The organism is Halorientalis sp. (assembly GCF_028275115.1).
Classification (GTDB): Archaea; Halobacteriota; Halobacteria; order Halobacteriales; family Haloarculaceae; genus Halorientalis.
In genome coordinates this window covers 1-57,671 of the sequence record NZ_JAQCNH010000023.1, presented here as the reverse complement: position 1 = coordinate 57,671, position 57,671 = coordinate 1, and the positions used below count along the sequence as shown (strand labels likewise).

47 protein-coding genes and 3 pseudogenes (1 of these 50 running past the window's edge) are annotated in these 57,671 nt (G+C 61.5%); 26 read left to right on the top strand and 24 right to left on the bottom strand.

Translation table 11 applies throughout. The features are described from left to right. Positions 1-429, bottom strand: partial view of a (2Fe-2S)-binding protein gene (locus tag Q0964_RS03330; RefSeq protein WP_299263391.1) — the 5' portion only. The gene continues 123 nt to the left of window position 1, outside the view; the window shows 429 of its 552 coding nt (coding positions 1-429); the start codon lies at positions 427-429; its stop codon lies off the left edge, out of view. Between the two features lie 590 nt (positions 430-1,019). On the opposite strand from Q0964_RS03330, the gene rdfA reads away from it, so the two are divergent. From rdfA to Q0964_RS03315, 3 genes are all read left to right on the top strand, one after another. Beyond that, entirely contained in the window at positions 1,020-1,667 is a 648-nt protein-coding gene (gene rdfA, locus Q0964_RS03325; protein ID WP_299263390.1) for a rod-determining factor RdfA, read from the top strand. Beyond that, positions 1,664-3,457 (top strand): archaea-specific SMC-related protein, encoded by a 1,794-nt coding sequence (locus tag Q0964_RS03320; RefSeq protein WP_299263388.1) that lies wholly within the window; start codon positions 1,664-1,666, stop codon positions 3,455-3,457. Before rdfA ends, Q0964_RS03320 begins: the two co-directional genes overlap by 4 nt. A 126-nt stretch (positions 3,458-3,583) precedes the next feature. Continuing rightward, the gene (locus Q0964_RS03315) at positions 3,584-4,609 is read left to right on the top strand and encodes a DUF8073 domain-containing protein (protein WP_299263386.1); all 1,026 of its coding nucleotides are present in this window, start codon (positions 3,584-3,586) and stop codon (positions 4,607-4,609) included. Between the two features lie 93 nt (positions 4,610-4,702). On the opposite strand, the gene Q0964_RS03310 is transcribed toward Q0964_RS03315, so the two are convergent. Both Q0964_RS03310 and Q0964_RS03305 read right to left on the bottom strand, forming a co-directional pair. Continuing rightward, complete coding sequence (locus Q0964_RS03310) at positions 4,703-6,145, bottom strand: aldehyde dehydrogenase family protein (RefSeq protein WP_299263385.1); 1,443 nt, start codon at positions 6,143-6,145, stop codon at positions 4,703-4,705. Between the two features lie 110 nt (positions 6,146-6,255). Beyond that, positions 6,256-6,669, bottom strand: coding sequence for a cupin domain-containing protein (locus Q0964_RS03305; RefSeq protein WP_299263383.1), 414 nt, complete (start codon positions 6,667-6,669; stop codon positions 6,256-6,258). Between the two features lie 283 nt (positions 6,670-6,952). Here Q0964_RS03305 and Q0964_RS03300 point away from each other — a divergent pair, with 283 nt between their 5' ends. Beyond that, on the top strand, positions 6,953-8,506 hold the full coding sequence (locus tag Q0964_RS03300) for a GMC family oxidoreductase (RefSeq protein ID WP_299263381.1): 1,554 nt from the start codon (positions 6,953-6,955) through the stop codon (positions 8,504-8,506). 43 nt (positions 8,507-8,549) lie between these two features. Here Q0964_RS03300 and Q0964_RS03295 read toward each other — a convergent pair whose 3' ends face one another. The 3 genes from Q0964_RS03295 to Q0964_RS03285 are packed head-to-tail and all read right to left on the bottom strand — an operon-like array spanning position 8,550 to position 10,938. Beyond that, a complete protein-coding gene (locus Q0964_RS03295) occupies positions 8,550-9,041 on the bottom strand; it encodes a hypothetical protein (RefSeq protein ID WP_299263379.1) in 492 nt (163 codons plus the stop codon). A 2-nt stretch (positions 9,042-9,043) separates the two neighbouring features. After that, complete coding sequence (locus Q0964_RS03290) at positions 9,044-9,574, bottom strand: aromatic-ring-hydroxylating dioxygenase subunit beta (protein ID WP_299263377.1); 531 nt, start codon at positions 9,572-9,574, stop codon at positions 9,044-9,046. Beyond that, positions 9,571-10,938 (bottom strand): aromatic ring-hydroxylating oxygenase subunit alpha, encoded by a 1,368-nt coding sequence (locus tag Q0964_RS03285; protein WP_299263375.1) that lies wholly within the window; start codon positions 10,936-10,938, stop codon positions 9,571-9,573. Before Q0964_RS03285 ends, Q0964_RS03290 begins: the two co-directional genes overlap by 4 nt. Before the next feature lie 338 nt (positions 10,939-11,276). Here Q0964_RS03285 and Q0964_RS03280 point away from each other — a divergent pair, with 338 nt between their 5' ends. Further along, a complete protein-coding gene (locus Q0964_RS03280) occupies positions 11,277-12,605 on the top strand; it encodes an amidohydrolase family protein (protein ID WP_299263373.1) in 1,329 nt (442 codons plus the stop codon). Between the two features lie 16 nt (positions 12,606-12,621). Here Q0964_RS03280 and Q0964_RS03275 read toward each other — a convergent pair whose 3' ends face one another. Genes Q0964_RS03275 through Q0964_RS03265 form a run of 3 tightly spaced genes read right to left on the bottom strand, consistent with a single transcriptional unit; the run spans position 12,622 to position 16,395 of the window. Continuing rightward, positions 12,622-13,620, bottom strand: coding sequence for an ABC transporter permease (locus Q0964_RS03275; RefSeq protein WP_299263372.1), 999 nt, complete (start codon positions 13,618-13,620; stop codon positions 12,622-12,624). Next, a complete protein-coding gene (locus Q0964_RS03270; RefSeq protein WP_299263371.1) occupies positions 13,613-14,722 on the bottom strand; it encodes an ABC transporter permease in 1,110 nt (369 codons plus the stop codon). Before Q0964_RS03270 ends, Q0964_RS03275 begins: the two co-directional genes overlap by 8 nt. Continuing rightward, positions 14,722-16,395, bottom strand: a complete 1,674-nt coding sequence (locus tag Q0964_RS03265; RefSeq protein WP_299263370.1) for an ABC transporter ATP-binding protein — start codon at positions 16,393-16,395, stop codon at positions 14,722-14,724. Before Q0964_RS03265 ends, Q0964_RS03270 begins: the two co-directional genes overlap by 1 nt. A gap of 326 nt (positions 16,396-16,721) precedes the next feature. Here Q0964_RS03265 and Q0964_RS03260 point away from each other — a divergent pair, with 326 nt between their 5' ends. After that, positions 16,722-17,963 carry an amidohydrolase family protein gene (locus Q0964_RS03260; RefSeq protein ID WP_299263369.1) on the top strand — a complete coding sequence of 414 codons (1,242 nt, stop codon included), beginning with the start codon at positions 16,722-16,724 and terminating at the stop codon, positions 17,961-17,963. Positions 17,964-18,085: 122 nt separating this feature from the next. Here the strand turns inward: Q0964_RS03260 and Q0964_RS03255 are convergent, their stop codons facing one another. Beyond that, a complete protein-coding gene (locus tag Q0964_RS03255) occupies positions 18,086-19,165 on the bottom strand; it encodes a BMP family ABC transporter substrate-binding protein (RefSeq protein ID WP_299263368.1) in 1,080 nt (359 codons plus the stop codon). A 375-nt stretch (positions 19,166-19,540) separates the two neighbouring features. Between Q0964_RS03255 and Q0964_RS03250 the strand changes: the two genes are divergently transcribed. The 3 genes from Q0964_RS03250 to Q0964_RS03240 are packed head-to-tail and all read left to right on the top strand — an operon-like array spanning position 19,541 to position 21,421. Next, positions 19,541-20,626, top strand: a complete 1,086-nt coding sequence (locus Q0964_RS03250; RefSeq protein WP_299263367.1) for an amidohydrolase family protein — start codon at positions 19,541-19,543, stop codon at positions 20,624-20,626. A gap of 2 nt (positions 20,627-20,628) precedes the next feature. Then, positions 20,629-21,015 (top strand): Rieske (2Fe-2S) protein, encoded by a 387-nt coding sequence (locus Q0964_RS03245; protein ID WP_299263366.1) that lies wholly within the window; start codon positions 20,629-20,631, stop codon positions 21,013-21,015. Between the two features lie 7 nt (positions 21,016-21,022). Next, the gene (locus Q0964_RS03240) at positions 21,023-21,421 is read left to right on the top strand and encodes a hypothetical protein (protein ID WP_299263365.1); all 399 of its coding nucleotides are present in this window, start codon (positions 21,023-21,025) and stop codon (positions 21,419-21,421) included. A 36-nt stretch (positions 21,422-21,457) separates the two neighbouring features. Here the strand turns inward: Q0964_RS03240 and Q0964_RS03235 are convergent, their stop codons facing one another. Beyond that, entirely contained in the window at positions 21,458-22,975 is a 1,518-nt protein-coding gene (locus Q0964_RS03235) for an amidohydrolase family protein (protein WP_299263364.1), read from the bottom strand. Positions 22,976-23,142: 167 nt separating this feature from the next. Between Q0964_RS03235 and Q0964_RS03230 the strand changes: the two genes are divergently transcribed. Continuing rightward, entirely contained in the window at positions 23,143-23,997 is an 855-nt protein-coding gene (locus Q0964_RS03230; RefSeq protein WP_299263362.1) for a hypothetical protein, read from the top strand. 13 nt (positions 23,998-24,010) lie between these two features. On the opposite strand, the gene Q0964_RS03225 is transcribed toward Q0964_RS03230, so the two are convergent. Next, entirely contained in the window at positions 24,011-25,186 is a 1,176-nt protein-coding gene (locus tag Q0964_RS03225; RefSeq protein ID WP_349254426.1) for an XdhC family protein, read from the bottom strand. 106 nt (positions 25,187-25,292) lie between these two features. Further along, complete coding sequence (locus tag Q0964_RS03220) at positions 25,293-26,177, bottom strand: FAD binding domain-containing protein (RefSeq protein WP_299263361.1); 885 nt, start codon at positions 26,175-26,177, stop codon at positions 25,293-25,295. Between the two features lie 289 nt (positions 26,178-26,466). Between Q0964_RS03220 and Q0964_RS03215 the strand changes: the two genes are divergently transcribed. Next, complete coding sequence (locus Q0964_RS03215) at positions 26,467-26,961, top strand: NTP transferase domain-containing protein (protein WP_299263359.1); 495 nt, start codon at positions 26,467-26,469, stop codon at positions 26,959-26,961. Between the two features lie 127 nt (positions 26,962-27,088). Here the strand turns inward: Q0964_RS03215 and Q0964_RS03210 are convergent, their stop codons facing one another. After that, complete coding sequence (locus Q0964_RS03210; RefSeq protein WP_299263358.1) at positions 27,089-27,469, bottom strand: hypothetical protein; 381 nt, start codon at positions 27,467-27,469, stop codon at positions 27,089-27,091. A gap of 105 nt (positions 27,470-27,574) precedes the next feature. Here Q0964_RS03210 and Q0964_RS03205 point away from each other — a divergent pair, with 105 nt between their 5' ends. Continuing rightward, positions 27,575-29,197 (top strand): methyl-accepting chemotaxis protein, encoded by a 1,623-nt coding sequence (locus tag Q0964_RS03205; protein WP_299263356.1) that lies wholly within the window; start codon positions 27,575-27,577, stop codon positions 29,195-29,197. Positions 29,198-29,210: 13 nt separating this feature from the next. On the opposite strand, the pseudogene Q0964_RS03200 reads toward Q0964_RS03205, so the two are convergent. After that, positions 29,211-29,432: pseudogene (locus tag Q0964_RS03200) on the bottom strand (transposase); the annotation flags it as partial. Here Q0964_RS03200 and Q0964_RS18290 point away from each other — a divergent pair. The 5 genes and pseudogenes from Q0964_RS18290 to Q0964_RS03180 all read left to right on the top strand — a co-directional run bounded on the left by Q0964_RS18290 (position 29,426) and on the right by Q0964_RS03180 (position 34,429). Next, positions 29,426-29,659 carry a macro domain-containing protein gene (locus Q0964_RS18290; RefSeq protein WP_349254425.1) on the top strand — a complete coding sequence of 78 codons (234 nt, stop codon included), beginning with the start codon at positions 29,426-29,428 and terminating at the stop codon, positions 29,657-29,659. The pseudogene Q0964_RS03200 and the gene Q0964_RS18290 overlap by 7 nt on opposite strands. Further along, positions 29,656-29,823 carry a zinc ribbon domain-containing protein gene (locus Q0964_RS18285; protein WP_349254424.1) on the top strand — a complete coding sequence of 56 codons (168 nt, stop codon included), beginning with the start codon at positions 29,656-29,658 and terminating at the stop codon, positions 29,821-29,823. The genes Q0964_RS18290 and Q0964_RS18285 overlap by 4 nt, the downstream gene beginning before the upstream one ends. 43 nt (positions 29,824-29,866) lie before the next feature. Then, positions 29,867-30,278 (top strand): annotated as a pseudogene (locus tag Q0964_RS03190) (zinc ribbon domain-containing protein); the annotation flags it as partial. A 137-nt stretch (positions 30,279-30,415) separates the two neighbouring features. Further along, on the top strand, positions 30,416-32,920 hold the full coding sequence (locus tag Q0964_RS03185) for a PAS domain S-box protein (protein ID WP_299263354.1): 2,505 nt from the start codon (positions 30,416-30,418) through the stop codon (positions 32,918-32,920). Positions 32,921-33,196: 276 nt separating this feature from the next. After that, positions 33,197-34,429: pseudogene (locus Q0964_RS03180) on the top strand (RNA-guided endonuclease TnpB family protein). A 498-nt stretch (positions 34,430-34,927) separates the two neighbouring features. On the opposite strand, the gene Q0964_RS03175 reads toward Q0964_RS03180, so the two are convergent. The 3 genes from Q0964_RS03175 to Q0964_RS03165 all read right to left on the bottom strand — a co-directional run bounded on the left by Q0964_RS03175 (position 34,928) and on the right by Q0964_RS03165 (position 42,184). After that, positions 34,928-37,447: a PAS domain-containing sensor histidine kinase gene (locus tag Q0964_RS03175; protein ID WP_299263352.1), complete on the bottom strand. Its 2,520-nt coding sequence runs from the start codon at positions 37,445-37,447 to the stop codon at positions 34,928-34,930. After that, entirely contained in the window at positions 37,444-38,547 is a 1,104-nt protein-coding gene (locus Q0964_RS03170; RefSeq protein ID WP_299263350.1) for an FIST signal transduction protein, read from the bottom strand. The genes Q0964_RS03175 and Q0964_RS03170 overlap by 4 nt, the downstream gene beginning before the upstream one ends. A 1,501-nt stretch (positions 38,548-40,048) precedes the next feature. Further along, on the bottom strand, positions 40,049-42,184 hold the full coding sequence (locus tag Q0964_RS03165) for a hypothetical protein (RefSeq protein ID WP_299263348.1): 2,136 nt from the start codon (positions 42,182-42,184) through the stop codon (positions 40,049-40,051). Between the two features lie 232 nt (positions 42,185-42,416). On the opposite strand from Q0964_RS03165, the gene Q0964_RS03160 reads away from it, so the two are divergent. From Q0964_RS03160 to Q0964_RS03140, 5 genes are all read left to right on the top strand, one after another. Continuing rightward, complete coding sequence (locus Q0964_RS03160) at positions 42,417-43,541, top strand: hypothetical protein (RefSeq protein WP_299263346.1); 1,125 nt, start codon at positions 42,417-42,419, stop codon at positions 43,539-43,541. Positions 43,542-43,630: 89 nt separating this feature from the next. Further along, positions 43,631-43,906, top strand: a complete 276-nt coding sequence (locus tag Q0964_RS03155; RefSeq protein WP_299263344.1) for a DUF8044 family membrane protein — start codon at positions 43,631-43,633, stop codon at positions 43,904-43,906. Between the two features lie 2 nt (positions 43,907-43,908). After that, complete coding sequence (locus Q0964_RS03150) at positions 43,909-44,976, top strand: DUF4350 domain-containing protein (protein WP_299263342.1); 1,068 nt, start codon at positions 43,909-43,911, stop codon at positions 44,974-44,976. Positions 44,977-45,014: 38 nt separating this feature from the next. Continuing rightward, the gene (locus Q0964_RS03145) at positions 45,015-46,037 is read left to right on the top strand and encodes an AAA family ATPase (protein WP_299263340.1); all 1,023 of its coding nucleotides are present in this window, start codon (positions 45,015-45,017) and stop codon (positions 46,035-46,037) included. A 155-nt stretch (positions 46,038-46,192) separates the two neighbouring features. Beyond that, positions 46,193-48,100 (top strand): hypothetical protein, encoded by a 1,908-nt coding sequence (locus tag Q0964_RS03140; protein WP_299263338.1) that lies wholly within the window; start codon positions 46,193-46,195, stop codon positions 48,098-48,100. 254 nt (positions 48,101-48,354) lie between these two features. On the opposite strand, the gene Q0964_RS03135 is transcribed toward Q0964_RS03140, so the two are convergent. Next, positions 48,355-50,079 (bottom strand): zinc ribbon domain-containing protein, encoded by a 1,725-nt coding sequence (locus Q0964_RS03135; protein ID WP_299263336.1) that lies wholly within the window; start codon positions 50,077-50,079, stop codon positions 48,355-48,357. Continuing rightward, positions 50,079-50,228 carry a DUF2080 family transposase-associated protein gene (locus Q0964_RS03130; protein ID WP_349254423.1) on the bottom strand — a complete coding sequence of 50 codons (150 nt, stop codon included), beginning with the start codon at positions 50,226-50,228 and terminating at the stop codon, positions 50,079-50,081. The genes Q0964_RS03135 and Q0964_RS03130 overlap by 1 nt, the downstream gene beginning before the upstream one ends. A gap of 127 nt (positions 50,229-50,355) precedes the next feature. Here Q0964_RS03130 and Q0964_RS03125 point away from each other — a divergent pair, with 127 nt between their 5' ends. Beyond that, positions 50,356-50,553, top strand: a complete 198-nt coding sequence (locus tag Q0964_RS03125; protein ID WP_299263334.1) for a hypothetical protein — start codon at positions 50,356-50,358, stop codon at positions 50,551-50,553. 19 nt (positions 50,554-50,572) lie between these two features. Here the strand turns inward: Q0964_RS03125 and Q0964_RS03120 are convergent, their stop codons facing one another. From Q0964_RS03120 to Q0964_RS03105, 4 genes are all read right to left on the bottom strand, one after another. Then, the gene (locus tag Q0964_RS03120) at positions 50,573-50,821 is read right to left on the bottom strand and encodes an AbrB/MazE/SpoVT family DNA-binding domain-containing protein (protein WP_299263332.1); all 249 of its coding nucleotides are present in this window, start codon (positions 50,819-50,821) and stop codon (positions 50,573-50,575) included. Positions 50,822-50,983: 162 nt separating this feature from the next. Beyond that, on the bottom strand, positions 50,984-51,889 hold the full coding sequence (locus Q0964_RS03115) for a DUF7982 domain-containing protein (protein WP_299263330.1): 906 nt from the start codon (positions 51,887-51,889) through the stop codon (positions 50,984-50,986). Then, on the bottom strand, positions 51,886-52,446 hold the full coding sequence (locus Q0964_RS03110; protein ID WP_299263328.1) for a DUF8163 family membrane protein: 561 nt from the start codon (positions 52,444-52,446) through the stop codon (positions 51,886-51,888). The genes Q0964_RS03115 and Q0964_RS03110 overlap by 4 nt, the downstream gene beginning before the upstream one ends. Next, complete coding sequence (locus Q0964_RS03105; RefSeq protein WP_299263326.1) at positions 52,443-53,876, bottom strand: DUF58 domain-containing protein; 1,434 nt, start codon at positions 53,874-53,876, stop codon at positions 52,443-52,445. The genes Q0964_RS03110 and Q0964_RS03105 overlap by 4 nt, the downstream gene beginning before the upstream one ends. A 111-nt stretch (positions 53,877-53,987) precedes the next feature. Between Q0964_RS03105 and Q0964_RS03100 the strand changes: the two genes are divergently transcribed. The 3 genes from Q0964_RS03100 to wecB form a co-directional block, all read left to right on the top strand. Continuing rightward, the gene (locus Q0964_RS03100) at positions 53,988-55,067 is read left to right on the top strand and encodes a DUF1616 domain-containing protein (RefSeq protein ID WP_299263324.1); all 1,080 of its coding nucleotides are present in this window, start codon (positions 53,988-53,990) and stop codon (positions 55,065-55,067) included. Positions 55,068-55,389: 322 nt separating this feature from the next. Further along, entirely contained in the window at positions 55,390-56,727 is a 1,338-nt protein-coding gene (locus Q0964_RS03095) for a glycosyltransferase family 2 protein (protein WP_299263322.1), read from the top strand. Beyond that, a partial coding sequence (gene wecB / locus Q0964_RS03090; protein ID WP_299263320.1) for a non-hydrolyzing UDP-N-acetylglucosamine 2-epimerase occupies positions 56,724-57,671 on the top strand: 948 nt, incomplete at its 3' end. The genes Q0964_RS03095 and wecB, both read left to right, overlap by 4 nt.

Sequence of the window (57,671 nt, the reverse complement as noted above, 5' to 3'; positions counted from 1 at the left end):
CGCGTCGATAATCTTCTCATACCCGGTACAGCGGCAGATGTTACCCGACAGCGCCTCCCGAATCTCCTCCTCATTGGGGTCGGGATTCGATTCGAGGAACTGTGTCACGCGCATGATCATGCCGGGAATACAGAACCCGCACTGGAGCGCCGCGTTGTCGACGAAGGCGGCCTGCACGGGGTGGAGTTCGTCCTGGGTTCCCAGACTCTCGATCGTCTCGACGGTTGCACCCTCGACACGGGCCACAGGCTGGAGACACGACTTCACCGACGCACCGTCGACGACGACGGTACAGAACCCGCAGTCGCCGGTTCCACACCCGCGTTTCGCACCGGTGTACCCGGCGTTCCTGAGTGCGTCGAGTAACGTGTCCGACTGGTCTACCGTGAGCGTCGTGTCCTCGCCGTTCAGCGTGAGATTGACCTCCATGGTAGCCCCGTCAGCGACCCCCTTCAGATACGCTGTGGCGATTTCGCTCCTCAATCGTGTCGGGTGCTCCCGTCGACGCGGTTTCCGAACTCGGCATTCCTACGCCTCTCATGCCCAAACGTATGCTTGAGAGCGTTTTTAATCTTAGCATGGAAAAGTAAGACACACAACTTGTTTTTGAGTCAATTACTACCTGTATGTGCAGTTTTGTGCTGGCTGGGATACCTGTGGGGGCCTGTCGGTGCAGGCCTCTCGGAGGCACTTCTCGTCTAAAGAGCTTCCACGACGCCGTGGAGGGACACGGAATCCTGGGGGTACTGGCGCCACAGGGGAGACACATCTGTGGGACGGTGTGGCAACACCGTGGCAGTTGCTCGTCGATGCCAGTGCGACCGTGGAATAAATTATTAGAACGCTACCCGCGGAGTACCCGGCAGTCACCCGGGACTGGGTACGCGCACGCCGCATGAATTTACACCCTAAGGGTGTTAATCTACCGACGGTTTTGCCCCGCAGGAGCGACGAGTTGGGGACAGACCGTACACGGACCGTAACAAACTATATTAACAGGCGTTCAGTTACAGGATACGATGGCTACAGACGCTGTTTGCAAGGTTGACCGAGTGACCGAGATCCACGGACTCGCGTCGGCCGATCCAGTTTTCGACTCTCTCGACGAGGGGCTACTGGCTCGTTGGACAGGTGTCGGCGAGCGGTCCGCGGTCGGCTACCGATCGCTCACCGAGTGGTTCAACAAGCGACTGTTGAAGTCGGTCTACGACGACCATGGGCGCGACACACTCGGTGCCACCGTCGATAGCGACTACGATATCCTCCAGGGTGACGACGAACTGGTCGCTGCGGAGTTGGCGGAGAGTCTACGCGCCGACGGCATCGACGCTGACGAGCTACGGGACGCCCTGGTGTCTTGGGGAACCATGCGAACGCATCTGCAGGACTGCCTCGGCGGGCAGAAAGAGCCACAGACAGCAACCACCGACTGGGAGGTGGAGAGCGTTCGGAAAGCGAAGGGGGTGACCGAATCCAAGGTCGAATCGGCACTCTCCGCACTCGCACGGAAAGACCGACTCGCCGGTGGCGACAGCGCAGACGTCGGGGTACAGGTCAAGGTAGGTTGTGACTCCTGTCCGACCCGGGTTCCGTTCGATGTCGCGCTCGAACGCGGGTATGTCTGTGAAACACATCACACGCAGCCCCCCTCACAGGACGCACGATGACTTGGACGATCGATATCGAACGGATCGCGGGCATCCTCGACGGCAGTGCGACGATCGACCCCGGTGTCAACGCCGTTCGGGGCTCGAACTGGCAGGGGAAATCGAGCTTCATCGAGGCGATCAAAACGGGACTGGGGACCTCGACGGAGCTGATGGAAGGCGCCGAGAGCGGGCGCGTCGAACTGCAGACCCCTGACCGTGCACTCACGGTCGACCTGGTCCGGGAGAACGGGACCGTCGTCCGCCACGGGACGCCGTACCTCGACGCAGAATACGATGCAATCCGTGCGGACCTGTTCGCCTGTCTTGATGAACGGAACGAGATTCGACGGACCGTCAGACGCGGCGAGAACCTCGAAGACGTGCTCATGCGCCCGCTCGACTTCCAGGACATCGACGAGCAAATCGCCGAGCTGAAACGCGAGCGTGAGCAGGTCGATGCAGAAATCTCCCAGGCCGAAGAAGCCAGCAAACGGCTTCCGACGGTCCAGCGGAAAGTCCGGGGCCTCGAAGGAGAAATCGAGGAGTTGCACGAGAAACGCGAGCGGATCGCGAACGCTGACGGCAATCAAAGCGACGACGGCTCGACTCAGGAAGCGCTCAGTCGCGCCCAGACCGAGCACAGTGAAGCCGAGCAACGCGTCGAGCGACTCCGGGCGAGCATCGAGCGAACCGAAGAGCGACTCGAAGAGCATCGGGAGGAACTGGCTGAACTAGCGGTCCCCACCGACGATGTCGAATCACGACTGGTGTCGGCCCGGGACCGACTGTCCGGGCACGAACGCGACCTGGAGATCCTCCAGTCGCTGTACTCGGCGACGGAGATGGTCCTCGACGAGAACCGAGTCGATCTCGTCACCGAGGTCCAACGGGAGCTCGTGGCCGACGGCCTCACCTGCTGGATCTGCGGGCAGGACACGACCCGAACTGATGTCGAATCTCAACTCGACGCGCTCGGGGACGAACTCACGGAGCGGAGAGCGGCGACCGAATCGCTCCGGTCCGAGGTCGAGAAACTCGAGAACCGGCGCGAGGAGATCAAACAGCGGAAACGCCGGCAGGCGGATCTAGAGACCGAGATCGTCGAACTCGAAGACACGCTCGCCGACCGGGAGGCGAGTCTGGAGTCGGCCCGCGAGCGACTGCAGGACGCGACGACGCGCGTCGAGGAACTCTCGACAGACGTCGACGAGACGATGGCGGAACTCTCGGACGTCGAGAGCGAGATCAAATTCCGCGAGGCCGAACTCGACGATTCGCAGGCGGAACTGGAACAACTTCAGGCTCGGGCCGACAGGCTCGAGACGCTCCGGTCCGAGCGCGAGGACCTCACCTCGGAGGTCGAAACGCTCCGGAACCGGAAAAATCGGCTCAGACGTAACGCGCGTGAGGCGTTCGACGAGACGATGCAGGAGATCATTACGCGGTTCGAAACCGGCTTCGAGACGGCCCGACTCACGGCTGACTTCGAAGTCGTCGTTGCACGCGACGGACGGGAGGCGAGTCTCGACGCGCTGAGCGAGGGCGAACTCGAACTGATCGGGCTCGTGGCCGCCCTCGCGGGCCGGGAGTCCTTCGACGTGGCGGAGTCGGTGCCACTGTTGCTCGTCGACGGGGTCGGCGGCCTCGACGACGCTAACCTCCATACACTCGTCGAGTATCTGCGGGACCGCGCGGAGTACCTCGTGTTTACTGCGTACCCCGAGTACGAGGCGTTTGACGGCCGCGATATCGACCCAAGCAGGTGGACCGTCGCGAACGTTGACCGGGTCGGCGTCGAACGAACGTAACGCGCGTTTCATTCTGTCCCAAATAAATGCAGTATTATTGCTTCACCTCGCGAACCCTTAGACGAAGTTGAGGAAAATATGGCCGAAGACAGGAAATAATAGTAGTGTCGGGTGTAGACAGAGGACATGGTTGTTAGTAACGCCTTCGAAGAACTGTCGGCTGTGCTCGCGCGGCTCGAAGCGGCGGACGCGGATGTCCGCGCGGTCGCAGTCCGTGAACCAGAGATCAGTCCCGATGGCGACGTGACCGCTGAACTCACGGTGGCGGTCCCCCTTTTCGCCGCATCGGCGCTCGGCGACGGTGTCACGATCGAAGCAGAAAACGCGGACGTACAGGACCAACGCGTGGCCCTTGATCTCACGGTGAGCGTCGCAGTGACCGACAACGACCCGGTGAACGCGTTGACTGGCGTGGTCGATGGACCGAACCCGAGGGACCGATCCGACAGCACGCCGGCGTACAAAGACCCCGACGCACTGGCGACCGCGTACGCGGAGTGTGACACGTTCCCGGAGATGACCGCCGCACTGGGTGTAGACGTGACGTCCGAGACCGTCCGCCGACACGCGATCAAGTACGATATCCACGACCCCGACGACAGCACGCCGCGAACGGGACAAAATAGTATTCTCGGCAGCGGACACGAAACCGAGACGGACGACGGTGTCGCGGAGACGGGCCCGAACACTGTAGCCGAAACCACCGCTCCGAGTGCGAGCGATACCGGTACTGACCAAGCGCCTCACGGCGAGGACGCGAGTCCGGGGGCGGACGAGTCGACCGGTCGGACCGACGGCGGGCCCGCGACGTCGCCGTCCCGGGACGCGGAGGCGGTGGCGGACTCGCCGCTCGCGGATCGCCCCATCGCGGAGTTTCTCTCGAAAACGAGCGAGGAGGACAACCAGAACACCGTCGTCGCCGATGGTCTGGGCATCTCGTCGGACCTGACCGTCGGCAAACTCACGACGGCGATCAACCGGTCGCGCACGGTTCACGAGGCGAAACAACACCTCGATATGAGCCGGAACAACGCACACCAGTTGTTACAGCGACTCGACCTCAGAGAGTTCGTCTCCCACCCACTGGCGACCGATCAGATCGAAGTCACGCCCGAGGAAGTCGTTCGCCGTATCGACCCCGAGCGAGCCTGAGACCGTTCACGACGACCTGCCCCGGTCAAAACGAGCGGTGGTAACGCCGGCACTCGAACAGATACATTCACACTCTGGGGCCGTTACAGCCTCTCACTCGTCGGCGATCGAGACGACGACGTTTTTTGTCTGTGTGTAGCTCTCCAGGGCCTGCTGGCCCTTCGCGCGGCCGATTCCACTCTTTTTGTAGCCGCCCGACGGTGCCTGCTGGGAGGCAAAGAGGTACTCGTTGACCAGGACGGTCCCGGCCTCGAGTTTCCGCGCCATCCGGTGGGCGCGGCTCACGTCCGCTGTCCAGACAAGCGCGTACAGTCCGTACTCGGTGTCGTTCGCGCGGCGGACGACCGCCGACTCCGAGCCGAACTCGGAGAGAGTAACCACCGGCCCGAAGACCTCGGTACAGGAAACGGGCGCGTCGTCGGCCACGTCCGCGAGCAGGGTCGGTTCGTAGAAGTGACCTGCGCGGTCGAGGCGGGCGCCGCCAGTCAAGCGCGTCGCGCCGTCTGCCACTGCCGATTCGACGAACGACTCGACGCGGTCAATCGCGGCCGCGTCGACGAGCGGGCCGATGGTGTTCCCGTCGATTCCCGGTCCGATGTCCATGCTCTCGACGACCTCGACGAGTCGGTCGGTGAACGGTTCGGAGACGTCCTCGTGTACGAAGATCCGGGTCGGCGCGAAACAGGTCTGTCCGGTGTTCCAGAAGGCCTTCGCCGAGTCCTCCGCCGCACGGTCCAGATCGGCGTCCGGGAAGACGACGTTCGGGCTCTTACCGCCCAGTTCCAAATGGACCGGCGTGATGTGATCCGCCGCCGTCTTCATAACTTCGGTGCCGGTCTCCGTCGATCCCGTGAATTCGATGTGCGCGACACGGTCGTCGTCGGTGAGTTGGCGACCGGTTCTCGCTTCGCCACCGGTGACGACGTTGAACACACCGTCCGGTACCCCCGCATCCGTGGCGATCTCGGCGAGCCGGAGCATCGATAGCGGAGCCGCTTCGGGCGCTTTTGCGACGACCGTGTTGCCGGCGGCCAGCGCCGGTGCGACACTGCGCGCGGTCAGGACCAGCGCGGCGTTCCAAGGAACGACGTGTGCCGTCACGCCGTAGGGTTCTCGGATAGTGTAATCCAGTACGTCGCTGTCCCCGTGGATCGGAATCGTCTCGCCCTCGATCTTGTCGGCGAGGCCGCCGTAGTAATCGAAGTACTGGGCGGTTTTTCGCGCCTGTGCTTCCGAGGCACCCAGCGACCGTCCCATCTCCCGTGTTTCGGTCCGCGCCAGCCGATCCACGTCGTCCCGGATCCGGCCGGCGAAGCGACCGAGGAGCTGACTACGCTCGACCGGGTCGAACTCGGCCCAGGCGTCGGCCGCCTCGTCGGCTGCCGCGATGGCCGCCTCGACGTCGTCCACCGTAGCCACTGCGACATCGGCAATCACCGTCTCAGTGGACGGGTCCCGGACCTCGAACGTCTCCCCGGTTGTTCGCTCCACACCGTCGATTTGGCTCCCGACGGTACCGAACTGCAGGTTCGTCATTCGATAGCCGATTCGCCTGTCGCTCTCATAGTGGTACCGGGGGGCAGGCACGACACACTTCGAATGCGAGCCCAAAATCGAACTCAGACGCCGACCTGTGGCACGTGGGGTCAGTCCGGCTCGTCATATGGTGCCGGCTCCGTCTCGAACGTCGATTCCACATCGCCACTCGGAAAAAACCCCAGCAGGCGGGCCGTCTCGCCCCCCGTGTTCCGGACCGAGTGTGGAACGTCGGCCGGGGCGACGACTAGTTCTCCGGTGGCCGTCGCCGTCGTTTCGCCCTCGACTGTCGCTTCGACGGTGCCCGCGATAACGTACACGAGTTCGTCGACGCTATCCCGGTGTGTCCCGATTTTGGTCCCCGGGTCGAGTTCGTTGTAGACGACGGTGTAGTCCGTCGTGTCGGTCACCGTCTCCCCCGGTCTGTCTGCACTGAACGGGAACGACCCCAACCATCGGGCACCCTCGATCCCCTCCTGTTCGACCGCTTCGAGTGCGAGCGAGTCGAGCCGTAGCGAGTTCATGTTCCACAGTTCGTGGCTCGACTGTTAGACGTTCGGGTGCCACCGTGTGTGACAATGGTGACACACCGGACACACGCGTTGGAGCGGGTCCACGGCCGCCGTGTCCGGTGTCGACCTCGGTCCACGCCGCACACGTCCCGTGCCCCCCGTACCGTTTAGTCCCGGCCCGCCCCAGCCCCGGTATGGATACGCGTCTCACTGTCCGGGTGAAGCGTTGTGACTACTGGCCGACCGCGTCGTCTTCGCCACCGCCACGGTCGAAGAGAGCGACCGGGTGGTGAGCATGAGTCGCTACGACTACATCGTCGTCGGCGGCGGATCGGCGGGGTGTGTGCTAGCGAACCGGCTCTCGACCAACAGCGATGTCTTGCTACTGGAGGCCGGGCAGGACTGGCAAGCCGACACGGTTGAGGACACGGTGCTGACCGGGAATTTCATGGACCTGCTGGCGGCCGACTGTATGGTCTGGCCGGAGCTGGAGGCGACACTGAGTAGCGCGAAGCCGTCCGAACGGTACTACGTTGGGCAGGGCCTCGGCGGCGGATCGGCGGTCAACGGGCAGTTGTGGCTCTGGCCGCCCCTCGCGGATTTCGACCGCTGGGCCGAGGCCGGCTGTGCCGGCTGGTCGGCCGAGGAGATGGTCGAACGCCTCCGACAGTGCGAGGCCGACGCCCTCGGTGATCGGGCCCACCACGGGCACGACGGGCCAACGCCAGTCTGGCGGCCGCGACCGGAGCGCGACGAGTGGGGGCCGGTCGATCACGCGTTCCGGGACGCTGCGGTAGAACTGGGCCACCCCGTCGCGCCCGACCTCGACCTGAACGCGCCCGACACGACCGGACTGGGAGCGACACCACGGAACGTGGAGGGCGGGGTGCGGGTGTCGACCAAGCAGGCGTATCTCGACCCGACCCGGGAGCGAGACAGCCTGACTGTCCGGACCGGTGCGCTGGTCGACTGCGTCCGGTTCGACGGACGGGTCGCGACCGGCGTTGAGGCCATCGTCGACGGCACCCGACAGTCCTACGAGGCCGACGCCGTTGTCCTCTCGGCTGGCGCGATCTACACGCCCACGATTCTGGTCCGCTCGGGAATCGGGCCGCGGGCACAGATCGAAGCGGTCGACACCCCTCTGCGCTCGGCTCGGCCCGGACTCGGACGGGTAATCGACCACCCGCTGCTGGCGCTGTCGTTCCCACTGGAGCCTGCGGCTCGTGTCGACGACCCGTCGGGATTCTTTGCGTCGACGCTCCTCTTCTGGCAGACCGATCTGCCGTACTCCCAACCACGGGAACTCCACGCCCTTGCCCGGAATTTCACCGAGACGGATGCGGCCGGCGCCGAGCGTGGGGGACTGGTGATCGGGATGTTCGATACCCACTCGCAGGGACGGGTCGAGGTTACGTCAGCCGATCCACGGGCGGACCCAGCGGTCGACGTGGGGATGCTCTCGGACCGCCGCGACCTCGTCCGGCTCCGCGAGGGCGTCAAACACGCCGTTGAGCTGCTGGAGACGGAGCCGATGCAGTCAATCAGGGCTGGCCCACCGGTCTTGGAGACCCACGACGGGGGCACCGAACCGATCGCAGTCTCGGTGGACGCCACTCTCGAAGCACAGATCAAACGCCACGTCGCCCAGTACTACCACCCCGTCGGCACCTGTCGGATGGGTGCCGTCGACGACCCAGCGGCCGTCGTCACGCCGCAGTGTCAGGTCGTCGGCGTCGAGGACCTGTTCGTCGTCGATGCGTCGATCATGCCGACGACGGTCCGTGCGCACACCAACCTCACGACGGTCGCGCTGGCGGAACGGGCAATCGAGTTCCTGACCGTCTAACCGTCGAGATCGGCGGCGTCGGTGTCGAAAGAGTGTGCCGCAGCTAGAGCGGTCCCTCGACTGGGTCGTCCTCGGGACCGAAAGGCGTCTGGAACCACTCTGAGAACACGTACGTGTCGGCGACAGTGGTCAGCGCCCGGAGGCTCCGCACGCCGAGGTTGATTCGCGTCCCCCGCGCCGGCGTCTCGATCTGGATCGCCTCGCCGGCCTCCGTGTGGATCTTCCGGACCGTCGTGTGGGAGTACTCGTTCGAGATCGATATCTCGGGGACCGATCCGTCGGGGGCTCCGCCAGTGAGTGGGACTGGATCGGACTCGTCTAAGTCGGCGACCACCTCCGCGAGAACGCCCCGTTCGCGCTGCCAGGAGAGCCCCTCCAGCAACAGCGAGTCGAGTTTGATTTCGTCGTGTCCGTTGGTGATTTCGAGTCGCTCGCCCTGGGAGACCAGCTTCTGTATCTGTACCGTTCCGTGCTCGTCGGCGACCGTTAAGTTGGCGTCCTCCGGCCGGTGGACGCTGCTGAACTGTCTCGACATAATCAGAGTAGTGGGAGCGTAATGTTCTTTGTGTTCAATACAGTGTGGTCGAGGTACACGGTCCGGTCGGCAATCCGGAAGCCGTCGGCGGTCTCCCTGAGGACGGTGTGTCGCTGTGCGGACAGCAGGTCGTGGTCGGGCTTGTCACCGTAACTCCGGAACACGTGCTGGTTGTTCGAGACGGTCAGCTCGTCGCCCTCGGCGTCGAGAATCCGCAGGTTCCCGGTGACGTGTCGCACCCGGGACCGTGGGTTCTCGGACCAGGCGTACTCCTTCTGGAGCCGACCGACACGTTCTCGAATCCGCTCAACCCCTTCCCGGAGATAGTACGAGCGCGAACTGAACTCGTCCTGTTCGGACCCAGGGTCTCGTGAGGCCCGGACCGGCACCGAGATAGTAAAGTCGTCCGCCAGGAGTTCGAGCCACGCCTCCAATTCAAACGCATCCAGCAGGTCTGTCTCCCTGTAAATGAACGACTCCGCGCGGTGGCGGGTTTCGGGGTCCACCGCCGGTCGCGAGTGCTGGGTGCTCATCGCTCACCCTCCGGGTTCGCGGCCCCGGACATCATCTCACACCACGCCTGGTAGAACATCCGCGAGTTCCGCTCGTCGAAGTAGCTGCCCTGCCAGGTCGTCTCGGCCGGCCCGTACACCGGGTCGTCGACCGTCTCCGTTAGGTCCGTCATGTCTCCCATCCCCTGCTGCATGTTCCCCTCAGACTCGAGTATCTCGTGTGTCAGCGCGCCGCTGCTCTCAGAGATTCCCTCCCAGACCGTGAGGTCGTCCGACTCGAACGCACCCGCGGGGCTGAGACTGTTCCAGCCACTGTGGGAGTCCTCGAGGAACGAGTCGTCGTCGGCGAACTCCTCAGGGACCAGCCACCAGCTGATCGTCTCTGTCTTGCCACAGCCGCGTGGCTGCCACTTCCGGAGACAGACCCACGGCCCGCCCCACCCGCCCGACTGGATGCCGTGGATGTAGGAAGTGTTCGGAAAAATCGTCCCGAAATGAAACACCGACCGGGCGAACAGGTCCCGCTGTTCCGGGGTCAGATCCTCGTGTATGTGGTCCTCGATCTCTTCGGGGTAGCCCATGTACGTCTCCGGGTCTTCGGAGAGGTAGTAAGCGGCACAGTGGGAGTCGGTACAGCTGAGATACGCCGCCTCAAGGTAGTCGTCGAGTTCCTCCCATGGTCCCAACTCGAGCTCTTTTGTCTCCAGCGACGCCTGATGAGTCGTGAGGACATGATACGAATCCCCGGAGAAGTTGTCGGCCGCGGTTTTCCAGTCGTAGTCGGCTTCCCAACGATGGGGCTCGCCTACGACCGTCAGCCCACCCTCCGTCGCGTTGAACAGCACGTCTAGATACCACGTGAAGTCCCCGAGGTAGTCCGACAGTGACGGGCCCTCGTCCGCGATACGGCCGAAGATGAGGCCGTGATACGTCGCCAGATTGGCCTCCTGTAACTGGATCTCTTCCTCATCCAGGTCCTGATACGCCTCGTTCATATGTGGCATTCCCTGAAGTGTGCCGTCGTTTTTGTACGTCCACCCGTGGTACGGACATCGAAAGTGTGAGGTGTTTCCTGTCTCGGCGGTGCAGAACTGCGCCCCGCGGTGCATACAACTGTCGAGAAACGCGTGCATCTCACCGTTCTCGTCGCGGGTGACGATGAAGGGGTCTTCACCGATGTACCGGCGGGCGTAGTCTCCGGGCTCCTCGAACTCCGAGATGTGCCCGAGATACACCCAGGCGCGGGCGAACACTCGCCGCAACTCCGCTTGGTACACGTCCTCGTCGTTGATGATCTCTATCGGGAATCGTCCGTCCTCGAGACCCGACTCCGTCCGCTCGACGAGCCGGTCCGTTCGACTGGGGTCAGAACGTTCAGTTGCCATCACGATGGTACAGTTTTACTGGTTACTTATTGCTTCTCGTCGCACATTCTCGCAAAAGAAAAAACAAACAGACGCTAATCACCCTATGTGGAGTAAATATCAGAACACCGTCGAACGCCCGGCCACGAGTCGGTCGGCGCGTTGGTCCACCCACAGTCGTCGTGAGCCGCTGTGTGCCGATTGTGCTGTGGCGGCACGCTCCCGCTGGTGCGGTGATCACTCGGCGGAATACGTTCGTTTGCCGCTACCGGTCTGCATTAGTCGTATTCACAACTCTCACGCGATTCGGCGAGGGTACGTTTATATTACGGCGGCAAGAAGTCACATCTAGTCAGACGATGACTGATACACTCGTGGCAGGCGGCACAGTGGTAACTGTCGACGACGAGAATGCGATCCATGAGGACGGCGCCGTCCTCGTCGCGGACGACGAGATACAGGACGTAGGGCCGACCTCGGACCTCGAATCCAGGTACGACGCGGACGAGACCATTGACGCTAGTGGAAAGGTAGTGATCCCGGGGCTGATCAACCTGCACGTCCACTCCGGCTTCATTCGAGGGCTCGCCGAAGACCTCCCGGTCTGGGAGTGGCTCGCCGAGCACGTCGACCCGACACACCGCGCGTTGCGCAGAGCGGACGCCCGGGCGGCTTACGAACTGTGCTACGCGGAAATGGCGAAGGCAGGCATCACCTGCGCGCTGGATATGTACCGGTACATGGACGAGGCCGCCGAGGTCGTCGACGAGTACGGTCTCAGAGCGGTCCTCTCGCCGTACGTCGCAGACCGGGAGGGGTACGAGTTCTTCCCGTCTGTCGAGGACAACGTCGAACTCCTCGAACGGTACCACGATACCGCCGACGGCCGCGTAAAGGTCTGGTTCGGACTGGAACACATCGAGTACTGCACCGAGGAGGCGTACCGTCGCGTCGCGGACCTGGCAGCGGAGTACGACGTGGGGATCCACACGCACGGCGAGGAGTCGGCGAAGAAAGCACAGGAGTTGACAGACAGGTACGGGATGCGACCCATCGAAGTTTTCGATGAGTGGGGTATTCTGGGGCCCAAAACGGTCGTCGCCCACTGTGTGTGGCTCACGAACCGAGAGGTCGAGGTGCTGTCCGAAACCGGGACGAGCGTCGCACACTGTCCGACGAGCAACGAGAAACTCGCATCCGGTGTCGCACCGGTCCCGAAACTACTGAACCATGCGGTCTCAGTTGGTCTCGGGACGGACGGGATCAAGGAGAACAATCGACTCGACGTGATACAGGAGATGAAAAACGCGGCACTTCTCCAGAAGGTGCACAGACTCGACGCGCGCGCCATCCCGGGCGAGCAGGCGCTCCGGATGGCGACGATGGGCGGGGCAGAGGCGCTCGGCCTCGCCGACGAGGTCGGGTCCATCGAAGTGGGCAAACAGGCCGACCTCGTCGTACTGAATTTCCAGCAGCCACACCTGCGCCCGAACTTCGGCGCAGAGAACGTCGTTCCCAACCTCGTCCACGCCGCGATGCCGTCGGACGTGGAGACGGTGCTGGTTGCTGGGGACCGGGTCGTCGACGACGGCGAGTTCCTCCCCAGGGACCAGGACGCCATCATCGAGAACTACGAGGAGACGGCGAGGGCGCTGGTCGAACGCCGAGATAACGAGGAGTGGGCCTGAGCTCTCGTCCTGTCGACTAGTCCGCCTCGCGACTGTAGGCCTGGACGAGTGCCGCAGGTTGTGCGCTGTCGTCGTCGCGACTCCAGACGACCGTGGCGACGAGAACGACGAGCGTGACGATGTAGGGATACATCGACATAATCGCCGGATTTAGGAGGAACTCGACCACGGGATTGAGCAGTGCCGCCAGCGGCGACTCCGGGGCAAGCGTCAGGTCGAGTCCCTGTGACCGGAGACGGAGCGAGTTGAATAGCCCGAACAGGTACGCACCGACGAGCAGTCGTCCCGGCCGCCACCGAGCGAAAATAACGAGTGCGACTGCGATCCACCCCTGCCCCGCGGCGATGTTGTTCGTCCAAATCCCGGTGAACGCCAGCGATAGGTGGGCACCGGCGGCACCGGCGAGGAGGCCGCCGATCAACACCGCCAGATACCGCATTTTGAATACGTCGATGCCCATAGTGTCGGCCGTTTCGGGGTCCTCGCCGACGGAGATTATCTCTAGACCCAGGTTCGTCCGCGTCAACAGCCACCAGACCACGACGACGAGACCCAGCGCGACGAAGTCGGTCGCTGGCCCCTCGAACACCGTCGGCCCGACGATCGGAATCTCGACAAGCAGCCCACCGATTACCGGCAGCGTGCGGTCCGGGAATCCGGCGAACTGTGCACTGGCCCACTGCTGTCCGAAGTAGGTCGTAATGCCGGTCCCGAGCAGCGTCAACATGATCCCGCTGATCGCCTGATCGGCTTTCAGCGAGATACAGAGGAACGCGTGAACGGCCGACATCAGGAGGCCACACACCGACCCGACGGCGAACCCGATCCAGTAGCTGCCGGTCACGACGGTAGCGATGACACCGGAGAGTGCACCCACGAGGATCATCCCCTCGACGCCGAGATTGAGGACGCCGGCCCGTTCACTGATGAGTTCACCGAGGCCGGCGAGGACGAGGACGGTGCTCGCGCTGACCATCGCATCCGCGAGGCCGAGGAGGAACGATGTGTCAGTCATCCGCGGATACCTCGGTTCCCTGGATCGTCTGGCCGTCGTCCCCGCGGTCGACGGAGACGCTGAGGCTGTACCGCTGGAAAAACTCCGCCGTAATCAGAAAGAGGATGACCAGTGCCTGGACGATGTCGATGATCGCCGCCGGGACGTCCATTGCCACCGTGACTCTGTTGCCACCGACGAACAGAAGCGCAAAGAAAAGCGCCGCGAGCAGCATCCGGGAGACGCCGTTCCGTCCGAGCAGCGCGATCGGAACTGCCGTGTACCCGTATCCCGGTGCGAACGAGGCGTGCAGTCGGCTCTGGTTGCCAGCAATCTCGCTGATTCCTGCCAGTCCTGCGAGTGCCCCGCCAGCGACGAGGGTGAGCAGGTACACTCTGTACCGACTCATTCCGGCCTGTTCGGCGGCCTCCGCGTTCGACCCGACGAAGTTCACCCGAAATCCGAATCGGGTCCTGCGCATAACAGCGTAGAGCAACGCGACGAACAGTAGTGCGACGAGGAGTCCGACGTGTGCACGCGTTCCTGGAATCGCCGGAAACTCGGCTACTCCGGGAAGCAGATCTGTCTGTGGAAATCCACCCGACCCGCCCTGCATCGGCCCCCGGACGAGATACAGTTGGATGTCCGCCGCGATGAACGTAAACAGGAGGGTGGTAATAATCTCGCTGATGCCCCACTTCGCACGGAGCAGGGCTGGGACGAACGCCCAGAGTCCGCCCGCCACCGCGGCTCCAGCGAGCATTACTGGAATCAGGACGGCCTGTGGCAGCGAGACGTTGATAGCGATCCAGGTACCGACGATGGCGCCGGTGAGCAGTTGCCCCTCCGCACCGATGTTCCAGAGCCCCGCCTTCATCGGCAGGTAGACGCCCAGGCCGACGAGTATGAGCGGTGTCGCTCGGACGAGGACGTTCGAGAGAGTCGACACGGTGCCGAACGGCCGAACGAACATCTGGACGTACGCCGCGACCGGGTTCACGTCGATGGCGATCAGGGCGACCACGCTGACGGCGAGTGCCGCTGCGATGGCGAACAGCGGTGTCCCGTACGCGACCCACGATGGGGTCTCCTCTCGCGCGCTGACGTCGATGTCGACCAGCATCACCGATCACTCCGGCCACCGTCGGCCGCGCGTCGGGTCGCCGCTTCCGGCGGGTCGTCTGGCACCGACACTCGCTTGCTTCCGCCGCCGTTCATTTCGACGCTCAGCCGCTTTTTATTCGTCTCTTCGGGCGTCGTTCGCAACACGATTTCACCCTCGTACATCACCAGTAGCCGGTCGCTGAGGTCGAACAACTCGTCGAGATTCTCCGAAAACAGGAGGACACCGGTCCCCTGGTCGCGCCGCTCGAGTAGGCGCTCCCTGACGAACTCGATTGCCCCCACGTCGATACCGCGGGTGGGCTGGTTAGCCACGAGCAGATCCGGGTCCCGGGCCAGTTCCCGCGCGAGGATGAGTTTCTGGAGGTTTCCGCCGGAGAGGTCATCCGCACAGTTGTCGGTCACGTCGCTGACGCCGCGAACGTCGAAATCGTCGACGAGACGCGACGCGTACTCGCCGACGCTACCGTAGTCGAACAGTACGGAATCACCGAACTGGTCGTCGCGGAAATCCTTCATCGCGGCATTGTGCATTACCGACAACCCCCCGGCGCACCCGTTCTCGTGACGGTCTTCGGGAACGAACGAGACGCCTTGTTCGATGAACTCGTCGGGCGACGCCTCGGACATCTCTCGGCCACGGATTTCGATGGTCCCTGCGGTCGGGTCACGGACCCCCGCAACGGTCTCCGCGAGTTGCGTCTGACCGTTGCCGCTCACGCCCGCGACCCCAACGACCTCGCCCGCGGAAACCTCCAGGTTCACGCCCGAGAGTTTCTCGATGCCCCGGTCGTCGGCGGCACTGATACTGGACGCCTCCAGAACCGGGTCACCCACGGTCGTGTTCGGCTTCTCGATCTCGAAGAGAACGTCACGACCGACCATCATCCGTGCGAGTTCCGCCCGGCCGACGTCGGCGGTATCGACGGTCCCGATATCCGCCCCCTCGCGGAGGACGGTCACTCGGTCGGTGACCGACTCGACTTCTTTGAGTTTGTGCGTGATGAGAATAACCGAGAGACCGTCGTCGACCAGCCGTTCCAGCGTCTCGAACAACCGCTCTGCCTCGACAGGGGTCAGGACGGCCGTCGGTTCGTCCAGTATGAGCAGGTCGACATCGCGGTAGAGGGCTTTCAGAATCTCGACTCGCTGGCGCTGTCCCACGTCGAGTTCTCGCACGGGCGCGGAGACATCGATATTGAAGCCGTACTGATCCGCCAGTGTCCGGATCCGTCGTTTGGGCCGGTCCAGACCGAGCGAGAACCGTGACGCGACCGCCTGGACGGGGGCGGATGTCCGGAGTCCCGCCAGGAGACCGTCGCCGACGTTCTCTTTCCGGAACGAGGCCGCCGGCTCGCGGCTCCCCAAGACAACGTTCTCCGTGACCGTCAGTCGTGGGATGAGCTTGAAATGCTGGTGGACCATGCCGATGCCCGCGTCCATCGCGTCCTGCGGTTTGTCGAGACGTAGCGGCGTTCCGTCGAGTCGGATCGTCCCCTCGTCGGGAGTGTAGAGCCCGTACAGCACTTTCATCAGAGTACTCTTGCCGGCGCCGTTCTCGCCGAGAAGTCCGTGGATCTCGCCACGGCGGACAGTGAGGTCTACGTGGTCGTTGGCGATGACACCCGGGAACGTCTTTACTATCGACTCCATCCGAAGAAGGTCGTCGGTCATGACGGTATGTGGTAACTCTTTATCCAACATTCTCATAAACTTTCTTCTGGTCCTGGTGCTGCCGTGGCAGACAAATTGACGTATGTCGTACGTTTGGAGTAGATATGAGACACGCGTAATTGTAAAAAGTCCCTCGCCGGACCGGACGACGCTCCGGCGGCCGAATCGCCGGCGTGGGGTCGTTTCGACGCGACGGGGGTCACGTCTGCTGTGTGTCGCGTCCCGACAGCCTGCACGAGCCACATATCCGGCACAGAGCGCCACATGCCGGACAAACGGACCGTGTGCACGAGTACGTTTTTTGCCGACTGGGCGGCACTCGTCGCATGGACCTCCTCATCAAAAATGCAACCGTCCGGGGTGAGACCGATTCAGTCGACATCGGCATCGACGGCGACTACGTCGAGTCCGTCCGGCCGGAAATAGACGACACGGGCGCCGTCGAGGTCGACGCGGCCGGTGGGCTCGTTCTCCCTTCGTTCGTCGACGCTCACACACATCTGGACAAGGCTTACTTCGCCGACCTCGCCGAACCACCGACAACGGGGACGCTCCCGGAGCTGATCGAGTTGACCGGGCAGATCAAGCAGGACCTCACGGTCGCGGATGTTCGGAATCGGATCGAGCGGGCCACGCGCGAAGCCGTCGCAAACGGGACCACGAAGATCCGCACGCACCTCGACGTCGGAGCCGTCTGGGAGCACACGAGCGTGGAAGCGTCACTCGACGCCAAAGCGGAACTCTCGGACCTCGCCGATATCCAGACGGTCGCGATGCCACAGGTCCGGAGCGGCGAGCCAGAGGGCTTGACCGAGGCGGACATCGACCGGCTCGAAACGGCGCTCGAGATGGGCGTTGACGCGGTCGGTGGTGAACCGAACAAGGAGGACACGGACGAACTCGAACGGGCGACCATCGACGAGTACTTTCGACTGGCCGCGGCGTACGACGCCGAAATCGACCTCCACGCGGACGGTCTCAATTCGGCCACGGCCCGCACCGCCGAGTACGTCGCACGAAAGACGATCGACGAGGGGATGGAGGGGCGAGTGCAGGTCGGACACGTCAGTGCGCTCTCATACTACGACGAGTGGCACCGACGTGACGTGATCGACCTGTTCGACAGAGCCGAACTCAACGTGGTCACCACGCCCAAGGAGGACCAGATCGTCGCGGACCACGACACGACGGCGGTCTCGGAACTCCTCGACGCGGGTGTCACCCTCTCGGTCGGTCACAACAACATCGCCGGGACTATTAGCCCCTTCGGAAGCCTCGATATGCTCGAACCCGCCTGGTTACTGGCCCACGTCGCCGGACTGCGAAGCCCCACCGACGTTGCGGACCTTCTCGACAGCATCACCCACAGCCCGGCGAACGCCATCGGACTCGAGGAGTACGGGCTCGCGCCCGGATGCAGGGCGGATCTTACCGTCTGTGCCGAATCGGACCCGATGGAACTGCTTCGGACTCGCCGTCCACGGCCAGCAGTCATCAAGAGCGGCGAAGTTGTCGCCTCGTCGTCGGCGTCGACGACTGTCGGACTCGAAGGCGATCACGGCGTCTGACCGGAAGCCAGTGACAGGCCGTTCGCTGTCGAGTGTGCGGTGAACACGAGCGTGCCCGGAAGTTCGATGCTTGACAAAAGTGATGGAAGCCTTTCTGGGTCTGAACGCGTCTCGAACGCCGGTTAGCTGCTCGGAACTGACCCCTCCACGCCTTCGACGTAGCTGCTCACGTCCGAGAACAGTTCCGAGTCGCTCCAGCCCTCGAACTTCGTGTCCGCCCAGACACTCCGCTCACCGTTCTCTATTTCGGTGCGTTTCGCTTCGACGTCGCTCGCGACATCCGCGGGGACGTTCGGCCCGAAACTGTCGACGTCAACGATGCCAGTTTCGAGGCCCCCCCACTGGAAGTCGGGCGTCCACTCGTCGTTGCGGACGGCTTTTGCCGATTCCTTGTAGAACGGCTCCCAGTTGTTGATCTGGGCCGTCGCGTAGTACTCGCCGGCTTGTTCCGCCATCGAGGTATTCACGCCGAAACCGTACACCTCGCGCTCGGTCGCGGCCTGGAGCGCGGCTGGTGTGACCATGTTGCTGCCGATAGCGTCGGCACCCTCGTCGGCGAGCGCGTTCACCGCCTGTCTGGACCCCGACGGGTCGGCCCAGCCGTTCAGGAATCGGACCTTCGTCGTCGCGTCCTCGTTGACCGTCCTCGCCCCGATTGTGAACGCGTTGATCTGGCGAATAATCTGGGGGATCGGAATCGGGACCACCATGCCGAGCGTGTCTGACTCGGTGAGGTGGCCGGCCGCGACGCCGCAAAGATACCAGCCCTGGTAGAATTTGCCCATGTAGCGCCCCATGTTCTCCGCGGTCTCGAACCCGTTGCAGTGTTCGAAGGTAATGTCCGGGTACTCCTCGGCCACCTGAAGCATGGGGTCCTGATACTCCGTCGTACAGCCGTAGATGATGTCGTAGCCCGAGTTCGCGTACTGCTCGAACACCGACCGGACCTCGTTTCCGGGGACACCGTCCGAGTACTCGGTCGTGATCCAGTCGAACGAGTCGTCCACGGCTTGGCGACCGTTCTCGTGAGCACGAGTCCAGCCCACGTCGCCGAGGTTCGTCTGGTAGACGAAGGCCGCCTGCAACTGCTCGCTGCCACCGCCGCCGCCGCCGGACAGCTGTGAGCACCCGGCCAGTCCGAGCGCACCCAGCGCGCCAGCCGACGCGATTGCGTCCCGTCTGGTTAGCTTCTTACTACTCATTCGTTGTGCAACGTTGGATATTAGTCTGTGTTTCGTCGTTCATCTCTCTAACTCCTCCACATTTGCAACGATATTCGGAGATATATAAAAATGCCTGCGTGTGTGGCGTTTTCCGGTGTGACACATCGTGGCGGCCTCGTTCTGGCGCACACGGGGCACACGTGTGTGACAGCGTGGACGGCCGGACACAGAGAGGAGTTCCACGGTGTGTGCACACTCGCCACAGACCGGGACCGTTCCAGTCCGACGAGGCGAGGGTCGGTCGGGAAAATAACGAAACGAAATCCCATTTTTTCTCTTTTTTTCTATTGTTCGTTTGGTTGTGACGCTAGTCGGCACGTTTTTGTATAGCATCGTCGAACCGAAGCGTACACGATGAGTTCACAAACCGTCCAGACGTTCGACGATATCGAGACTGTCGTCGACCTGGATTTTCACCTGGTAGAAAACGAGGCCGACGTGGTGCCGTATCTGGAGGAACCATTTCAAGGGCTGATGACCCGTCCGGACGTGCAGGAGCCGAACAACTACAACATGACCAAGTTCTTCCTCGACGGGGTCGGCGGCGATATCGGTCCGGACGCCGCGGCCACATCGGCGGAGATCAAGGCGGTCATGGAGGAACTCGGCATCGACCGCGCGACGCTGAATCCGGGGCTCAACCTCAATCTGGTGACAGTCCAGAACGACCGCTACGCCGTCGCGCTGGCGAGTGCCTACAACGAGTGGGTAACCGAAACCTTCCTCGACAGTTCGGAGGGGATGTACGGGACGATCCGAATCTGTCTGCGCGACCCGCAGCGTGCGGTCGCCGAGATAGAGCAGTGGGCGGACACCGACGAGGTCGTCGGCGTTATGCTCGGGCCACCTGGCTTCCGGAATCCGCTCGGACACCCGCGTTTCGAACCGGTCTACGAGGCACTGGAGGCGGCGGGCCTTCCGCTGTTGATTCACAACTCCGTCCTGTCGCTCCAGCACGTATTCCCCGGCCAGTTCGAGGGGATCGACACGTTCCTAGAAGCGCGGGGCGTCGGTCATCCGATGGGCCAGATGCTACACCTGACGCGGTTGATTATCAACGGTGTCCCGGAACGGTATCCCGACCTCGACTTCGTGATTCAGGAGTCCGGACTGGGCTGGGTTCCCTACATGATGCGCAGGCTGGATTACTACTACTCCGCTCGCCGCGAGGACGCACCACACCTTCGCCAACCCCCGAGTGAGTACGTCGACGACAATTTCTATTTCACGACCCAGCCGATCGAGGGGGCCGACGACCCATCGTACGTTCAGCAGGTGATCGATTGGATCGGCCCTGACAACGTCATGTTCGCCTCGGATTACCCACACTCAGATTTCGACAACTCCGATGCGCTTTATAAGACACTCCGAAGCGGGTTCGGCGTGGACCGGATAGAGAACATCTACGGCGGCACCGCGATGGAGGTACTCGACTACTAACCATGTCACGGTCCGACTCCGGAAAGAACGAGCTTCCCCCGGACGCACATCACGTCGGTTCCGCGGGCGACTTCGAGTCGGGCGACTATCTCCTCGTCGAGGTAGACGGCATCGAGGTCGCGGTCTACTGCACAGAGGACGGATACTTCGCGATCAGCAACTTCTGTCTCCACCAGGGCGGGCCGCTGTGCGAAGGACCGGTTACCGGCACAGTTTCCCAGAACGAGGACGGGACTCTCTGTTTCGACGACGACACGCAGGTCGTCCGATGTCCCTGGCACGGTTGGGAGTTCGATATCGAGACCGGTGATCACCTCTCTCGTCCGGAGTACAGCCAGCCTACCTACGACGTCCTCGTTCGGGACGGCGAAGTGTACGTCTGCTGGTGAGAGACGGATGCCCGACGACGACCGGCAAGACTCCGGCCACCGCCCTGCGCGGGCGAAGCCAGACGTGAGAGGACTGCCGGCAGACGCGGACGAGGCGTCGGTCCCCACGTGGTGGCTGCGTGCCGCCGAGCACTTCGAGGCACAGGACCTCGCACCGTATCAGCCCCCGCGGTTCGAGGACGGGACGTACAAACACATCGTCGAGGCCGAACTGGAGGCGGACCTCGGCGTGGCCATTACCCTCCGGTGTAAGAACGGCGAGGTCGGGGACGACTGGACGGTCCTCGTCGACGGGGACCCGGCCGGGACAGTCGGACGCCATCGGAGTCAGGACGGGTACACGGTGTACGAAACCGACCCCGACGCGTTTCGCGACCTGATTCGCAGTGCCGTCGCCGACGACTGAGGCACGCTCCCGTTCACAGCCCTGTTCGCACGCGACTCAGGTGATGTTCGCTCTGTCGACGAGATGGTCCGCGGTCGCTGTGGCTTCCGCGAGGAACGAGTTGAGCGAGCCGTCGAGCGCCAGCAGCTCCCGGTCTTCGAGCAGGACGGTCCCGGCACAGAGGACCGTCCGGACCTCGGAGCCGCTGGCGCCGTAGACGAGCGCGTGTACGGGTTCCGGGGAGGGCGTGAGGTGTGGCCGGTCGAGGTCCACGATGGCGATGTCCGCCTGCTTGCCCGGTTCGATAGAACCGAGGTCACCGGCCCGACCGATCGCCTCCGCGGCGTCGCAGGTCACCATGTCGAACGCCTGTTGTGCCGATACGACCCCGGAGTCCCGGCGGTATCCCTTGTGCGCAGTTGCGACCGCGCCCGCGTCCGACAGGGGGTTGATCGTGTCGTTCAGAATCGAGTTGTCCGTCCCGATACCGACGGTCACGTCCCGCGCCAGCATCGATGTGACCGGCGCGAACCCGGTCGCGATCCGCATGTTCGCGCGGAAGTTGTGAACGACCGGCGTGTTCGTCTGTGCCAGCAGTCGGACGTCGCGCTCGTTCGTCTGGACGCAGTGGCCCAGCAGCGCTCGGTCGCCGAGGTAGCCGACGTTGCGCAGGTACTCGATGCTGGAGAGGGCACCCCGCTCGCTCACTTCGGCCTCCGCTTCCGCGACGTGTGCAGTCGTCATCACGTCGTACTCCTCGGCGAGCCGGTACGAGCCACTGAGCGCGTCCGAAGTCGTCGTGGCCAACGTGGCAGGTGCCGGCCAGACCGACTGTCCCTCCTCGGGCGCGTGATGGGCTTCGATCAGCGATTCGACGTCGTTCAGCGCCCGCTCGGTGTCAACGACGAGGGTGTCCGGGCCCGGATGTGTCGATTCGGCGTCGCGAGCGGTAATCTCGTCGAACATGCGCTGGAACCCCGCGTCGACGGGAAGATCTCTGATCCCCGCACCGTAGATGTTCCTGACCCCCATCCGGTCGTAGACGTCGAGTTTCCGCCGCGTCGGTTCGAGGTCGTTCCAGTCCAGTGCGGTGTCGTTTTCGACGAAGGTCGTCGTGCCTGAGCGGATTGCCTCGATGCAGTAGAGGCGAGCGGCCGTCTCGTACTCTTCGGGGCCCATTTCGAACAGCGCAGCCTGCTTCACGTTGAACAGCCAGTCGTACAGTCCCCGATCTTGGTCGAAAGAGCCGCGGAGGAGGATATCCGAGACGTGCGTGTGCGCGTTAATAAGGCCCGGGACGATCGCACCGCCATCGGCGTCGATTACGCGGTCGGGCGTGGTCTCGTTTTCGAGGCGCTCCGCCGGACCGATGGCCGAGATTCGGTCTCCCGTGACGGCGACCGCGCCGCCAGAGACGAGCTGTCTGTCAGCGTTCTGTGTGACGACGGTTCCGTTCGTTATCAGTAGGTCAGTCATGATCTGCGGGGTCCGACTGCCGCTCGTGGGGACCGCCGGCGTGAACACCGCTATCCCGTGGCGACAGGCGCTCTCCGGGTCGCTGATTGCCCCGGCCACCGAATAAAAACTCTGTGGCAAGAGAGGTGGCACACGTGTGTGGACGTCGTCCGATGGCGAACGCCGTCGCCGCCTGCCCCTGATGACAGGGAAGTACCACACATGTGCTCTCTTTGTGGCAGCATTGTGGAAAAGATGTATGAGAGTAGCCGCGCTAGATTAACTAAATGGCCACAATTCGCGTCCGAGACTGGACGAAAAAGAAAATAAATGAGATTCGCGACGCGGAGTCGCACTCCTCACACGATTCCGTTATCAAGTCCCTCCTCAAGGACCGGGAACTCGCGAAGTTCGCGGGCGACAGTGCCGAGCCGACGGCGTCGGTCACGTCGACCGATCGGGACCGGCCGGCGGACCGGGCAATCGACGAGATGGCGGTCGTGGACGAGCTGTCGGTGCCGGACAACGGCGTGTTGTTCCTCTGGTGTCCGAACTGCGCGATGGAGATCGCACATATGAACGTGGACGGTGAGATGAACGTCTCCGTGCTGGAGATGGACTGCCCCCACTGCCTCAGCAATCTTGACCAACACGCCATCGTCTCCATCGACATCGGCTACCCACTTGAACGGAAGCTCGTTGAGGACGGACTCCAGGCGGATATGAAGGCCTGTGTCGTCGACTACTGGGACCGGACGCTCCGAAACCGTGCGGAAGATGCCACGGACGAGGGGGGCGGGATCGAACAGCTCGTCTGGCAGTTCGGGCAGTACACGCGGGAGTTCGCCTGGGAGTGGCCGACCGACGTCCCGGCGGTCGGGTTCGAAGCGGGGAGCACGTACCGGAACACGATGACCGACGAGTACATCGACGTGGTCGAACCGGTCACCGGGAACCGGAACGCGCTCAACTCCTTCGAGGTCAAGCGATACGATTCCGACACCGACCCCGCTGCGGTCGAACCCGAAATCATGGACAGTAGTACGATCGTCGATCTCATTGTGACCCGGAGCCTGGTGGTGGAAGTCCGGTCTGCACCGTCGATCGAGCGCCATGATAACGGGTCCGGACAGCCCACTTAGGCCAGCCCCGGGGTCACTCTGTCTCGCCTGACTCGGCGCCGACCGGTGACCGGGCGTGGATCGGCCCGGCACGCTCGGCCAGGTGTCGAGGCGACCGGTCGTGGTGAACTGCCGTCACTTCGGCGACGATGCTTTGTGCGACGTGCGACGGCGTGTCACCCCCGAGATCGAGTCCGACCGGGGTGTACACACGGTTGAGTTCGTCGTCGGTGAGGTGGTGGCCGTCCGCAGCCAGGACGGACCGTAACTCCTCGAACCGCTTTCGGGGACCGAGCAGTCCGACGTACTCGGTCGGTGTGTCCAGCACCTCGGTGAGCGCGATGCGATCGTCAGCGAAATTGTGCGTCATCAGGACCGCGTACGTGTCGGCGTCGAACGAGACGACGTCCCGGAGGTCGGCTGGGGACGTGGACACCACACGGCCGGCGGCCGGGAACCGATCGTCCGATGTGGCCCCACCACGGAAGGTGACGACGGTCACATCGAAACCGACCTGCGCCGCCGCACGCGCTACCGGTGCGACGTCGCGGCCACTGCCGAGGACGACCAGTTCGGGCGGTGGGGTCACGCTGTCGACGAACACGTCGACCACGCTGCCCTCGTACCGCAGGGTGAGGGTGTCGGACGCATCCGTTGCACGGAGTCTGCGGGTGGGTTCTTCAAGCGCGGCCAGTAGCCCGTCAGGCCAGTCGGGGGCGCCGAGAGCGAAGCCATCCGCCCCCGACTCGGCCGGGAACAGAACAGTCCGATCACCGCGCTCAACCGTCGTGCCGTCGCCGTCGACGACGGTCAGGACGACGGTCTTCTCGCCGCGCTCGTAGGCCTCGACCACCGGACGGTAACCCCCCGTGAGGGGTTCGAGCATCACGTCGATTACGCCGTTACAGCCGACGCCGAGGCCCCAGACGTCGTCCCCGCCAGTCAGGTCGAACTGTTCTATCTGTAGGTGTCCACGGTCGCGGACCTGCTTGGCCAGTGCGACGATTTCGGCTTCCAGACAGCCAGCGGTGACTGCACCCACGCCGTTGCCGTCGCCGATGACCATCTTCGCTCCGGGTCGGCGGTAGGCGCTGCCCTCAACGGCGATGACCGTCGCGAGGACGCCCCTCGCTCCATCGACCGCCTCGCCGACAGTCCCCATCACGTCGGTCTCGGGGGTACTCCAGCCACCGCTGGTCACGACAACCATCTCCCGGTCGGCTGTCCTAAGGCCGTCGTTCGCGACACACGACGACTGGCCGGACGCAATTCGGTTCCGATGGTCGTCGGTCCCACAATAGTGTAGTCGTCCCGTCTCATGCGGCCAGGTCAACGCCGGCACGCTCGGCGGCGCGTTCGAGGGCCTGCTCCGTGTATATCGGTAAGAGGTCCGCGCGATACGCCGCCGACGCCTGGTCGTCGTCTATCATCGCCGCACTGTCGATGTCGTCACCGGCCCGGCTCGCCGCGGTCTCGATAGTGTCCTCGTCGAGTGGCTCGCCACGTAGGGCGTCCTCGACGGGTTCGAGGCCGACACCGCGCTCGGTCACACCGTTGGCCGCGACACGGACGTCCGAGACCTGTCCTCCGTCCACGGTCAAATGTGCCGCGACGCCGAGCAGACTGTACCGCATGGTCGCGCTCTGCTGTTTCGCGTACGCGCTGCTCGTGTTCCCGGCCGAAACCGGGAGTTCGACCGTCGTGAGGAGTTCGTCGGCGGCCAGATCGGTCGCCGCGGCCGGCGCAAAAAACTCCGCGGCATCGATCCGTCGCTCACTTTGGGGCCCCACGGTGACGATCGTCGCGTCACTGGCAATAAGGGCTGCCGACAGGTCGGACACCCGAACCGGGTGTGCGAGGTTGCCGCCGATCGTGCCGCAGTTGCGGACCTGCTCGTCGCCGATCACGCTGACCGCCTCGGCGACTGCCGTGGCATCGTCCTGGAGTCGCTCCACGTTTTGCAGCTCTGCGTACGTGGTCCCCGCACCGATCTCGACGACGTTATTTCGCAGTTCGACACCTTGGATGGCGTCGATTTCGCTGACGTCGACGACGACGTCCGGATCAACTTCCTCATTCGTGATCGCTGGCAGGAGACTGTGGCCCCCTGCCAGCACTTCGGCGTCCGGATGGTCCGTCAGAAGTTCCAGCGCGTGGCCGACGCTCCCGGCGCTCAGGTACTCGAACGTACCGGGGTGCATTACACATCACCTCTCGGTTTGGTCATGCCCAGGCGACGTCTGTTCGACATATCCGTTCGGTTGCCGTCGGTTATCATCAAACCTTCGTCGAACACACCATTACAACGGTGGAACACACGTTTGTCGTGTGTGGCTGCTCGTGTCAACTCGTGTCTCACGACGGGGGAACCGACTCGGTATGTCTGTGGTCCGTAGTATCTGTATCCGTGTCGTCAGACTGCCGTTTCCGTGATACCGACAGCTTCGGTAGCGCGACGAACGGTCCTGTCATGCTCACGGATGACGATCGATGCCCCGTGGTGATCTTCGGGTCGTCGACCCGCCGTTCGGGGCCGACGATCGCCCGACAGAACGTAATCGAGAGACCGCCGTCGGGGTCGTTCTTGTGGCGGGTATCGGCTCCAGGTACGAGGCCGAGAACAAACTCCGCACCGAGTGGGCGGGCGCGCCGATTGTCCGACACGCGACTGCGACGATACAACGATTTAGCGTTGATGCTACCGTGGTCGTCCTCGGCTACGACGTCAAAAACGTCCGAGAAGCGGTTGACGGGTCCGCTGACGCCGTGGTCCGGAACGTCAGTCGGGTCTCGCTGGCACTGGCCGAGCGTTGCGAGTGTATCGGCGTTGATCGCGATGCTTTCGATTGTCTCTCCGTCGACAGTTTCGCTTTCGATCCCGTGTCCGAGTGGGCGGAGGGCGCAGGCCCTTTTGACCTACAGCGAGTCAGTACCGTTGTTGGACATCTGCTGGTCGCGAACGGAAATGTCAACGACGGCTTCTGACACACTGCTGTCGGTTGGCGAGCAATGACCGGATTGTATCATGGCTGTTGCTGTGCATCGCACTTCCACCGCTGGTCCTCAAGCCGTGGGCTGAGAACGAGCGACGGATGCCCGCAATCGGTTTTCCTCAGGCTTCTTTGGCCCACGCAAGTCCTTCTTCGAGGTCGGTGAATCCCTTCGCAGTAAGGCCTGCCGCATCATTTTTTTGAGCAATCGCCATTCGGGCGAGGCCTTCGGTCACGTACGCAGTCCTATCGATGCCTGTTTGTTCGCCCAGTGCAGTCCACTCTTCGGCAACGTGTTCGAGCGTCTCCGAACCGCCCGTCTCTGCGTCACCGATTTGGACGACACAGCCATCCATATCGGGCTGGCCAGCGCGCTCTCGGAAGTGTTGTTCACCTTCTTCGAGCGCGCCGGATTCGAGAGCTTCTGCTAGCGAGTCGATTTTCCAGATGCCGATCCCGTCGCGTTCCTCGTAGCCCAGACCGGCGGGCAGGTCAGCTGTCATACGAACTGTAATATTGCTACGTCAGCAGTTGGCTCTACCCCAGATATCGGCTCGTGAGTTGCTCCGAGAGGTTTTGAATGTGCACTCCTGTACATTCGATACTAAATGAGCGTCACTGGACAAATCATCTCTGCGATTGGCCGGATTCCGATGGGCATCGAACCGTACCTCCCAGCAGTACTGCGGCGTGGCCTGGGTTTGCGATTGTTCATTCTCGGCCCTCTCCTGTCGGTCACGATTGGCCCTGCGCTCGCTGTGTTTCTGTTCGATAGCGTCTTGCTCGCGGCTATATTCATCGCGGCCGTCGTAGCGGCAACCGGTTTTCTCGGCTACGCGGAAATGTATCGGGCGCTTCAGCAGATCAACGCACAGGTCAACCGAATCGATGACGGAGAATACGGGGACAAAGCCGAGACGGGCCGGGTTGACGAAATTGGTGAGATATTCGATTCACTCGACCGGACCGCCGACTCGATCGAGAGCGCACTCAGTGAGGCTCGAGAGGCCCGTGAGGATGCCGAGGAAGCGAGAGAGACGGCTGAGGCTGCTCGCGACGAGGCTGAGGCGAACCGGGACGAAGCCGACGCACTCGCCTCACATCTCGAATTGAAGGCGACCGAGTACAACGAGACGCTATCAGCGGTCGCGGACGGTGACCTCACGGCACGTGTCGATTCGGACAGTCTGAGCGATTCTATGTCCGAAGTGGGGGACCAGTTGAACGAGACGTTGGAGACGCTCGAAGCACTGATCGCCCAGACGCAGTCAGTCGCCCAGACAGTCGACGACAAAAGTGAGATCGTCGAAGCATCCGGCACCGAGGTTGCCGACCAGTCCGCGCTGGTTTCGGCCACTGCCGATACGATTGCCGACCGGAGTGCAACTCAGCAGGAACAGTTGACCAACGCGGCTCAGGAACTGTCGACAGTGTCCGCGACCGTGGAGGAACTCTCGTCGTCAGTCACCCAGATTGCGAACCAGACTGAGACTGTCACGGAAACTGGTCGTGAGGCACAGCGCAATTCCTCGGATGCACAGAGCGCTCTGGATGAAATCAATCACCAGACCCAGAAAGCTGTGTCGGCAGTCGAGAGCCTGGAACAGATCACGGACGAAGTGGCCGACATTGTGGAGTTGATCGACGGGATTGCTGAGGAGACGAACATCCTGGCGCTGAACGCGTCTATCGAAGCGGCACGAGCGGGCACTGCAGGCGAGGGGTTCAGCGTCGTCGCCGGTGAGGTGAAACAACTGGCGGAGGAAACCCGAGCGGCAACAGCAGACGTCGAAGCCCTCATCGACGACATCCAAACCGAGGTCGAAACGACACGGCAGGAAATCACGGGTGTTCAGCAACGAGTGTCCGACGGGAGCGAGACGGTCGGCGAGACGATAACGCAACTGGAGAATATCGTGGGCGATGTCGTCGAGGTAAACACGGCCGTTCAAGAGGTCGATCAAGCCGCCAATGAGCAGGCTGAATCGACACAGGAAGTCGTCGCGATTGTGGACGACCTCTCGGATTCGGTTTCGGAAACGGCGTCCAACACGGACGAACTGGCGGCGACGGCATCACAACAGGAGGCGATGTTGGATGAGATGACGACTGAAACACACCAATTCAGTGAGCAGATTGGGACGCTCCGGGAGGACCTCGAGAAGTTCCAAGCCGATACCGCCGCGGAAAATGCTGGATCCGCTTCGCCGACCGCTGCGACCGACGACTAGCACAGTCACCTTAGATTCCATCTACGTTCCGTCTCAGTACCTGTGGCGCAATCTGCGTATCGTGCTTCCGCGCTGTCGTCACGTGAACAGCAAGAATAGCGGTGGTCGCTGCATCGACCAACAGTGTCGTCTTCAACTGCTGGATAGTGAGATTCGTTCGCTTCGTGTAGTGAGTTAAAACACGCGCTCGCTCAAACCCGGACGCATCGGTACCGGTGACACCGTTCGGTGGCAAGTCCGCGAGAGAGACGTCAGACCAGTGGCCATCGTCTGCCGAACCGGGCAGTGCGATACGCGGTGGGCACACGGGAACAGCCAGTCTGTCGGTCGCAGAGAGACAGGGCGGTTCACACAGCGCTCCATCGTATCGCTACCGAAATCCTCGCAGAAGCCGACGAGAACGGCTGTACGGTGATCGCGTTCGAGCAGCTGACCGGTAACCGGCTTCCCGGTACATCGTGAGGCCACAGTGGGCGTTCGAGCGCCTGTGCCAGTACGTCGAGTACAGAGCCGAGCTACGCGGTATCGACGTGGAGCCGGTAGCCCCCGAAAACACGTCGCGGCGGTGTTCGACGTGTTGGTTCACCCACCCGATAACCGCGACGGCGAGGACTTCGAGTGTCTGAGATGCGGCTACCAGAACCACGCAGACTACAGCGCCGCGAAGAACAAGACGTCATCACGTACAAGACCGCATGGCGAGGTATTCCTTCGGATGATGTTGACCCGGAGTATACGAGTCAGCGGTGTCCTCGGACTGAGTGTCACCACACAGAGCGTGCGAACCGGACGAAGAAGCGGTTCAAGTGCCGTGAATGTGGGTTCCAAGACCGTGCGGATAGGAAGGCGGCAGTGTGCGTGGTGCAGGAGTGGTTGGACGAGCAGTATGGGAACGTGCCGTCTCTCGAAACCCTTACGCGTGTGGAAGGTGAGACGGGCGGCATCGGGGGCTGGTGGAGGCCCCGACTCTCACGGATGCAATTTGCATTCGGGTGTCACCGACGACGGTATGCCGGCGCAAGACTCTCAAAGTCAAGCGCGAGAGGAATTAAACTCCGTTGCCTCTGCGGTGCCGGAGTAAACACGGACGCCTCGCGCCACCGTGCGCGGGGTACTTCACTCACCAGTGAACTCCCGGCCACCCGCTCAACTCCGGTACAAAATTGCGTGTTTAACTCTGCCGCAACGTACTTTATCTAGAGACACACTTTGCACGGCATGCGATTTACCTCTCAACAGGAGATTCGGATCCTCCACGTCGACGACGAACCCTCGATTACAGACCTGACGGCAACCTTTCTCGAACGCGAAGACGACCAACTCAGCGTCGAAACGGCCACCAGCGCCGACGAGGGATTAGAAGTCGTCAGTGATTCCCCACCCGATTGCGTCGTCTCGGATTACAATATGCCTGGTATGGACGGGCTGGAGTTCCTGCAGACCGTCCGGGAGGACTACCCTGACCTTCCGTTCATTCTTTTTACCGGGAAGGGAAGCGAAGAGGTCGCCAGCGAGGCTATCGCCGCCGACGTCACCGACTACCTCCAGAAGGGGTCCGGCACCGACCGGTACGAACTGCTCGCCAACCGGATTCTCAATGCCGTCCAGGCACGGCGCGAGGCCAAGCGTGCCGACAGACAGGAGCAACTGATGCGGTTGACGGAGTTCGCCGGTGATACCGGTGGATTCGAACTCGACGTGGAGAGTGAGACTCTCCTGTTGACTGACGGTGCTCGCCGACTCGCCGACTTGCCCGAGGACGCTCACCTTGATTTAGCGGAAGCGATCGAACTCTACCACCCGGACGACCAGGCGGACGTTCGAGAAACGCTCAACCAGACACTCGAGGCTGGCGAACAGACGCGGGGTACGTGGCGGCTCCAGACGCGTGATGCCGACGAACGCCTCGTGGATGTGACCATGACGCCAGCCACCGAGGGTGACGACGTCAGCACACTTCGGGGTGCTGTCCACGACATCACCGAGCGGAAACAACGCGAACGCGAACTCAGAGCGGAACAACGGTTCATCGAACAGGCAGTTGATGCGCTTGATGAGTTGTTCTACGTACTCGATACTGACGGCACCATCCGACGGTGGAACGAGCGAGCTTATCAGATAACGAGCCATATTGACCAGGACTTGGCTGATATGCAGGCGATCGAACTATTCCCAGAGGGCGAACGCGAGACCATCGCCGATGCCATACAAAAGACGCTTGCAGACGGACAGGCCACAGTCGAAGCCGACCTGCGTACCGGTGACGGCGAGCGTCTCCCCTACGAGTTCACCGGTGCGCGACTGACCGACGAGGACGGAACCGTGACTGGTCTCGTCGGAATTGGTCGGGATCTGAGCGAACGACGCCAGCGTGAACGGCGGTTCCAGGCGCTCGTCGAGGAGTCCAGCGATATCATCTCGATCGTCGATGCTGACGGCGTGTTTCAATACCAGAGTCCGTCGATCGAACGTATTCTCGGGTACGATCCCGAGGAAACTATCGGTGACACGGCGTGGGAGTACGTCCATCCCGACGACCGCGCGGACCTCACTGAGGCGTTCGAGCGTGGGGTCGAAAATACAGACGCGAATCCGGTCATAGAGTACCGCGCCCGTCACGCCGACGGCTCGTGGCGCTGGCTGGAGGCCCGAGGCAACAACCAACTCGACGCCCCGGCGGTCGAGGGTTACATCGTCAACAGTCGAGATATCACTGAGCGGAGAGAACGCGAGCAGACTGCCCGCCAGCGGCAGAAACAACTGTCACTGTTTTTCGAGGAGTCGCCGCTCGGGGCGATTCAGTGGGACGAGGAGTTCCGGTTCGAACGGGTGAACGACCGTGCCGAAGAGATACTCGGCTACAGTGAGACGGAGCTGCACGGCGAGCCGTGGGAACGGATCGTGGCCGACGACGACCGCGAACGGGTCGGTAACGCTGTGGAGAGCCTGCTCGATGCCGACGGCGGGCGCCGAGTAATCAACGACAACGTCCGGAAGGACGGCGAGACGCTGATCTGCGAGTGGCACAACCGCGCAGTGACTGACGCCAACGGAACCGTCGAGTCAGTATTCTCGAAGTTTCAGGACGTCACCGAGCGCGAGCGGCGCAAACGAGAACTACAGGAGTTCACCAGTATCGTCAGCCACGACTTACGGAACCCACTCGGCGTGGCTGAGGGTCATCTTGAACTGGCAGAGGCGAGTGACGAGAACGAGCATCTCCTCAAAGCAGCTGATGCGATCGAGCGGAGTCAGGCGCTCATAGACGACCTCCTGACGCTGGCACGAGAGGGCAATCAGATAGATGAGAACGAACCCGTTGACCTTACAGCAGTGGCGAAAAAAAGCTGGCAGACCACAGGGACCGCCCACGCGACACTCAACGTTGGCGGCCCGGGGGTGGTTGAGGGCGACCGAGACCGGATCCAACAACTGTTGGAGAACCTCTACCGAAATGCCGTGGAACACGGGGATGACGACGTTACTGTCCGCGTCGGTGCGATGGATGACGGCTTCTACGTGGCAGATACGGGCTCTGGAATCCCTGAGAGCGCCCGAGACGAGATTTTCGAAGCCGGATATTCGACCGCAGCCGATGGAACCGGGTTTGGCCTACGGATTGTTGAGCAGATTGCGAAGGCGCACGGCTGGGAGGTAAGCGTGACCGAGAGCAAGGAAGGCGGCGCTCGGTTTGAGGTCACCGGCGTAAAAAAGGGTGGGTGACCAATATGCCCGTTCCATCGTATTTCAAGCAGGGAATCCCGGCCTTTAGACCGGGAGGGAATGCGACACGGTACTGACAAACCACTATTCGGTGGCCGGGCCGGAATCCAACTCCCGTTGCGCGTGGGGTAGCATCCCCTTCCACGTCAGACCGTGACGCTTCTTTGTCTCTTTCAGCGACTCGTACTGTTCCTCGTCTACCTCAAAGTTGATATGTGATATATCTTATTATTACGCTCCGTTACACCTGATTTTGTCTACGTTACATCTACGGGTGTGTCCGAGACGGTGGCGAAGACGCTACAGGCCACGCTCGCCACGCCCACTACGGGCAAAGAGCAACGCCTTCAGCGTCCCTCGGACACCTACCGCGAAGCACTCCACGATGCCTTCGACAGCAGGGCCGACACAATGTCTGCCGTCAACGACGTTGTGACGCCCTACAACCTGCCGTACCAAGCCAAAGACGCGCTTAAGTTCTACGTCCCGAAACTCCGTTCGACGTACAACGCCGAGGAGTTGGACGACGAGCATCCGCTTCGACTCGTCAATCGGGCCGCGAAGTTTGACTACTCCGATGAGCGCGAACACGGCTTCGTGTGGCAGGTTCCGATGCCCGGACGCGGGACGAACTTTTGGATTCCGCTTCGGATTAACCCCGAGCAGGACTCGCTGTGGTTCGACCTGCTCTCCGAAGACGCGAAGGCGGGTGAGTTGCGGCTACAGCGACACCGCACGTCGTGAGAGTTGCACGTCACCGTCGAATACCCGGTCGAAGAACCGACCGGCCCGGACAACCCGACGTATATCGGCTTCGACGTAGGCGAGAGCGCGTTAATAACGGGCTGTGCCCTCAAACGCGACGTACCACGGAAGCCGATGCTCGTCAGCGGCAGTCGAGCGCGACACCTCCGCAAAGAGATGTTCACCGCACTCCGGCGGCTACAGTCGAGAGACGCCGCCGAGTGTCGCGTGGACGAACGGTTCGACCACTACAACGCTCTGACAGATATTGTCGAGAAAGCGTCTCGGCAGGCCGTCAAGTATGCCCAACAGTTCGAGAACCCCGTTATCGTTCTCGAAGACCTGTCGTACATCCGCGAGCGGTTGGACTACGGGAAGTTCATGAACCGCCGCCTTCACGCATGGGCGTTTGCCCGGTTACAGGGTCGAATCGAAGACAAGGCGACCGAGGCAGGGATTCGCGTTGAGTACGTCAACGCGGCGTACACCTCGCAGACGTGCCACGCTTGCGGTCGGTTCGGTCGGCGGAGTCAGCAGGCGGAGTTCGTGTGTCCGCACGACGACTGCCACGTATCGGAGTTCCAAGCAGATATTAACGCGGCGGCGAATATCGCCGGTCGCGTAGACCCGTGGGGAGAGAGCGTCCGTTGGGAACCCGGACGCAATGACTCGCCACAGGACGGGAGCGGTCGTGACACCGCCACAGTCCACCGGGAGACGAGTCCGAAACCCGGACAGATGACGCTCTCGGCGTACTCGGACTGAAACCTGCCAAACCGGATTCCCCTCGTAGCGGAAGTCCCGCCGTTCATAACGGGGAGGATGTCACCGCTGAGGAACGGCAACCACTGGGAGATCGTGGGCCGGCGAATTCAATTGCGACAGGCTCTATTCGGGGGTGCAGGCCACCGGGAAGAACCGACTCGTCTGCAGTGTCAACTACCGAGAGCGGTCGAGAACCTTCGACGATGCGCCGGTAGGCGTCGTCGACCGACGATCCCGTGCGTCCGGTGAGACGTGCCCACCACAGTGCAAGCGCAATGAGGAGAACCCCTGGCGGCAAAATCAGCGGTGTATCGATTCACGCTCGGCCTGAAAGCCGGGATTCTCTCGCTGAATCAACACAGTTGGAACGGCGCCGACCACACCGAGTCTGAACCCTGGCTGCCGACCGGAGACCGGGTCGGTCGTCGTGGGTGAGATGAAGTACCTGTTGCACTCCCGGGTCATCTGAGACCGCTCGGAGGAAACGGTCGCGTCTGTTCACCCATCAGTCGCCACGTCTGCGTGTGACGGGAACGCAATCTCGGCCGTCGTGCCAGTGGCATCGGTCTCGAACTCCAGCAACGCTTCGGAGTAGTTGACTATCCGATCGACAATCCAGAGGCCGACCCCGCTGCCGTGTTCCAGTGCCGACTCCCCGTGTTCGTCGAGCGTATCGAGTTCGTACGTATCGATGCCAGGGCCATTATCGATGACGCTGACCGTCGGACCGTTGGGCAGTTGCTCGACGACGACCTCGACGCGGGGAGTGTCGCTGTTGTTGTGTTCGAACCCGTTCCGAATCAGATGACGGATAGCGGTTTCGAGTTCGGGGTGGGCCGTTACATCGGGCGTTTCTGCGATACGTGAGACCAGTTTCCCATCAGTGAACTCCTCGTCGATAGATGCGGCCGCCGACCGAACTGTCGTGCCCAGCGAAACAGTCGTTATCTGATCCCGGTTCTGGACGACCTTCCGCATTTTGCGGGCGTGTGCCGCTGTCTGTTCCAACTTCTCACAGTCGTCGACGATGCGCCGTGCATACCCCGAGATGGGTTCCGCTGCCTCTTCAACGATTTTACTCGCGTACCCCGATATCGGCGTGAGCGTGTTCCGTACGTTGTGCCGCAGGATGCGCGCAATAACCTGGTCGAGCAAATCGATATCCTGTCGGGTATCGATCACCTCGGCGATTGCTTCGAGATTCGTCCCGAGGACCTGGAGAATCTCTGCGTCGAGTTCTGTGAAACTATCTTTGTGCGTCGACCCCGCTGTGAGAACTCCGAAGTCACCGACCGGAACGCTAACCTCCCCCTTGATCGGTGTTTTTGAGTTGTGCGCACCGTCCAGGTCCGAGGCATCGGGGACGACAGACGTCGTTCCTTCAGCGAACGCCTCCCACGCGAGACTCTTGCCCTTCGAGAGAACTGGCTGGTCGCCAACCAGCTCGGCTGCCTGCTCTGTTTGACGGACTGGCTGGAGCTGCTGACTCGCTGGCTGGTACTTCCAGATGCCTGCAACCGGCAGATCCAGTACATCGGGGAGGTCCTCGAGCACCCGCTCGGCCATCTCCTCGTGTGTGTCGGCGCGTAGTGCATCCCGAACTGCCCGTTGGATGGTTCTCAGTCCATCTTCACTCGTCGCCCGGTCGAGTGCAATCTCGACCGACTGACTTAGCAGCCGAAGAAAGTACATGTCCCGGTCGTCGAATGCATTCGGCTCAGATGCGGACGTGATCAGGACGCCGTGTCGTCCGATCGGCAGGACGAGCACACTTTTTATCGAACTATCCTCGCTCTGAAACGTTCCCTCGAACTGTCGCGTGTCGTCCAGTCGAACGGGCTCGCGGTTCTCGTATGCCCGCCACACGATTGTCTCTCTGTCGGTGTATCCCGCCGGCTCGTTTTCCAATTTCTCTCGGGCCTGTTCGCTGACGGCGACTGGTTCGAGCGCCTCGGACGCTCTCTGGTACAGATGGATGCTGACCGCCGGATACTCTAGAACCGACTCGATGACTTCGACTGCGTGTGTACAGACCTCCTGCCGTGATCGTTCCCCGAGCAATTCCTGTGCCGCGTCGTACAGCTTTTCGAGTGTCTGCTGACGCTGTTTCTGTTCGGTGATATCGACGTACACGCCGAAGTACTCTGCTTTCTCGCCTGCTGTGACCGGGACACCGCTGAACAGAAAATGTCTGTTCCCGCTGATAGTATTGCGCTTGAGTTCACTCTCGAGCGGTCTGCCCCGGTTGAGTGCCTCGACGAGCCCCTCGGTGTTGGCCGACTGACCGTCGGGAACGACGAGTTCGTTGAGATCCTGACCGCGGATCGACCGTTCGTCGCCGACGAACGTCTCCTGGAACGCCTTGTTAGCGCGGACGATGCGTTCGGTTCCGTTCTCGACAACGACGTTGACTACCGGTTCCGGGATCGCAGCGAACACTGCCTCGAACCGATCTCGCTGCTCGCGAAGCTGGCGTTCGGTCAGGGTCGAGCGGCAGGCCTGCGCCAGTTTCTCGTTCGGCGGGGTCAACGACGACACAGTTCTGGGATCGATCGTCCCGCCACGCTTTCCAAGCAGGAGTACACCGAACCCCGGGAGTTCCATGAGGTGATACTCTCCGGTGTCGTCGACTCGCTCGGCGACTGGCAACGGCTCCTCGAACGTGTACTGGGCGCTGGCCTGTTGAGTCGTCTCTGTGGCGCTGTTCTGCTGGCGGACCCGAGTTCCAGCGTCCGATGAAGCCGGTTGCATTTCGCTTGCCTGGACGAGAGTTCCGAGCCGGTCTCTGGCCCTGCAAAACAGCTCGTTCCGCTCCGGGTTGGCCGGGATAGAAGCGGCTAGTGACAGCTCTCCCGCGTCAGCTGTGGGGGTAATCCGGAAGACGGCACCGACCGAGCAGTTCAGCTTTTGCAGATACGCCGCGAGTGCCTGGTCCGCCGTCTCTTCGAGTGTCTCGCGGGATCTGATCGCGAGCGAAATCTCGTACAGTGTCTGTATCCGCTGCTGCCTGGAACTCATATGCGGTCGACCGAACCGACGACAGCCGTTTTGTTGTAGTAATCGAGGTGCCCAGACCCATCGTTTGCGATTTCACCGATGGTCAACGCTCCCACCGTCGGCGTTCCGTCTGTCCTGACGCTATCGAGTTCCCGCTCGAACTCGTCGTTCAAATAGAGCACCCGCGAGATGCAGTCGAAAAAGAACAGTGCCTCGGCGTCGGCTTCGTCTGCTCCAGTCTGTTCTTTGGCTTTTGCTGCCGCGTCTATCAACGATTCCGGCTGCCCTTCGAGGATATTGACGAACTCACCGCTGGGGACATCGCCAAAGCAACTGAGCCCGTCGTCGTCGGTGACCTCGAACGGGTCACGGACGATCTGTTCACTGTCGATCCGGGCGATGCCGAAGGGATACTCCTTGGCGGTCTCGAAAAAGTCGTCCCGGGTCAGCTCCGCTGACGCGTGCTCATCGACCGTCTCCTTGTAGACAGAGAAGGCGGGTGCGCCGTCGAGGGTCTGCAGCGTCGGACCGTCGGCGTCGGTTACCCTGAACGGGCCAGCGATCTCCTGCCAGCCGTGTTTGACCCCCAATTGTAACGGAGAGTCGACTGCTGCCACGACAGCACTATCCTCGATGACCCCGTCGCCAGTAAACAGGCACGGTTGCTGCTCCGTTTCCAGTGTTCCGGCACCACCGCCGATGTAATTGAGTTCGACGCTGTACGTCCGGAACAGTGATTCGACGAACCGCTCGACGTTCGTCGCGTACGCGTCCACGAACACGAAGGCCGTCTCGTACCCTTCGACCGGGAGGTCCGGATGGAGATAGTTCGTATACTCCTGAGTCGGGTCACTCAGTTCGGGCACGGTCGTCACGTCCGGCGGTGTCGTCAGCCCACAGACGACAGTCCCGGACTCCTTTTTTTCTCCTCGGTAGATGAGTTCCGGAAAGAGCCCTCCGAAGACGGGAACGTCGAGATTCCGTAAGAAGGCTTCAAACGACGAATCGAAGCTGTCCACTGAGGCTGTAAAGAGTGCGAGTCCTTCGATGTCGGGCGCCGAGGCAATCCGCTTCCCCTCGTCTTTGGCCACGTCCATCGTCTCAGCGTACGAGATTCTCATACGCTCTGTGGGGGTGTGGCAGTTCAAAATGTTTCCGACCGATTCTAACAATTGAGAACAATCTGTGCGTTGATATTGGACCCAACGAGGTCCTCCTGTTCGATAGGCTGGCCGAGGGGTATCGTTATTACCGGCCGTCAAATTATGTATAGTGCGCTGTCGGTGTAGCCACCTCCTCTGCCGTCCGCTTAGCATCGCAAAAAAAGCTCAAACACGCACAGCACTGTGGCGCAGTGGCTGGGTCAGATGTGCCGGTCGGGCCGGTCCGACCAGAGTCAAATAAATGATACGATACAGTTACTATCACTCGTGAAACTACGAGTGGAGGACTCCATTCTCGCAAAATCTGAGTCTCTGTGGACTCGTTGCTTTGTTCGGCTTCATCAGTGTGCCAGAACAGTCGGCGGTGAACGAGCAACTGCAATTCCAACGCCGACCGATGGGAACACAACCGACAATGAGTCCAGTTCAGTGGTCGGAGAGCCCCTCCACGAGGAAGACACGTCTTTCGTACACATCACGAACTTCCCTGACGCTACCGTCCAAAGCTGAAACACAGGCTGGATGAAGACGGGAGGTTTCTGATCCCGAGTAGCGAGTCATAGAAACGTTCATACCCGGTTCACTGCAGTGCATCTGCAAATGAACATATTGAGCTAGATATGGTCACAGCGGGTACTGCAGGATACAGCGGATGCGTTCAGTGGAGACACGACTGCCGCGGTTGGCAGGCATGGCCACGGACGGTTCGCCCTCGCGATATGTGAGTCAGACCTGACCGAGACGATGTGGACCACAGATCTTTGTTTTTGTTACACAGTTTCGTCACGACTCAGTTCCCTCCGCATTCTACGTACAGGGGGCCGTCAGCGACGCGTTTTAGTTCATCAACGATACAGTAAGACGGTTCGTCTGGGCCACTCTGCAACTCGGGAAACCTACTGTTGGACTGCGTCACGAACAGCGGACGTGTCACGTCTGGACTCAAAGGAGATCTCGTACCCGTTTCTATCATTAAAAGATAGAGTACGTCTGCGACGGTCAGCACGATGTCTGTGAACTCACCGCGCCGGTTGGCGATATAGCTAAGCTCGGCAGCCGTCTCGACCACACCGTCGGACACTCGTCCGGCCAGCGTCGGTTCTGATGTCGTTGCTAGTTCCGGCACTCGTTCCGTCTCTGTCTCGTCGCTGAAGCAACTCCCTCGCATCAGGCCGTCTAACTTGTAGGTAGTCTGACCGGAATGGTGGGGCACTGTCTCGAGCGACGGGTACGCGCCTTCCGAGGTCTGCCAGTACTCTCCGGTACTAATAAGCGGGATGTCGCCATTGAAACCTTCGGGATCGATCGCAGAAATGGAGTCTTCGTTTGCCGACCCTCTGCTAATAAATCCGACTGTCAATGACTGGCCGCTCTCAGTCTCGCTGTAGACGACGCCCTCTATCCCGCCGTTTACAACGGGTGTGAAGCGAGAATCAAGAGCGTCGGTCCTGGGCCGCTGTCAGTGGAATCGGCGGGTAGCGATACCAGCGAGAATCAACGCAGCGATTGCAACGGCGACACCGAATCCAGGGCCGGCACCCTCCGTCGTTTCTTCGGGTTCCGGTGCTGTTGTTCCGGCCTCTGACGGCGTGTCGACATCGGTCGAATCGGCCGTGGTTTCGGAGTCCGTAGGTGTGCCGTCGGTTGGCGTCTCTCCAGCAGGCGTATCAGTTGACGGAGTGTCACCTGCAGGAGTACTATCCGTCGGCGTGTCCGTGGTCGGTGTACTCGCCGTCGTAGTGGCGACACTGCCGCCGCCACCGCCGCCACCACCACCGCCGCCACCACCGCCGCCGCCGCCACCGCCGCCACCGCCACCACCGCCGGAACTCGTTGTGGCGATAGCGAACGTTGAGAAGCCGGACGTCTCAAATTCGAGTTCAACTGCCGTGGACGTGGTAGAGATGATATTGCCACCCAAATCGTTCCAGCCACTGCCACTGTTATACCGCGCAGCCGTGAGGTCAGATGGCGAACTTCCAGATGGAATCGCAGACCGCGGGATCGTCACGGTGACCGCAACGTTTCCTGACGCCGGATTTGGAGCATTAATCTCTGTCACCGTTGTAACCTGGTCAAAGCCAGAGACTGCGCCGCTCAGTGCAGAGACACCACCGGTCGAGGAGGGCAGTGAGTCTGCCTGAAAAACGTCGATCTCTCCGCTTGTTGTGCTGGGGTAAGAGAAGTCAGCACCGTCAATAGTACTACCGCCGAGTGAGACTGAGGCTGAGGTTCCAGATAGTGTCGCTGAGCCAGACGCGGAGGGCTGGCTCAGTGACACTGTTCCAGTGTCCGCACTTATAATCGATGAGTCGTCATCTCGCATTGAGTAAACGACAAACTGGTACTCCCCGGATGAGAAGTTCGAGAACGTTTCGACGCTGAGCGTCGTCTGAGGCGAGGCGCCACTGACTCCGGTGACAGACCCATCAAGATCCTCGAAGGCATTGTTATCAGCGCCTCCTTCTTGAATTGCTGTCGTTGAGGACGACGTCGTCCCGAAATCATCCGCTATGAAGTCGATGATCTGTCCGGCGGCAACTGTCCGCGTGATGCGACCGTCCGAAAGATCAACTCCATTAACATCGATTCCGTCTTCAACATCGGCGATACCGTTGACATTCTCTAGGGAATGCTGAAGTTCACTGTCCGCCGATATGTCAAAATTCGGGCCGAGTTGCGAGTCGTCTACCTGTAGCTCGAACCGACTGTCCTCGAACTTGTCTTTGTCATACACTGCGGCGACGTGGGTCATACCAGGCGACCCTGAGACAGCGCTGGAGGAGTCGACAGACAAATCGACCGCACTTCCCGCAATACCTCCTTCAGTGACGGTGGCACTCGCGGCACTCTGTTGAATAGTGACCTGGTCTGTCCCGATCATCACAACGTCCCCATCGACGGAGACATCGCCACTGCTCACCTCAAATCCGTTCTGTCCGGTACCGTGTACGGCAGCAAAGACAACATACTGCCCGGGCTGATCCGGTGAAAAGGTGTATGAATTTTCACCAGCACCGTCCAGTGACCCACCGTTGCTAATCATCTCGAATGTCGCATTCTCGTTTGCTTTGTCGACATCACCGAGCAAATCGATTATATCGGTGTATGTCGTCGGGAAGCCTTCTCCACTGCCCGTGATTCGAGCCGCGACGACATCAACCCGGTCCTGATTGCTCAGGTCACCAGAGTTTGCACGACTATCTTTGAAATTAAGCGTGATCGTCGACCCGACATCGTGCACCCCACTCGGGTTTTTACTACCAAACGTAGCAATGAGGTCCTTCTCTCCAAACCCGGTTGCCCCGATCACGTCTCCGGGCATCGATACCTGTGTTGCTGCGACTGTGTCGTCACTCCGGAACGGATACGGAGTGCGTTTCCAGACCTCAATCTGTCCGTCATCTGTTCCCTCAAATACCTGTGAGTCCGGCACCTGTGATGGATTCTGCACACCATCCACCTGGGTCGCTGTGCTGGGTGCCGGACTGATTAGACCGACCGCGCCCACAGTAGGGGCAGATGCGGTCATTCCCACTACGACGAGGACGAACGCTGTTGAGACGAGCCTCTGTGCCGATGGCACTGGGTACATGATTGGATACACCAACATATTGAAAACTTATAGAACTTGTGCATTATTCGTGGCTTGGATGAAGAGTATATATCCAAGAGGCTACCGCAAAGTAGTATTCGGAGGCAGGTGAACTGTATTAATTTCCAGAAGTATCTATTTACTTGATCTTCTGAGATAGACGGACAATGCCCTCTAAAATCCGGATATCGAAACAACAAGGCAGATATAAGCGAGTTCTGTGTATCAAGATATGCACACCTGGAGTAGCGTCAAAATATTGAGCTGTTTGATTCTGCTCGCGTCTTTAATCGTCACGGCACCAGTACAGGCCGTGGGATACGATATGACAGTTAATGGGAGTATCGACACCCCTGACCGGACAGTAATGTTTGAAGGCCAGTCATACAACGTGACGGCAGTCAAACAAGCCGACCCGGGCGACTCTGTCTCGGTAACAATCGATGCGCCGTCTGGAAATTTCGTCGAGGTATACATTTACAACGCTGAGAGGCAAATCATTGATTCTAAAGAAATTGAGGCTGATAGGTCCCGTCCAGCAACGGTAACGTTCGATCTGTCGGGGTATTCGTCGGGGTCGTATATGTTCACCCTCCAGTACGATGGCGACACGAAGGTCGCCCACCCGCTGGTCGTCCGCGCCTACGACGTGTCCACCACTGCACCGAGCGAAGCAAATAGCGGCGGTCAGGTCGAACTCACAGCGACACTCACCGAACTCCGGTCAGCCACGAGGAGCGGCGTCGAATTCGTCATTATGAATGATCAACAGACAGTGCGGACCGATGCGGAACAAACCGATGGCTCATATGCGGCCACGGTTAATCTGGATTCGCTGGATCCCGGCGAGTATTCGGTATACGCAACCGTTAGAGGGACCAAAGAAGTCGATGGGAATACGGTGCGACTTGGTCTCAGCCAGCCACAATCGCTGACAGTCACCGAACAGTCCTCGAAAACGGGAAGTGATGGCACTGATGTCAGGGATCGTCCCGGCGGTGGTGGTTCGGTTGCCCCGGGCAACACCGATACTCCTGCTGACACAGACGAACCTACTAACACAGACACAGTCCACACGCAATCCGACACGCCGACTGACCAGACATCGTCAACGCAGCCACCGGCCGACGAGAGTCCGAGCACGCCGTCACAGTCGGTTCCTGCTACTGAAACCGATACGACCTCAACGGCAACCGAAGCAACGGAGAACCGTGTCATCACCCCACAATCGCGAGCAGATACCCAACAGCCGACGACTACAACAGGTACCGGCCCAGGGTTCAGTGCCGGCGTCACAGGCTTGATAATTGTCGGTGTGACTGTGGCGTTACTCTGCCGGCGACGCTGCGATGAGTGACAGCGTACCGTTTCTCGGGGTAGCTGTCTCGATGTCTCAGTTGCGAGGGTCTCGAAACATTAACGCGTAGCGCCTGATTGGACGGTAGTATGGTCACAAGGCGGCGGCAACGATTTGTCCACGCACAGGTGGCGTGGATGTTCGCCGCCGTTCTGTGTCTGACTCTGCTGAATTCGCTCACGCTCGAACTGTTCTTCGTCGTGTCGCTGATCGGGTTTCTCGTGATTGTCGAACTCACAGCGCCGTTCGCAATCACACCGGTCTGGCGCCGGCGTCTCAGGTGGATTATCGTCGCTGGACTGCTCGTATTCGCTGTGATCGTGGTCCGGCGTATTCTCGAAATTCTTCCGTCGGGGGTGTTGTGATCGTGTTGGATTCGGTGCCTGAGGAGTATGGACGGATTCTTGCATACGGGCTGGCACTCGGACTCCTCGTGACGCTCGTATATGCAGCAAGCACGTCCGGGACCGTTTTTGGCGCGTACAACTCTCGCTGGGACGGATCGGCTTCACTTCGCGGCATCGCTGATCAGACCGATACCGAAATCAATCTTATTCAAGAGACAGAGACATACACCACTGTTGAGACTGATGCCGTCGCATTTGTACTCGCGCCGACCGAGAATTACACGACTCAGGAGGTAGCCCGGCTCAGAACGTTCATTCGTCGTGGTGGCACGCTCGTCCTTGCAAGTGATACCAGGTCGTCGCCAGCCGGTGAGCGACTGCTACGGGCGCTCGGCTCGGCCGTTGGATTCGTGAACGCGACAGTGCGTGATGAGCAGTACACCTATCGGTCGCCCGCGATGCCGGTTGCCAGAAACGTCCGCAATCACACGCTCACGCGGGACACGGAGTCGGTGACGCTGAATTACGGAACGGCCCTCCGGCCGGGGAACGCGACGGTACTCGTGAACACGTCGGAGTTCGCGTATCTCGACCGGGACGGCAGTCAGTCGATCACTGGCAACGAGACGCTGGCTCGGCGTCCAGTTATCGTCGAAGAACAGTTCGGGAACGGGACTGTCGTGACGGTGTCCGATCCGAGCGTGTTCATTAATTCGATGCTGGAGCGACCGGGTAACGAGCAGTTCGTTCGGAATCTGGCCGGGACACACCAGCGCGTGCTACTCGATTATTCCCACACGGCCGCTGTTCCACCACTCGTGGCTGCCTTGTTGACGGTTCGACAGTCTCCGCTGCTCCAGATCCTGCTCGGGGTCGTGGGGCTCGCACTGGTCGTCGTCTGGGGTCGAAACGTCGACGTAGGAAGCCTGGTCGCGAATCCGAAAAAAACCGACGACGCCTCCACAGCGGCTGGTATCACCGTCGACGCCGCTGATGTGGCCGCGTACCTCCGTCGGGAATATCCCGAGTGGGATGAAGAGCGTACGCAGCGGATCGCCGAGTCAGCGGTTCGCGACCGGGGCGAGTGAGCAAAGGTGTTTAATACCGTCGTGCATATCGGGGGGCAATGAGCGAGCCGGCGTCGGTCTACGCGGTGTACGAGACGATCCGAGACGAGATCGCCACGGTGCTGATCGGGAACGAGGAGGCGATGGAGCACCTGACAATCGCGCTGTTGACGCAGGGCCATGTGCTGATTGAAGGTGTCCCCGGCGTCGCCAAAACGACGCTTGCCAAACTGTTCGCTCGTGTCTCGGGGCTCGACTACAGCCGGATCCAGCTAACGCCAGACACACTCCCAGCAGATATCACCGGAACGACCGTGTACCGCGAGCAAACGGGCGAATTCGAGACGAAGCGAGGCCCAGTGTTCGCGAACGTCGTCGTGGCCGACGAGGTCAACCGAGCGACACCCAAGACACAGTCCGCGCTGTTAGAGGCGATGCAGGAGGAAACCGTCACGATCGACGGCGAAACACACCCGCTCCCGACGCCATTTTTCGTGGTCGCGACACAGAATCCAATCGAGATGGAGGGGACCTACGAGCTACCGGAGGCTCAGCGCGACCGGTTTCAGTTTAAGATCGACATCGACCACTTGAGTCGAGCGGATGAGACGGAGCTACTCGACCAGTTTAATTCGAACCCGGAACTCGGCCCGGGGAACGCCTCGAGTGTGATCAGCACTAACGAACTGCTCGCGGCTCGCGAGGCAGTAACGGATCGGCACATCGCCGAAGCAGTGAAAACATATCTGCTGGACGTAATCGCCGAAACACGGGAGCGACCCGAGGTCGAACATGGGGCGTCTCACCGGGCGACCATCATGCTACTAAATGCTAGTAAAGCGCGGGCAGCCATCCACAATCGTGCGTACGTTATCCCCGACGATATCAAAGCACTCGCTAAGCCGTTGCTCGTGCACCGACTCGTGCTCTCAACTGATGCCGAACTGAGTGATGTGAACGCCGGCGCCGTTATTGATAACGTGTTAGACTCAGTGACGGCGCCGAGTGGTGATCTCATCGCCGAGAGCGCCAGTGCGGCGCTCAGCGACGGTGGAGATGCCAATCCCGACAGCGAGCAGTGATTGTGCAATTTCGCTTCCCGAGTCCACGGGCGATGTGCATCGTCGTCTGCCTCCTCATTCTGGCGTCAGTCAGCGCCGTTGGCGGAGCGGCCGGAGCGGCGGGTACGACGCCCGTAGCACAGTCGGTCGTGCCTACTGACTCGGGGAGTGATTCGGTGGGCCTGCTGCAGACCGGAAGACAAATAAACAACAGCACAGTTCAGCACCGCAATCCCGACACAGTCGACGAATCGGGGAACCTGACCGGGACGCAGTCCTGGCTCGGCGACCAGCTTACACAACGACTCGAAGGGAGTAGTGTCCAGTTGAGCCAGGGACAGTACGAACAGGCCGATGGGCTCGTCGGAGAGGAGTTCCAGTCGCTGGTCGGCCAATACGTAGACGTCGCCGGCGAGACGGACGAACAACCCGACGAACAATCGGCTGAGACGGTCCGTGAGACAGCCGACACACAACGGGACTTCGTGAACGAAACACGGCGCTTCGACCGTCTCTATCGAGACTACACGCAGGCCCGCGAACGCGGGAACGAACAGCGAGCCCGCCGCATCGCCCGCGACCTCGGCCGAATCGAGCGAAACATCAGTACAACGGCACAGAATCTGACCCGTAATTACGGCCGCGTCGGCGGGACGACCGACACGAACTTTTCACGAGCGAATCGGTCGGTCGCCCGAGTCGTCACGAATGTCACGATCCGCCAGCAGGAAGTCCGGAACGCGTCGTTTCTGGCCACGCAACTGCGCGTCCAGGCCACCTCACCGCAGTTCTCGTTCGCCGATCCGATACGACCGCGTGGGCGCCTGGTCACGGACAACGGAAGCGCAGTCGCGAACCGGAGCATCACACTCACTGTCGGGACACGCCGAGTACAGGTCGAGACGACTCGCAACGGGTCGTTCACCGTCACGTACCAGCCAGTCCTGTTCCCCACCTCGCGCGACAGCCTCGTCGTCGAATACCGGCCACGAACCACCGCCCCGTATCTCGGTTCGCGCACGACCCTCGCCGCTGCTGTTACTGCGACAACACCGAACGTGACCGTCGACGTCGACCGTGACCGGCTCCGATATCGTGACCAGTTCACCGTCCGTGGCCGGGTGACGGCGGCGAATACGTCGGTGTCGCGGCTCCCCATTGCAGTCCAACTCGGGCCGTCACGAGTCGGCGTGGTTCGAACCGGGCCCGACGGGCAGTTCTCGCTCACCGGCACACTTCCAGCAACGGTGCCGCCGGGACCACATCCGGTCACGGCAAGCGTCGCAGTCGAGGGCCGTGCGATCGGGTCTGCATCGGCGACGGATCGTGTTAGCATCGACGAACTACCGACGGAACTGACGCTCGCAACCAGCCGCGATGACATCATCAGCGCGACAGGCATACTCACCACGACAACCGGAACCCCGATTCCCGACCAGGTGATCGGGCTCTACGTCGACGGACAACGCGTCGAAACAGTTCGTACTGACGCCAACGGTCGGTACGCAGCCTCGGTCGATTCCGCCGACAGCACCGGCGAGGACGGGCCGCTCGTCGCACGACTCGACACCGACGGAACGAACCTCGCACCTGCAAACGCCACAGCACAACTCCCGCCGGCCACCGCTTCCGGGGGGTCCAGTGATCCCCTCATCGCTCTCACCGTGGCTGGTCTCGCAGGATCACTCGTGGCTATCGGTGGCGGACTCTGGCTCCGACGTCGCGACTCCACAGACCAGGCGTCTGCCACCGCAACGTCCAGCGACGAGACGGCCGGCGACCAGCAACCGACCGATACCCGTGCCACGGAACTCCTCACCCAAGCCCAATCACATCTCGACGCGGGCGACGTGCGCCCAGCGATCGAACTCGCATACGCCGCAGTCCGCGCCGAATTCGACGCCCACGGAACCGCTGCGACACACTGGGAATTCTACAGCGCCTTCGAAGCCGACCTCTCCGACGGCGACCGCGACCACCTCCGCGATCTCACACAGTGGTACGAAGCAACCGTCTACGCCGACACAACCGATAAACAGGGTAGCGAACGCGCAATCCAGGCTGCGAAAGCATTGCTGGACTAGCCGAGGTCTCCGGGAGCGATTTGACATCCACCTCCGCGTGAATCACCACGGAGCTCGGCCTCAAGCCGGCCCACACGTGGGAGAATGCTAGCCCCTAGAATCCTCGTTCACGTCAGGTTCGAGTCGGATACGATTTACACCAGTGAGTTCGTCGTACGCCCGGTCACTCGAGATAATGCTGCCGCCGGAGAGCGCCGCGTGGAACGCATCGAACGTGTTCAACCGTTCTGGTTTTCAGTAGTATTTGGTAGTGTTCAACCACATTCGGTAGTACTGGCGAGGACATACCGTGTCACACTACCGCTGACCCACTGCCGGGTCGTGTTGCTACCGTGATTTTGATGCAGTCCACCCGCACCTGTCTCCCGTCGTTTCGCGGTGAGTGACGACGAACAGTACTGAGACAGTCGGGTCTGACGACCGCTCGCCATATCCTGTTGATCGGTCGCGGACTGAACGCCAGTAGAACGGGCACCTCGCGGTGATGGAAACCTGGCGTGCTTCCCTGCCTCCATATAGGCGACAGGGTTCGCCCCCTCCATCTTGGAACCGTCAAGGTACTTTCGTCCGACGTTCACCGCCCCAACCACGTCGCGGTCGCACTCATACCAACATTCGGGGCAGTGAAAGTGTCCGCCGTGCCGTTGTTCAGTGTGGTTATCGGGCGCTTTTACTGTCCGCCCGTTCTCACCGCACCGGGGACAGTGCCTACTCGTTCCCCACGGATTCACCGTCTCGAAGTCGATCCCCACCAGTTCGGCCTTGTACGCCACGAAGTCGAGCAGGTCGCCGCGTGCCCACGAGGAGATCGACCACGCGACCGCACCACCCGCATCCCCCGCGTCAAGCTGCCCGAGCGACTCGAACACGATGGTGTCACACCCGTATTCTATTGCCAGCCACGCCAACTCGTTCGCCACGTCGTGCTGGATCTGCTCGCGCAGGCGTCGTTCCCGACGCCGCGTCCGCCGGTACTCCGCCAGCAAGTGATCGAACCGTTCCGTGTGAGCCTTTCCTTGCCGTCGAAATTCTGCTAGCCGGTCGTTGATGCCTTCCGCATCCGCTTTGACGCGAAACAGTTTGTCCTTCCCGGGGTGGTCGATGAACTCTGGTGGCGCGACCTGCTCGTGTGTTCCGTCACCGTCGTCGAGGACGACCGCGGTGGCCTGTTTCTTCACGCCAAGGTCAACTGCTAGTACACGATCAGCAACCGTCTCGGCGTCCTCTTCGGGTACGGAAACAGGCACGTCAAGCGTGTACCCGTGTTCTGAGGAATGCAGTGTGGGTGCTTTTACCGCCCCGGCTTCGACCATCTCGGTGAAGCGTGCGTGGGTGGGGAACCGTATTTCGTGGTCTGTCCAGTCGTGATAGCTGTCCGGTGACATCGTGTCCGGAGCGTTCAGTGTCACGACTAGCTCCGAGTCTTCGACTGAGAGGTCGTGGATGTGATAGTCGCCTGCGTCTGGGGCATACGGAAGTGTCCCGTTCGGCTCCGGCGTCTCGACGAGTTCGGTGTACTGGTCGGGAAATCGGCCGTGCCGGTCGTAGTAGTCGTTGAGTTGATCGACCACCGATTCGAGGACGCGCCACTCGATATAGGGAGAGTCCTCGTCGAACAACCGCGTTCTGAGTCTGTGCCAGCCGATCCGCTTGATCTTCCGCTCTTGGACTGTCTCACGCACGAACTGGAAGGCACGGTACTCGTCAGCGTGGGCATCCAGAACGTGGGTGACGCGGTGGTACACGCACCGCTTGAACCGACTATACACATACTCCTCGACTCCCTCGAAGGCGTTGACATCGTCGTCTCGGACATACGTGTAGGACTGACCGGTGTGGTCGGAGATCGCGGTGAGATGCTTGTCACGCCAGTAGTGCTCAGCGAGTAGCCGGCGTGTATGCCGCTGGACGAGCGTGGTCAGCCGGTCACACGCCTCATGGTACTCGTCCGGGACGTGGAACTGCTCGGTGAGTTGCATCAGTCAGCATTCGGGTCGGGTTCGGTAGTGCGGACGATTTTCACGTCTGCACCCACCCACTTTTTCGGGACGTAGATGTGGGCCCCGTTTCCAGTTGGTTTCACAGTCCCTTCGATCACTTCGTGCCCTTCGATTTCATGCCTGTCCATCAGTAGCAGTATCTACAATGTAGATACCATTAAATCCATCGAATCAGTAGAGATCACTCCCGAATCCTACCGAATACTACTGAATCTCGTAACAGTTACGCTACCCCTCGTCGATGTTCGCCGAGGCTTGATACACAACATTTGGATCGCCCTCGTACGTTGCCAATTCGAGAATGGCCGTCACGGCACGCTCTCGATCGAAGGCGAACCGCTCTTTGACGAGGAACAATTCGACGAACGTCGCCAGCGAGACCTCAAGCTCACCCTCGTGTTCGTCAAGGAGAGACTCGGCACGGTCGGCCAGCCAATCGTCGTCTTTCAGTAGCGCTAGTCAAAAGTCGAGATCAGCGTACATGCTCGCCAGCCTGTTCACGTGCCTCTTCTTGAGCCGCTTCTCCGAGATCATCGAAAGATGCTTCGCGAAGCTCACCGGAAGCCGCCGCTCGCAGCTCCTCCAGTGGATCGTCGGGAATCGGCACCAGCTTGATACCGCTGTCCAACTCGACGAGGCGGAACTTCTCGCCGTAGCGATCGCGTACCTCCTTCGGAATCGTCACACGTCCACGTTCGTCCGTTCGTACTTCTCCACTCATATCCGAAACAAAGCGGTGGGAATATTTAGCTTTTATTTCCACCTTTTACCTCTACGATGGGTTGAGCGTCGAATCGGTTAATGCCGAGCGCAACCAGTAGATCGTCTTCACGAACGATGATGATCGAACCACTTCGACCAAAGTAACAAGTGTTCCAAACAGCTATTTCTCGGCGACAGTCGACGGATCTTCTTGGCTGTCTTCCCAGCGTAACGTCACGAGATAGCTGAACCGGTCGTCGCCGTCGTTTACGTCTACCACCACGGGCTGACCTAGGCCACGCGCGACGCCCACGGCCAGTAGTGAGACGACTGGGTGGTCGAACCGGGAGAGGTCACCGTATACCGACGAGTCAAGGGCGACAGTCAACTGCCCGTCGCCAACTTCGACATCGGCAGCGTCGACGAGTTCGAATTGCTCGATCAACGCGTCGATCAGCTGGCTACCTAGTTGGGCGGGCTCGGTAGCCAGCGACCCGGAGAGTGATTGTTCGAACTCCTCGAAGAGGCCGTGGCCGGTTGGCTGGATCGCCAGGCCGCGTTCACGGTCGTCGTCGGTGACGACGAACGCCTCCAGCGCGGCGCGACCCGGGAGTTCGTAGGACGCTGCCTGGGGGACGAACAGCCGAACGGTCCCAGCGGCCTCGTCGACGGGGACGTAGACACGCCTGTCAGACAGGCCGAGATCGGCCACGAGCGTCTCGAAACTCCCGGCGAACGATTCGTACACTCGCGTACCGACTGTCGCTGCGACGAATCGTTCCGGCGTCAGGTAATAGAGCAAGACCGCGCCGAAAAGACCGGTACTCCCGATTGCGATCAGGACCGTCCGGACACTCGCAAACAGCGCGGCGCTGACGAGTGCAACGACGCCCAGCGCGGCCAGTCCCAGCGCCGTCCGCCGGTGTCGGGCTTGCTTGGCGCGCGCGTACTCCGTGCGCAACCGCTCGTTTTCGGCCTGAAGCAACTCGATCCGGCCTCGAAGCACATCCTGCTCCGGTTCCGTGTCGCTATCGGCGGCCGCTTCCGCTCCGCCGTCGCCGTGGATATCGTATTCGTTCCGACTCATGACTTTGGTTCCGAAATCAGCCCGAGCGCCAGCAGCTCGTACCGATGCAGGCCGTAACACGTGAGGCCGATCGTGCCGACTCCGACGAGTGCGACGACCCACGATTCGACGCCCGCCTCGAGACTCACGACGGTGCCACCACCGAGGACCACTGCCAGCAGGACAAACACGCCGCCGGCCCGCCAATCTGCCTGCTCCCGCAGCACTTCCGCGAGCAGCAGGGCCGCGATTCCACTTTCCAGTCCGAGTGCCGTCGGGACGCCTGGCCACGCAGGCACGAGCGCGAGAACGCCCAGTTGCGTGATGACGAACGCGTTCACGGGTGCGAACAGCCAGACACTCACGCCGAACACGCCGAGTACGCCGCCAGGAACGCCCGCGACCAGAAACAGCGCGAGCGGACACAGCACCGCGACACCGAGGTCACGCGCGGTCACTGATCGGACGCGCTCGACTGTCTCGACCTGAAGCACCGGAATCGACTCCACATTCCGATCGGTGTTCGAGTCAGTCACCACATTTGCAGCGTCACGCGTCTCGCTCGGATCGGCGGTCATGTTGATCCCCTCCGTGGTGTTCTCGTGCCGAGAATCGCCGCGATGCGATCACCGGGCCCGACTTCGAAGGCGCTGACGCGATCCAGTCGCGCGAGTCGCTGCCGGAACGACTCGAAGTCGCGATAGCGCGCATACGCGCCATCCAGATCCGCCACGGCATTCGCCTCGAACAGCACGGCTGGCGTCAGAAACACGGCCACGTGCGTCGCCTCCCGACGAGCCACCTTGGCAGCCTCCAGCACTTCCGCCCGGTTCCGGTCGTCGGTAAACACCATCGTCCACCCGTTCTCCGTACGACGCGCCGTCTGGGACCGGACGGCTCCGAACAACGGATCCTCCGACACACGCCGGACGTACTGCTCGCTGGTCTCGAAAAACGGTGCCAGCGTCGCAGCGAACGCCGAGTCATCGTCGGACAGTCGATCAGCGCCCTCTCTGGCCGCGCGTGGCGAGCGTCCGCCAGCGGTAGTGCGCGCGGCTTGCTCAGTCGGTCGTAGATCGACGAGGTGACGCCGCACGCGCTCGTAGTGATCGTCCGTCGTCCCGGGCTGAACGGCCGCCGTGACACCGCCGTCACCGACGCCATAGAGCCCGATCGGGTCTGCGGCCTCGCTGGATCGGTCCAGTATCATCAACGCCACTTCGCGAGCGTACGCGAGTTTCGTCTCGCCCGGCACGCCATCCTCCATGGAGCCCCGGTGATCCATCACGAGTGACACCGTGCGATCGGTTTCAGCTTCGAATTCACGGACGTGCGGCTCGTTGAGCCGCGCCGTCGCCTTCCAGTCGATCTGGCTTGCCGTGTCACCGACCTCGTACTCGCGCAACTCGGCCGGTTCGATGCCCGTCCCCAGTTGCCCACTCGGGTGATTGCCGAACCGCGCCGCCACAGCATCACCACCCTGCCCCACGTGGATATTTCGTGGGGCCCGCGGATCAACGGTGAGCGTCGCCGACGGCCCGCGGGCGACCGTCTCCGTGAACCACGCTCGCGCGCCGGTCACCGTGACTGCCGGCTGTGGGAACGTGTGTCGTCCCGCGACCGGCGACGCAGCCGTTACCGTCGTCGTTGCCGTCGTCTCCCCGGGTTCGAGTCTCACCCTCGTTCGATCGGTGTCGGTGACCGTGACCCCAGCTGGCGGGTCGACTCGCGCGGCCAGATCCGTCGCCGCTGGAGCCGATCGCTCGACAGCCAGCGTTACCTGCGCGGGCTCGTCGACAGGAACGCGTGGCGGCGTGACAGTCTGCTCGACGCGCAGTTCTTGGTCCAGTTCGCGCACTGCGCGTACGAAATCGGACTGGAGCGCCAGGACGAACGCACCGACGACGGCAGCCCCGAGCAGCAGGAGCGGGCGCCGAAACAACAGGGCTGCACAGACCAGCACCCCGCCCGAGAGCACTGTCTGCCAGAACCGGCGCGTCGGATCCATGGAGTACCACCGGTAGAGCGACCCATTCAATGTGTTGGTTGTCCCTCCGGGGTCGGGGTCGAAGGGCGGACCGAGACGCTTTTACTCGCTGGTCGGGCAGTGCCTGCACGGATGGCCACTGCCCATCGTGTCTGGTTACTCCTCCCGCGGCAACTCCGGGCACTCCCGGCCGACCTCGCGGCAGTCGTTCTATCGGTCGTCCTCACCAATCTCGTGGTTCTCGCCCCAGTCGTCAACGACACCCCGCTGCGAATCGTCCTCGGACTGCCGTTCGTGTTGTTCGTCCCCGGGTACGCATTCATCGCTGCGCTATTCCCCGAAGCCGCTACGCAACCCGGAGACGACGGAGACGAGGGCGGCGACGCATCAGGGGCCGACGAGCGAAACGGAGCCACGGATGCGGACACGAGCCGGCTCGTCCCGACACGGGGCGGTGGCATCGACGGCATCGAACGGGTCGCGCTCTCGTTCGGGCTGAGCATCGCGGTCGTCCCGCTGATCGGGCTGATGTTGAACTTCACACCGTGGGGGATTCGACTCACCCCGATTATGGTTGCACTGACTGCATTCGTTCTCGGCGCGACTGTGGCCGCGGCAGACCGGCGCTGGGAACTGCCGGAGGACGAACGATTCCGCGTCCCGTATCGACGGTGGTTCGTCGTGGGTCGCGCCGAACTGCTCGAACCGGAGTCACGGACCGACGCCGCGCTGAACGTCCTGCTCGTCCTGAGTGTACTGCTCGCCGTCAGCAGCGTCGCCTACGCTGTGGCCGTCCCGAACCAGGGGGAGTCGTTCACCGAGTTCTACCTCCTGACCGAAGACGAAGACAGCGACCTCGTCGCCGACGACTACCCGACGGAGTTCTCCGTCGGCGAGAATCGTTCGCTGGTGGTGGGCGTTACCAACCAGGAACACGAACCGACCGAGTATTCCGTTTTAGTTCAGTTACAACGCGTCCGGACAGCGAACAACTCGACACGGGTGCTCGCCTCCGAACGCCTCCGCCAGTTCGAGGTGCGACTCGCCGACAACGAGACGTGGCACCAGCGACACACGATCCGGCCGACGATGACCGGCCAGCGCCTCCGACTGGCTTATCTGTTGTATCGTGGGGCACCCCCCGAATCACCGTCTGTCGAAAGCGCCTATCGGACGACACACCTCTGGATCAACGTGACTTCGGACCAGTAGCGGGCCGACGGCAGCGGAACCGACACTCGCATCGAACTTCCCGGTCGTTCGGCACCCGAGCCCCCGTATGAACGCAATCAGATACAAGCGTGACCGTAACTAGGAATCTATACGCCTGTAGCTGGCCGTTCCAAGTTCCTGAGTACGGGACGGTACCGGTCATATAGAACCAGCAGTAGTTCTACGGTCTTTTTACAAGAAAAGTTATGAGAATCGATACATTGATTACTGTATGCTAACTCATTCTGCGTAGTGTTTGGCACGACCTCAGACCGGATGCGTGTTGTGCAGACGGACAGGGCGTCGTCGAGACAGAGTCACAATGAGCGAGCCTGAGGCTGGGACGCGATTCGAAGCGGATGCACACCGGACGGATCAGCCACTGATTGGACTCTCGGTCGACGTCTCGACGAATCCCGACGCCGTTGCTGGTGCGATTCTGCGGGCGACCGAACAGGGCAACGCCGTCAGCGTTGAGCATTCCTGCGACCGCCCACACGAAGCCCTCGCGTTCGCCGACCGGCTCGGGGCCCACATGGTCCACACAAATAATGAGGGCGAGGGACCGAGTGACGCAGCCCTGAAACACGCTCGCGATATCGGCTATCCCGGGATCATCTGGGTAGCGCAACCGACGTGTGACGAGACAGGACCCACGTCGAGAACGCAGATAGGGATCGACTTTCAGGAGAGCGTCCACGAGTTGCAGCGGTCAGAAGCGTACGTCGTCGATGCGGTCCGCCGGACGGATCTTCCACCCGATCAGCGTGTCATCGTCGGCATCCCGACGTACAACGAGGAAGTCGGGATCGGAAGCGTGGTACTCAGAGCCGACGACTACGCCGACGAGGTGATCGTCGTCGACGACGGAAGTTCCGACGAGACGGTGTCAGTCGCACGTAACGCCGGTGCGACCGTCGTCGAGCACGAGACCAACGATGGCAAAGGCGCAGCCGTCCAGACTCTGTTTCAGTACGTTGCGCCAACGGAGTTTGATACGCTGGTGTTGCTTGATGGGGATGGCCAGCACGTTCCCGAAGACATCCCCGACGTGACCGAGCCAGTGATCGACGGTGGTGCGGACCTCGTCGTCGGGAGTCGGTACCTGGAGAACGGGGACGACGAGACGCCACGCCTCCGGCGGTTCGGCCAGCGCGTGTTGGACGCATTGACCATCGGCTCGTCGCGCGTGAACGTGACTGACTCACAGAGTGGATTCCGGGCGCTGTCATCAACAGCCGTCGAGGAGCTGTCGCTGTCGGCGACTTCCTTCGGCGTGGAATCGGAGATGATCAGCGAGGCCGCCGAGAAAGGGTTCGACATCGAGGAACAACCCATCGAGGTGCGCTACGAGGGCATCGACGGGCAAACGCAGAATCCGCTGCGACACGGGTTAACCGTGGTGGTGTTCCTGTTGCAGCTAGTGCGTGACCGCCATCCAATGCTGTTCTTTGGGCTGCCGGGTCTCGCGTTGACCGCGGTCGGTGCGTGGTATGGTGTGGATGCGATTACGGTCTACCAGCGTACCGGGCAGTTCTACCCGGCGAAGGTGCTCGTGAGTGGGTTCGCGACGATACTGGGGACGCTCGGGATTTTTATCGGGCTGGTGTTGAACCGGATTAGTAACATCGTCGCCGGGCTCAAGCCGGGGGGGTCATGACCGGGTCATCACACGTCGCGATCGTCCTCGGGACCCGCCCGGAGATCATCAAACTCTCGCCGGTGATCCGGGAGTGTGAACGCCGTGGTGTGCCGTATACGATCATCCACACCGGTCAGCACTACTCCGACGAGCTGGATACCGTGTTTTTCGAGCAGTTGGAGTTGCCGACCCCCGAGCACAACCATGGCGTCGGCTCGGATTCAAACGGCGCACAGACGGGCGCGATGCTCATCGAGATCGAGGAGGTACTGCTGGATATCGACCCCGATGTGGTCCTCGTCCAAGGCGATACGAACTCCGTGCTGGCTGGTGCGATTGCTAGCAGTAAACTGGATTGTGAACTGGGCCATATTGAGGCAGGCCTGCGGAGTTTCGACCGCGAGATGCCCGAGGAGACCAATCGGGTGGTCACCGATCACGTGGCCGACTATCTGTTCGCACCCACGGAGACGGCCGCCGACTACCTACGGGCTGAGGGACGGCCCGACGAGGCGATTTACGTGACCGGGAATACGGTGGTTGATGCCGTCCAGCAGAATCGGGAAATCGCGACCCGCAAGAGTGAGATCTTAAATGAATTCGACCTCTCGCCTGATACGTATGCCGTGATGACAGCCCACCGGGCAGAGAACGTCGATGCTCCTAGCCGGTTCGAAGACCTGCTAACTGGTGTCAAAAGGGTTGCAACGGAGTATGAGTTCGAGGTCATCTATCCGATCCATCCCCGAGCACAGGACCGACTGGACAACTTCGATATCGGGGTTCCAGAGCAAATTCGGCTCGTCGAACCGCTCGATTATCTCGATTTCCTGACGTTGCAGGCCAACGCCGGACTCATCCTGACGGATTCCGGTGGCATTCAAGAGGAGGCCTGTATTCTGCAGGTCCCCTGTGTGACGCTTCGCGATTCAACGGAGCGCCCGGAGACACTCGACGTTGGG

Bases quoted from the DNA above. Each gene is read 5' to 3' on its own strand.
- rdfA (WP_299263390.1), top strand. From the start codon at position 1,020: ATGGCTACAGACGCTGTTTGCAAGGTTGACCGAGTGACCGAGATCCAC.
- Q0964_RS03320 (WP_299263388.1), top strand. From the start codon at position 1,664: ATGACTTGGACGATCGATATCGAACGGATCGCGGGCATCCTCGACGGC.
- Q0964_RS03315 (WP_299263386.1), top strand. From the start codon at position 3,584: ATGGTTGTTAGTAACGCCTTCGAAGAACTGTCGGCTGTGCTCGCGCGG.
- Q0964_RS03310 (WP_299263385.1), bottom strand. From the start codon at position 6,145: ATGACGAACCTGCAGTTCGGTACCGTCGGGAGCCAAATCGACGGTGTG.
- Q0964_RS03305 (WP_299263383.1), bottom strand. From the start codon at position 6,669: ATGAACTCGCTACGGCTCGACTCGCTCGCACTCGAAGCGGTCGAACAG.
- Q0964_RS03300 (WP_299263381.1), top strand. From the start codon at position 6,953: ATGAGTCGCTACGACTACATCGTCGTCGGCGGCGGATCGGCGGGGTGT.
- Q0964_RS03295 (WP_299263379.1), bottom strand. From the start codon at position 9,041: ATGTCGAGACAGTTCAGCAGCGTCCACCGGCCGGAGGACGCCAACTTA.
- Q0964_RS03290 (WP_299263377.1), bottom strand. From the start codon at position 9,574: ATGAGCACCCAGCACTCGCGACCGGCGGTGGACCCCGAAACCCGCCAC.
- Q0964_RS03285 (WP_299263375.1), bottom strand. From the start codon at position 10,938: ATGGCAACTGAACGTTCTGACCCCAGTCGAACGGACCGGCTCGTCGAG.
- Q0964_RS03280 (WP_299263373.1), top strand. From the start codon at position 11,277: ATGACTGATACACTCGTGGCAGGCGGCACAGTGGTAACTGTCGACGAC.
- Q0964_RS03275 (WP_299263372.1), bottom strand. From the start codon at position 13,620: ATGACTGACACATCGTTCCTCCTCGGCCTCGCGGATGCGATGGTCAGC.
- Q0964_RS03270 (WP_299263371.1), bottom strand. From the start codon at position 14,722: ATGCTGGTCGACATCGACGTCAGCGCGCGAGAGGAGACCCCATCGTGG.
- Q0964_RS03265 (WP_299263370.1), bottom strand. From the start codon at position 16,395: ATGACCGACGACCTTCTTCGGATGGAGTCGATAGTAAAGACGTTCCCG.
- Q0964_RS03260 (WP_299263369.1), top strand. From the start codon at position 16,722: ATGGACCTCCTCATCAAAAATGCAACCGTCCGGGGTGAGACCGATTCA.
- Q0964_RS03255 (WP_299263368.1), bottom strand. From the start codon at position 19,165: ATGAGTAGTAAGAAGCTAACCAGACGGGACGCAATCGCGTCGGCTGGC.
- Q0964_RS03250 (WP_299263367.1), top strand. From the start codon at position 19,541: ATGAGTTCACAAACCGTCCAGACGTTCGACGATATCGAGACTGTCGTC.
- Q0964_RS03245 (WP_299263366.1), top strand. From the start codon at position 20,629: ATGTCACGGTCCGACTCCGGAAAGAACGAGCTTCCCCCGGACGCACAT.
- Q0964_RS03240 (WP_299263365.1), top strand. From the start codon at position 21,023: ATGCCCGACGACGACCGGCAAGACTCCGGCCACCGCCCTGCGCGGGCG.
- Q0964_RS03230 (WP_299263362.1), top strand. From the start codon at position 23,143: ATGGCCACAATTCGCGTCCGAGACTGGACGAAAAAGAAAATAAATGAG.
- Q0964_RS03225 (WP_349254426.1), bottom strand. From the start codon at position 25,186: ATGGTTGTCGTGACCAGCGGTGGCTGGAGTACCCCCGAGACCGACGTG.
- Q0964_RS03220 (WP_299263361.1), bottom strand. From the start codon at position 26,177: ATGCACCCCGGTACGTTCGAGTACCTGAGCGCCGGGAGCGTCGGCCAC.
- Q0964_RS03215 (WP_299263359.1), top strand. From the start codon at position 26,467: ATGCCCCGTGGTGATCTTCGGGTCGTCGACCCGCCGTTCGGGGCCGAC.
- Q0964_RS03210 (WP_299263358.1), bottom strand. From the start codon at position 27,469: ATGACAGCTGACCTGCCCGCCGGTCTGGGCTACGAGGAACGCGACGGG.
- Q0964_RS03205 (WP_299263356.1), top strand. From the start codon at position 27,575: ATGAGCGTCACTGGACAAATCATCTCTGCGATTGGCCGGATTCCGATG.
- Q0964_RS03185 (WP_299263354.1), top strand. From the start codon at position 30,416: ATGCGATTTACCTCTCAACAGGAGATTCGGATCCTCCACGTCGACGAC.
- Q0964_RS03175 (WP_299263352.1), bottom strand. From the start codon at position 37,447: ATGAGTTCCAGGCAGCAGCGGATACAGACACTGTACGAGATTTCGCTC.
- Q0964_RS03170 (WP_299263350.1), bottom strand. From the start codon at position 38,547: ATGAGAATCTCGTACGCTGAGACGATGGACGTGGCCAAAGACGAGGGG.
- Q0964_RS03165 (WP_299263348.1), bottom strand. From the start codon at position 42,184: ATGTACCCAGTGCCATCGGCACAGAGGCTCGTCTCAACAGCGTTCGTC.
- Q0964_RS03160 (WP_299263346.1), top strand. From the start codon at position 42,417: ATGCACACCTGGAGTAGCGTCAAAATATTGAGCTGTTTGATTCTGCTC.
- Q0964_RS03155 (WP_299263344.1), top strand. From the start codon at position 43,631: ATGGTCACAAGGCGGCGGCAACGATTTGTCCACGCACAGGTGGCGTGG.
- Q0964_RS03145 (WP_299263340.1), top strand. From the start codon at position 45,015: ATGAGCGAGCCGGCGTCGGTCTACGCGGTGTACGAGACGATCCGAGAC.
- Q0964_RS03135 (WP_299263336.1), bottom strand. From the start codon at position 50,079: ATGCAACTCACCGAGCAGTTCCACGTCCCGGACGAGTACCATGAGGCG.
- Q0964_RS03130 (WP_349254423.1), bottom strand. From the start codon at position 50,228: ATGGACAGGCATGAAATCGAAGGGCACGAAGTGATCGAAGGGACTGTG.
- Q0964_RS03120 (WP_299263332.1), bottom strand. From the start codon at position 50,821: ATGAGTGGAGAAGTACGAACGGACGAACGTGGACGTGTGACGATTCCG.
- Q0964_RS03115 (WP_299263330.1), bottom strand. From the start codon at position 51,889: ATGAGTCGGAACGAATACGATATCCACGGCGACGGCGGAGCGGAAGCG.
- Q0964_RS03110 (WP_299263328.1), bottom strand. From the start codon at position 52,446: ATGACCGCCGATCCGAGCGAGACGCGTGACGCTGCAAATGTGGTGACT.
- Q0964_RS03105 (WP_299263326.1), bottom strand. From the start codon at position 53,876: ATGGATCCGACGCGCCGGTTCTGGCAGACAGTGCTCTCGGGCGGGGTG.
- Q0964_RS03100 (WP_299263324.1), top strand. From the start codon at position 53,988: ATGGCCACTGCCCATCGTGTCTGGTTACTCCTCCCGCGGCAACTCCGG.
- Q0964_RS03095 (WP_299263322.1), top strand. From the start codon at position 55,390: ATGAGCGAGCCTGAGGCTGGGACGCGATTCGAAGCGGATGCACACCGG.